The organism is Clostridium sp. NkU-1 (assembly GCA_001312405.1).
In genome coordinates this window covers 453,604-508,707 of the sequence record BBDR01000002.1, presented here as the reverse complement: position 1 = coordinate 508,707, position 55,104 = coordinate 453,604, and the positions used below count along the sequence as shown (strand labels likewise).

Genomic DNA, 55,104 nt, shown 5'->3' with positions numbered 1-55,104 from the left:
TTGATCCGTTTCGTCAAATGATGCCCATCCATTTTAGGCATTTCAATGTCTGTGATCACGCAGCTCACCTCATGACCTGGCATCCGGAGGTAGTCCCACGCATCCTGGCCATTGTCTTTAACAACCACATTTGAATATCCTGCTTTATTCAGGGATTCCAGCAGAACTTTCCGCAAAACCATGGAATCCTCTGCCACCAGAATTTTGTGTTTCGAGTCTGCTGTTCCTGAACTGGCAATGGAGGCAGCATTAGCCAACACGCTGGTATCAGGCTGATATCAACCATTATTTTTTTCAAAATCCAGTATGGAAATCAAAGTTTTTTTCCAGCTTTGCAATTCCCGTCACTGCACCTTCTTCCCCTCCGAATATTGCACCATTGGGCTTTTCAATCGCACTCCACGATATCCGGTGGATTCCCATAACCTGATGGACATGGAAGGCTGCCTTTGACTGATTGAATTCTGTTATGATAAATATCCCCTGGTCCTGATGATCCTCAGCCGGATACTTTAAATAAGAAGCAAGATCGATCACTGTCAAAATCTCATCCCGGGGGCATATGACGCCTTCCACACAATTCTGGGAATGTGGAACCGACTGTACCGGACAGTACTGAAGCAGCTCACGTACCTTGCAATATTAATGCCAAAGCTGTTTTCTTTTATCCGAAACTCCAGAATTTCCACTTCATTCGTTCCGCTCTCCAATAAGATCTCATTTTCCCTAGAAGCCATCCCAGTCACCTCAATACTTTCCGTAAGAGCCAGTCTCAAATCCCCGGGTATTCTTTTCATTCATCTTTCCGCCCGCAAAAATTGAACTTTGTCTTTCTCTGTCAGAATTACCTTCCAGCCGGAAGCGGCCCACTTCCTCTTTCAATACATTGACCTGAGCATACATCTCCTCGCTCACGGCCGAATTTTCCTCTGCAGTAGCCGCATTGGTCTGTACGACTGCTGATATTTGAGTAAGACCATCCTTGATCTGTTCCATTGCATTGGTCTGTTCTATAGAAGCCTCATTGATTTTATTTATAACGCCAACAACCTGCTCTGTTTTTTCTTGTGCAGCTTCCAGAACCCTGGCTGTCTGCTCTGTCAGCTTTGTTCCCTCTGCCACCGTCTCAACCGAATGCTGGATCAAACCTGCCGTCTGTTTTGCAGCTTCTGACGACTGGGCCGCCAGATTCCGCACTTCTTCCGCCACAACTGCAAATCCCTTACCCGCATTGCCGGCACGTGCAGCCTCAATTGCCGCATTCAATGCCAGAATATTGGTCTGAAGTGCAATTTCTTCAATGGTTTTAGTAATATTGCTGATCTGTCCGGATGCCGAATCAATATTTGCCATTGCCTCAGTCAGCTGTTTCATATATCCGCTGCTTTCCCTGACACTTTCGCCTGCCTGATTGATATACTGGGAAGCTGTCGTAATATTGGAAGAATTTTCAGAAGCCTGTTCCGCAACCATAATAGCAGATGCATTCAGTTCCTCAATGGTGGACGCCTGCTCTGTGGCTCCTGACGCCAGATTCTGTGCACCGTCAGCAACATTGGAAGAACCCATTCCGATCTGATCCGTTGCCTCCTGAATTTTCTCAAAAGCAGTAGTAAGCCCCTTATTAATCTTTACCATTGCATCGAGAATCGCCTGATAGCTTCCTATGTAACGGTCTCTGCATCCGCTCTTAACCATAAGATTCCCCTCGGCCATTTCTCCAAGACAGCGCCGTATATCCGGAATCAGTGTTTTTACCATATCCGTCATCTTCCGAAGAGCTTCTGCCAGAGACCCCAGCTCATCTTTGGATTGATAAGCAATCTCCACATCCAGACCGCCTTCCGCTAACACCAGCGCGGCTTTTTCCAGTTCTACAATCGGTGCTGTAAGAAGTTTTGTAAGAAATACAGAGAAATAAATTGTGGAACCGGTACCAATGACAGCAATCAAAATCAAGGCCACCGATACCGTCTTTTTTAAAGCATCTGATTCACTGTAAAATTCTGTCGCTAAACCTCCCTGCTTCTCGATAATCTTCTCCACCAAAATTCCATCTTCTTCTACTTCCGGCTGATACTCCTCGTGATATGCCCGGATCGCCTCTTCATTTTTCAATTCTCTTACAAGAGCAATCACCTTCTGTCTCTTTATGGCAGTTTCAGACACATCCTGCCTCCACTCCCCAATGAGATTCAAAACGGTTGCGTCCACTGTTCCTTTTTCCAGTTCATCCATCAGTCCAGTCATAGAAGAAGTCCATGAATCAGCCTTTCCTAGATAATTTTCAGTATCTGCCTGACTCTCAGATATCAAGGCAAGCAGTATATTTTTCTGGATTTTTTTCTGCACAAACCTCAATATCCAGTGCTTTCTGCACATTGCTGAAAGGCCTTTCGTAAAAAGCTTTCATTTTACTTCCAAGAACAGATGCGGTCACAACAGAAACACTTGCCATAATCAGAAAAATAAGTACAACTATGGCAAACACATTGAACATTTTTTTTCCAATCTTCATATTCTTAAAACTCATACACTCTTTTTCCTCCACTTTTCTAAAATTTAAGTAAAACCATATCTGCCAAAATTGGACACTTCTGTTACTTTTTACCGATTATATCGCGAATCACTTCATTTCGAATACCTCATTATGCAGTATATTCTTCAAAATATTGTTTTTATAAATTTTCCCCCGCCCAGGTTTTTGATTTAAAAAAGTCATGCTTTTTAAAAATCAATAGAATTCAATTCCGCTTTTGAATGGATATCCAGCTTACTGTATATGCTTTTAAGAATGGTTCGTACCGTTGCCTCTGATATAAACAGCTTATTGGCGATGAACTTTGCGCTGTAACGTTCTTTCGCGAGCATCGCAACCTCTCTTTCTCTGGATGTCAAGGGGGATTTGTTTTTCAATAATGTTTTTTTAATTATGTTTACTCCCTTGGTCTGCCGCCTGCAAAGTGTTTTAATCTCAGACAAAGCACGCCTCTTCGCAATTACCTCAACCGGTTCAAATGATTCTATGGCTTTCAAAAGAAAATCTTTCATGCACTCCTGCTGGGCAAAAGGAAGGTAAATCTTATCAGGCAGCGCCAGGTCAAACGCTTCTTTCAAATATTTCCGCGCTTCTAATACATTTCCCTCTCTCCATTTCGCTACAGAAAGAAATATAAGATAATAGACACGGCTGAGAATAAATTTACTATTTTCAGTACTGCCTATAAAATACCTGATTACCCCATAAAATTCCTGATATCGGCCTTCAAGTATCAGAAGATGGGCATAAAGTATCTGAGCATAAGGCAATGCCGGCCAAAACAATGTTTTTTTCATCTTCTCGATATCGAAAAACCACTTAGCTACATGATCATCCATTCCCAATACAAGACTGATTACAGTCAGCGCAAGATCAACCATGCGCACTACATACAGCTCGCATTTTCCTTTTGCGTAATTCTTTATATTTCTGATCGTAGTAAAATAAAAATCTGCATCCCCACGCAGAATAGCAATACGCGCAAGCACTACCTCCACACAAAGGCAAATGGCAATCTGACGGTGGCTGCGGGCCTCATAAAGTGCTTTGTAACACAAGATCTCTGCCTGCTCATCTTCTCCCCTCATAAGCAATACCTCCGCCTGAAGGGCAGAATCAGCGCCGTAACCATGTCCCCTGGTCAGTTTTAAATAATAAGGCAGACATTCTTCCATATCCTTTAACACACAGTCCAATTTACCTGATTCACTCCAGAACATACTAAGAATGGAAGTGCTTCCAAACGTCCATGGCATCTTATTGACTATGATATCGCTGGGCTCTCCTAATATTTCCAGGGTTTCCCTATTTTGCATGCTCATCGCTTTGATATCATTGTATTTTGCAAAAGATTCTAAAAATCTATGTTCACCTTTCAATCTCTTTTGTTCTTCGCAGTTTAAGTTCAAATCATTTCGTTCAATTACGCGCACAATCAATCCAGATAATTTTTCAAACACATCAATTTTGTTTTCAAACAACATTACATAAGCAAAAGTCAGCATAGCAAATGGATATTTACAAAACGTCTCCTCCGGACATTCCTGGGTTACCCTTACAATAAATTCCTGAAAATCCTGCTCTTTATGATTGCAAAACTCTTCAACACGGAGAGGCAGGGAAAGAATTGCGTCAAAATTCCCGGCCCTGAAAAAAAATCCTGCAGCAGTGTAATAATATGACATCCCAGCATAAGACTGCCCTGCCAAATTAAAAACTTTATTTTGATAGTCTTTCTGCCAGTAATTATAAAAACGCTTCCTTAAATAGTCCTTCAAGATATTATGTACTGTATAATTATTATTTTCTGGGATATAACGTATGAAATCACAGGATTTTAGAAATTTTTTCGATATTATCGGGCAAAACTTTTTTTCTCGATCATTACTGCAGCCTGAAGAGGGGTAAAATTATCCAAAACTGAAACCGATAGCAGAAACTGTCTCTCTTCCGGTGTCAATCTGGACCATATTGCTATTTCTACAAGACGTTCAATGTCAGTAGTATAATCCAAAGACCGATTTTCTTCATAATTTAAAGCTTGCAGACAAATTGCGGAAACCCAGCCCTCTGTAAACACATAAACACATTCCAACTCATAATCTGATAAATAAATTCCTTTCATTCGGAACAGATATAAGATGCCTTCCCGTTCAATTTTAAAAAAATTCCGTATGAATCGAGTGAATCTTACTATTGTGAATCATTAACTCCTGACGCAGCTGCTGGGTAATAAATATTATATGTAGATTTGAATTTCCATGAAAAGAAAAAATACTCATTAACTCACGAGGGATCTCACAATTTAAAAGATGATAATTATCAATTATCAAAAAGGTCTCCATCTGACATTTGAGATTTTTTTAGAAACGTCATCAAATAAAATAATGTATCCCTGGTAGGCATATCCAATTTTTCTAAATTAAGAGCTGCTTCCTTATCCACGTATGCCAATAGTTCACAAATTCCTTTCCATGAAACTTCAGCTGATTCGCCCAGACAAGTATACCAATGTTCACAGGCTCCCAAAGGAAGGTTTTCATTTAAATACTCACTGACAGCTGTTGTTTTTCCAAAACCTGATGGAGCCTCTACCACAGTTACAGGATAATTGGATATTTGAGCAAGCTGCTTTTTTAAGTTTATTGGAAAAGTAATACTCCTTTTTCTTATTTTTAATCCTAATCACCCCTTCTCCCACACTCTTTTTGAATTATAGTCCCTTGAATAAATAAATTGATATGAATTTTATTATTAATATCTTTGACCAAACACCAGAAATGAATGAAAGCTCATAGTTGTATCAATATTGGAATCTCTAACATTTTTATGCATTTTCTCTTTTCAAAATCCATTATATTTTTTAATTCAGAGTCTTATATTTTATATTCTGCCGCTCTCATTTTAATATACATGAAAGCAATAACCAATTTTACTTTCCTCTCTTAATTTTATATAATATCATAATTAATCCAACTAAAAATATAGATAATAAAGGCAAAAATAAAATACAATTATACAATATATTTAGACATATAGAGGTATCAATCGTTCCTCCTCCAATTAAAAAATATGTATTATAATAGCATAAATCCTTAATAAGCATCTCCCTCATTTTGGGGTATATTTTATTAATTTGAAACAAAAAAATTAACATTGGAATGTACAGTCAATCTTCTCAGCCCCTTACAATTTCATCGTATTTGCATAGGATTTGGCCATGCCAGGTGCAATGTAAAAAGCCGCTTGCTCTTAATGAAAAGAACAACCGGCTTCAATCTCTGTATATTTAGTTGTAAGGGGCTGCCGTACCGTTGAGAGTATGGTCATACTCCTTATGTTATAATTGTCCCAGACGGTACAGTGCCAGTGCATAAATCTTTGCATTGGCCATTAAGTCTTCCACGCTCATCCACTCATTTGGATTATGGCTGATGCCTTTCTGACCCGGGAAGCTTGGACCAAAGGGGACAATGCCCGGCATGGCCTTGGCATAAGTGCCGCCAGTGGTGGTTACAGGGGTACCATCCAGCCCAGTGACCAGCTCATAGCTCTCCTGCATGGCCTTAACCATGGGCGTGCCCTTTGGGAATACTACCGGATCAAAATTCTGTATGAGATGGACCTTAAGCCCTCTGCCCCGGCTCTTTCGCAGATATGCTTCATGATTTCATGGATAGTGGCACCTCCCGGATAGCTTAACGTCACATCAAAGGCCGCCTGCCTTGCGCCACAGAGAGTGTCAGGATCCACACTCAGCTTATATCCGCGCATCTCCATCATTCCATATTCCTCGTGGCTAAAATCAATCCCTAACCGGTCGCCTGTATTCCTGGCTCCGATAAAATATTTATTTACAAAATCAAAAAAATATCTCCAGCTGCTCTATACTGCCTGTGATCCGCACCACAGCCCTGCCTCGTTCACTGTACACCACCGGATACTTGCAGTCTGGTGTGAAACCATAGAGAGGCGTTCTCTCCTTTGAGAGATAATACTTCAGATCCTCAAATCCTGATTCTTCGTCGCATCCAAAGATGATGCGCACCGGATTCTTAAGGCTAAGCCCGGCCTCCTTAATAGCTGCCAGGCCATAGAGACAGGCCATGACTGGCCCTTTGTTGTCCAGCACACCCCTGCTGTAGATGATTCCGTTCTCCATATAGCCGCTGAAAGGCGGCTGCCTCCAGCCTTCTCCTGCCGGAACCACATCCACATGGCCGATGGCGCAGACATAATCTTCTCCCATGCCATACTGGGCATATCCGATATAATTATCCAGGTTCACGGTGTCAAATCCCAGCTGCCTGCTGATACCCAGAGCACCTTCCAGTGCGTTCTTTACTCCAGTGCCAAAGGGAGCACCTTCACAGGCCTCCCTTTCCACACTGTCAATGCGCACCAGCTCCAGGACACTGTTTATAAACCGGTCCTTTAACCGGTCCACGCAGTCCAGTATCTTCTTATCTGATTCATTTACGTTCTGTCCATATCCCATATCTTATTCCTCTATGGGCGCCATGCGCGTCTTCATGTAATTTTCCATCCATTCTTCAGAGGCTTTCTCATAAGTGCAGCGGCCATCCTCCCTGCGGGTCACCAGATAAACCGTGGGTTCCAGGTCCTCAGTGACCACTGCGAAAGAAAATCCTTCTATATTAGTGCTGCGCCCCATTCTCCCTTTGGGTTCATGGCAATGAGAGATATGTCACCGGCTTCGCCCCGGCGCTCCCGAAGCTCCCCATCAAGCCGGTTCACCGCTGTCTCACAGGCTTCCTGAGGATGCATTCCTTCTCCCATAAGGCGGACAATCTCATAAGAAATACAGCCTTTCATCAGATCCTCTCCCAGGCCGGTGGCGCTGGCGGCCCCTTTCTTGCTGTCTGCATAGAAGCCGGAACCGGATATGGGAGAATCACCTACCCTGCCCTTTTTCTTCATGAACAAGCCGCTGGTTGAAGTAGCTGCCGTCATCTTGCCCGTTCCATCCAGGCAGGCCATTCCCACAGTATCATGACCGGAATAGGGCTTAAGCTCCTTAGAGGCCGCCTGGGCGGCCATCTCCTTTATCCGCTTCCTGTAATGGGCCTTGGCCCGGTCTGTCAGCATGTTCTTGCGTTCAAAGCCTTCCTTGTGGGCGAATTTCTCAGCGCCCTCAGCTACCAGCATGCTATTGACTTTCTCCGCACTCAGACGCCTGGCAATAGACACTGGATTGGCAAAGTCCCTGATGGCAGCCACAGCTCCAATATCCAGAGTGTTGCCGTCCATATAGGCTGCATCCATTTCCACTTCCATTTCCTCATTAGGCAGTCCGCCGTAGCCCACGGATTTATAGTAAGGGAAGTCCTCCACCTGACGGATGGCTGCTCGATGGCATCCCCTGCGTCTTTGCTTTCCTTAAGCATTTCAGCTCCCTTTGTAATCCCTTCTACGGCCATACGCCATGTTGCTATCATTCCCCACATCGCAAAGGCCTCCTTTTATTTAAAACAGAATTCATGGATCAACCCGGAAGTATCCCCATCGTCAGCCAGCGCCCTGGCCAGGGCACACATGTTCTTAAGGGCATCATTAAGGCCCAGACCACCCTTTTTCGGCGTCTTCACAATCGCTACTTTATCCTTATAGGCCGCAATGGTATCTGCATTTTCCACAGACATGGCGGCAAATGCCCTGGCCCCGGTGGCGGCATTGATATCACAAGCCACTTTGGCGCACATCTGCGCGTAATCCGCGTAGTTAAAAGCTGGTCCGCACATTACCACATCCGGCTGCAGCTTGTTCACCATGGCACAAAGCTTGCGGCTGACCTCCTCCGGATCAGCGAGGTATGTGCCGTTTCCGCAGCACAGGCAGGCCATTACGTGTCCATCCACCTGCTTTAGGAAAGGTTCCATCATGATTGCTGGTCCGATGGGTTCCTTTTTCCCTGTAAGGGGAACCATGGTGTTATCCTTGGTTCCAAGTCCTGATTGAATCTGATCGTATATCATAATAAGCTTCATCACTGTTTACCTCATTTTATAAGTCATCAAAGGAAAGATCATTAAGATCAATATCGTCATCATCGGATTTCTCGACCGTCCTGGACTCCTCTTCCATGTACTGTTTATCCATCATCTTAATGAACGGCATATAAATGAATACGCCCAGTACAAGAAGAATCAGCTGAAGCACAGCTCCCTGCCAGCCGGTTGCCAGGAACCCGGAGAGGATCACAGGCATGGTCCATGGAATTGCTACACCGGAGCACAGAGGAACCAGGCCGATGCTCATACAGAAGTAGGAAATCACAATGTTGATGGTGGGCACCAGCATAAAGGGAATAAGCATCATTGGGTTCAGCAAAATGGGCAGGCCAAATACGATGGGCTCATTGATACCGAACAAACCAGGAATAAATGCCAGCTTTCCTAACTCCTTGATACGCTTGGAACGGCAGAAAAAAAGCATTGCGATTAACAGTGACAGGGTGGAGCCGCATCCGCCAAAGGTGGCAAACAGATCCTGGAACTGCTGGGAAATAATATTGGGCAGCGGCTGGCCTGCCTGGAATGCCGCCAGGTTTTCGGCAGACAAGGTCTGAAGAATGGGATTGAATACCGCACCCACCACGGAACCGCCGTTTACTCCAAAGAACCAGAAAATATGGAGAAAGATATAAGCGATTACCATAGCCGGAAGGGTATTGCCCAGCTTAAGAAGCGGAGTCTGCAGGATGGTGAATACAAAGTTGAATGCGTTCTCATATGGTGTCATGGCAAAGATAATGTTCAGGATGAAGAACACCAACACGGAAATTCCGGCAGGAATCAGGCTGAGAAAGACTTTGCAACCGTAGGAGGAACGCCGTCGGGCATCTTGATGATCCATCCCTTTTTATTGACCCACGCATAAATATGCACGGACAGGAAAGCTACAATGATTCCTACAAAGATACCCTTGGAACCTACCCAGCCCAGCGGAATGCCGGACACGGCAGTATCATTTACCAGGATCTTATAAGGCATGATTAAGAACCAGCATACCAGTGATACAGCGGCTCCGAACAGTTTATCTACCTTCATCTGCTCTGAAAAGGAATAACCGATTCCAATCACTGCCAGCACTGCCATGATGGAGAAAGTGGCGTCAGTGGGCTTGGAAAAATAGGAGTCCCAGTTTTCCCCAAAGAACCTTGCCCAGAAATTCGTCCAGCCGGAATCGGGAAATTGGCAATGAGCAGGAAAAAGGAACCCACGATTAACAGCGGCATGGACAGCAGGAAGCCGTCACGAATCGCAATGAGATACTTGTTCTTTCCGATTTTCTCTGCCAAAGGCATGAGTATTGACTCTAATTTACTTAACATATTGTGTTCCCCCGTTTTAATTTATTTTTGCTATTAATGGAAGCTCTGTTTTTGCCTTATTGGGAAGCTTTCAAAAGCCTGATCGCAGATTTAAGGACCTTCTCACCATTCATCATGCCGTAATCAGTCTGGTCAATGACCTGAATCGGGATGCCTTTACTTCCGAACTTTTCCACAATCTCACCGTAACGGTATTTGACCTGGGGCCCTAAAAGTATCACATCCGGATGCTTCTCATCGATGATCTGTCCGATCTTTCCGTCTGGGAAAGCCTCCACCTCAATGGGAAGGTTATGCTCATTGGCTACACTCTGCATCTTGCTTGCCAGCATGCTGGTTGACATCCCTGCGCTGCAAAATAAATACACTCGCTTCATTGTAAAATCCTCCTTGCTATTTACATTTTTTTTATTTCCATTATTTACTGCCCAGCTTCTCCTCCAGCTTAACTATCCTCTCATAGCTGGCGATCATCTCCTCTGCGATGATTTTAAATCCTTCCGCACTCATAAGCTGGTCTTCCGCATGAACCAGAATCAGGGAACCTCCCACCATCTCACCCTGAGCCTCTTTCTGGATCAGTTCAAAGTGGGCCTCATGTCCTGCCAGGAACATTTCCTGACCGGCTTTCATACATTCCCCGGCACCGTCAAAATCCCCATGCTTTGCTTTCTGGATCGCCTCAATGTAGCTGGACCGTGCGCCGCCTACATTGGATATGATTTTAAAACAAATGGTCTCTAAGCCCTCTAACATATTGCTGCCTCCTGTTGTGTTGATGAAAACAAGATGCAGCAAAACCGTTCTGCTTGCTGCATCTTAAATTAAGCTGCCTTAATTAATTATAATTATAAGGCTCTTATTCAATTTTTTTCCTTAAAGGTATTTCCTAGCTCTTAGGAAATTCACTCCATGATCCGGTCGATAAATTCATCATATCCGCAGGGAGCCGCCAATTTTGCCAGCTCTTCAGGCTGATTCACGATGTTGGATATCCAGTCAAAGAAGACTTTAATCATCCTGGCATCCCCTTTATTGATAGCAAACAGCATCACCAGCCGCACCTCAAAGACGCCCCATTTCACAGGATTTTTAAGCTGGGCCACCGCAATGGTGGAATTCCTGGCAAAGGCCCCAAAGGCATGGGGAATCGCAAATGTATTCACAAAGGAGGTTGGGGACATCTGCTCTCTCTTTAATACCACATCTGTAAATTCCGGGTCCACAACATCCGCCTTAATCAGACTTGAGCACAGCAGGGTGATGATTTCCTCCGGACTGGTACAGTTCACCTCAGTATAGTAGTGCTCCCGGCGGATTAAGTTGCCGATATGGGAGGAAAATTCCAGCCGGAAGCCTTTCTTATCCAGCCGGTTGATGGCCTGAAGAATCCTGGACTCTGTCTCAGAATCCACGAATAAGTTAATGGGGACTGTCTCCACATTGAGCCCGTGCTCCAGGGGAAATGTACTGAGCAGCAGGTCCGGATCCAGGGAAGATACTGCCTCCTCTTCAAAATAACCAAATACCTTTACCACTTCCATCCTCTCACGAAACATATCGGAAATCTTCTTCACGCACATATCGGAAAAGGACTGGTTGTGAGGCAGGATCATTACGGCACAGTACTTCCTTTCCGCTTTCATGCGCTCACTGGCAGCTCCCAGATGAAGGGCGATATAGCAGCTCTCTGCATCGGATATGGGAGTCTTAAGCCTTTCTTCCAGAAATTGCAGCACGTAGATGCCCATCTCAAAGACCAGAGGGTATTTGCGCTTGATCTCTTCCACAAATATATCCTCCATCCGGACCTGGTTCCTGACGCGCTCAACCAGTCCGTGGATGTGCATCTTAAGACCGGCAATCAGGTCCCCATCCTGCCGGAAATCCAGCCCGAACAGAGTGAATATCTGCTCCAGGGCCTCGCCTACCAGTTTCCTGGTACTCAGCCACCTGCCGGCAAAATTCACATAATCGTCGGTATAATTGGAGGCCTTTCTTCCCATGACCACCAGGGCGAACATACTGACTTCGCCGTCGTGGATCTTTATGTGCAGGCGCTTGGAAATGCGATCATAGAAGTCCCGTGAAATCTGGTACTCAATGGTCTCCTCCAATTCCGGCATCTCCTCCTCCATACTGATGTAGTTGGAGCAGTTCATTCTCTCAATGCTGGTACCGGCGTGCAGGATAAGCATGGGAAACATGGATTCATGAATGGAATAATCGTATTCCTTCAGCACATCCACAAATATGTCCTTTACCTCGATCAAATTGAAGCTTTTGTATAGATTCGCCAGCAGGTTTAAGTTGAGAAAATTCTCCTGCACTTCGGCCATCAGAAGGTCCTTGTAAAACCGCCGTTTTCCAGCCTCATCCCCCTTTAAGGAAATACATTCCTTATTGCGGACCAGCTTTAAGCCGGGATAAGGCTCCAGCATCTTCCGTATACGCTTTAAGTCATTGTCAATGGAGGCTCCGCTGACATAGATCTGGCTCTGGAGAAGGGTGAGGTTCAGTTCCTTAACCTCGAATAGCAGCTTCTGTATAATGTATGCACAGCGGGCACCTGGAGTCTGGGGAATATCCCCTCCCCTGGATTCTTTCAGTGGCAGAGGAGATATCCTGGCCTTTTCGCAGATGCGGTAGCCCTTCCGAACATTAGATTCTATGGGAGGCGGGATCATTTGTCTGTTGATGGATTCCACATCGGAGCGTATGGTACGGTCCGACACCTGCAGAAGAACGGCCAGGCACCGGCTGGTTATCCAGTCTCTCCGCTCAGATAGTATGGCAAGCAGCTGCTCCTGTCTTTCATTCTGCATATCTAAATACTCCTTTTTTTCTTGTATTCTTCCGAAATGGCTCCTGTTCAGAGAATGCTGAATGCAAACACCGTCCATGGTTTGGCATAATCCAGCAGAACGTGCTCATACTCAGGAAGATGACCGATAACATTTTTGCGGCCGTCATTTGGCATGTATTGGGTGACGATTTGCAGTTCCCCCTTATATTTGGGATAACCATCATTTAAGATGACCACATCGCCGGGTTTTAATTCCCTGGTATTGGCAGCAGGAATGGATTGGTCCGCAAATGTGACTCTGGGGCCGGAGGAACGGATCATGTAGTCGCTTATATCACCTCTTACCACATGGCGGGACTTATAATCCAGGATCTGGCGCTCGGTCTGAGTCAGTTCCTTCTCCAGCCGGATATTAAAGGTCAGAATGCTGGAATTAAGACCGGCACAAGCCTTAAGTTCCTCATCAGTGGCATAGGCATTAGCAATAAGCACATCATCTACCATGCCGGTGGCAAACAGATGACGTACCTGAAAATCAATGGGAAGACCGCGGTGCATCTCCAGGGTGCACAATCCCTCATTCACGGGCCACGGGCCATATACGAAAGGCGCGTTGCTGGACACAAAGGCTGCCACCTTAAGCCCCAGTGATTTTATCTTTTCATTACAGGCATTAAAATGTTTAAGGCTCAATCCCGTATACTTCTGCGGATAAAAATTGTGGCAGGTAATCAGCTTATCACGATCCGGATGATGATCTATGACATTCTCCACATACGCCAGCTTGGTGCTGGAATTGAGCTCTATTTTAAGCCTCTGGGGATTGTAAGTCATAAGGCTTTCTTTCATGCCATCAAAGCCTTCGTCCAGACGGATGCCATCCACATGCATTTCCTGAAATATGGATAAGTCTTTGTAGGAGATTCCCAGCCGGGAGAATACGGCAGGCTTACATCAGGTATGATCTCCATACCGCAGGCATGGGCTTCATCCGCCAGTCTCCGAAAACGGCCGATTACCTCTTCCCTGCTCTCCTCCACGCTTAAGAGGCAGGTAAAGATTCTCTTATACCCCAATCTCCCTGCCTTTCTGATATATTCCATGTCCTTTTCTTCAGTAGAATGTTCCGGATAAACGGAAATGCCCAATCTCGCCATATGAATTACCCCTCTCTTATATTTAACCGGCCGGCACTGACCAGCCGGATAGTCCTTTGACATTAACTATAGTCCGTCAAGAAAGAGTTTGGAGGTAAATCTGTTTCCTAATTGCTAGGAAATAATCCTGTTTCTGCTATAAATTAGCCGGAAGAAATTCCTTAAGGAAACTGAATGCCTTGTTCTCATCCGGTCCCTCTATTATAAACTCCACACATTCTCCCTGGCGCGCTCCCAGGCCTATGAGTGAGAGCACATTCTTGCAGTCCGCTGTACCTTTCCTGCTCTTAAGGGTTATGCGGCTCTCATATTCCGATGCCGCCCTGCTCAGCCTCATAGCATTGATAGCGTGAAGCCCCTGTTTGTCCGATACTATGTATTCATAACTTATCATCTCATCATCACCTTTTTACGATTCATGGGAAAACGACAAGCCAATGTCAAAACCGCCTGACACCGGCAGCTGGGCGCACAAAAAGACACATCCCCTTGGGAAAATGTGCCTTTCATATTCTGTATCTGATTTTAATCAATTGTCCCGCCCCCTATAAATTATAATTGAAGCCACAAGCTGTCATGCCTGCGGCTTATTATTAGAATGGAGATAGTTGGATTCGAACCCATGACCTTGCTTAACTCCTTTTGTTTCACTATTTGCAAGTTTAACAGCTTTACCGTTGGTTGTCAAGACCAGACAAAAGTACTCTCAAAGCCCTAAATCTATGACTTTGAGAGTTTGAATTTTGAAACCTCTTCCCGGAGAGTCTGTGCCTGTGCCGCTAACTCCTCACTGGAAGCAGAGCTTTCTTCCGCTGTGGCTGCATTGGTCTGAACCACCGCCGATACCTGGGACAGTCCGATATTAATCTGCTCAATTGCATCGGTCTGCTCTACGGAAGCCAACTCGATCTCTTTTATTGCCTGTTCAACCATTGCTGCTTCTTCAACAACTTCTTCTAAACGCTGTAAAGTTTCGTTAGCAAACCGTTCCCCTTCGGAAACCGTATCGGTTGATTTTTGAATTAAGTTTGCTGTTTGCTTTGCAGCTTCTGCCGATTTGGCTGCCAGATTTCTCACCTCATCAGCCACCACCGCAAATCCCTTTCCGGCATCTCCGGCTCTGGCAGCTTCCACAGCGGCATTGAGTGCAAGGATATTCGTCTGGAAAGCAATGTCTTCCACAAATTTTGTTACCTTGGAAATTTCATCTGCAGACTGGCTGATTTCCTTCATGGCCCCATTGAGACTTTTCATATGCCCATTGCTTTCATTGACACCTGATACTACCTTTTCCACATAATCTGTCGCCTGGCGTACTGCCGCAGTATTCTTTTCAGCCTTTTGTGTCACGCTCTGGGCAGAAGCGGTTAATTCCTCTACAGTGGCAGCCTGCTCCGTGGCACCGGCTGCAAGAGCCTGCGCAGCATCAGAAACCTGTCCCGCACCGGAACCTACCTCCTCAGAGACTCTGTGAATTACCAGCATAGTATTATTAAGTGCGGACGCAGTATTGATTAATGCCGATTTTATTGCAGCAAAATCTCCCACGTAATCCAGATCCACAGATATCCGCATATCTCCCTGTGACAGTGAAATGAGCTTGGCACTGATATCTTCAATTATAGAGATAATCTGTGCATTGGTACTCCTGATGCTGTCCGCCATGCTGCCCAGCTCATCCCGGCTTTTGTAGGAGATCGGTGTATGTAAATTTCCCTTTGCCATTTCTTTGTATACTGCATCAATTTCTTTTACTGGAATTAATATTGCTCTGGTAAGTACAAAAACAACGCCGATAACCACCAGCACAGCAAAAACTGTGACTGACAGCAAAGTAGCTCTCGCCTGTACAATCGTCCCTCTGGCCGTTTCTTTTTGTTCCATGGCTTTTTGTTCTCCAACGGCATCCATATCTTCCATCAGCGTTGTAATCTGTTCAAAGATGGGCAGGAATTCATTTTTAAACATTTTATAAGCAACGGTTGTATCTTTATTGGAGGAATCATGAAGCAGTTCAAGAATTTTATTTTGGACATTTTGGGCTTCTGCCTCATACTGCCTGATTTTCGTAATATTCCCGTCATTAGCCTGACTGCGCTGGTTGCCGGCAAATTTCCCGAAATATTCCTTGTAATTTGCAGTGCTTTCCTCCATCAGATCAAGAGAGGCTGATAATCTGTTCCTTGTTGTTTTTCAAGAATCGCCCTCACCAGATAATTCCTTACATAGGCCATTTCCCGCTGTGTCCTTACATTATAAGAGGTAAGCGGATACGTATATTTAGAATATAACTCTACCTGATTCCCGACACGGGAGATTCCCCATTCTGATACTCCAAAGAAAATCAGCAGCAGCATGAGCATTACTCCAAAACCTGCCACCAGTTTCCATTGAACCGGAAGTTCTTTCAGTATAACTTTTTTTCTTGCCATCTAACTAAATCTCCTTAATGTTTATTTTAAAGTCACGCTTCTGGCACAGCTAAAGCGGACGATAATTTCTGTCCCATACAAAATCACGATTCCAGTTTCATGATTGATACTTCATAAGCCATTCTTGTTTCACGTTCCGTATTATCCAGTATCTTAACATATTCCCTGCTTTGCAAACGACCGACCAGTTTGAGTTTTTTCCCCACATCGAAACCGGAAACCCAACGTGCCGCTCCGTCCCAGGCTATGCAGGGAATATAATCTGCTTTACTGCCACGGTTGACTGCCAAAAGTATATTGGTAATTGCACTCCCCATGGGAGTCCTTCGGAAAACAGGCTTTTTGCACAAATACCCCTCTAAATAAAGCCAGTTTTCACTTCTGGCCTCCGTCATCTTTTCACATTCCGGAACGATGCCGATCTTTTCAGCAAATATAGATAACAGCTGCTGGCAATCTCCGTCCCCATACCGTTCATAAATACGCAGCTGCCCGGTAATATCTGCCATTGCATCAATATAATTCATCTGAAAGTCCAAAAGATTTCCTGAAACCATTACCGGAATGATGTCCTCCTTACCGCTAAGCCTTTTTACAGCTACATACATCATATATCCGCCCTCCAGAAACATCTCCTCATTAAAAATGAAGCCTGATGTGATTCTCCCACATATATGTACCTGATTTAAATCATATTTTTGTTTCATAAATCTCCCTGCTTTTCCTTTTCCTGTACCTGTATGGGCGCAGTCCTGCATAAGATATTTCAATCTGTCTGCCCCATTCTTTGGCTGACAAACCGGATTTGGAAATTACTTTCTCTTGGAGCTGCTTGGACAGGCCCGGCTGATGTTCCGTTATCCATCACCCCATTATATTTTGTATTCTTGGATAAGGTAATATTTCCAAAAAGGCAAGAATGGAATGAACATTATAATATAATTTTCGATATATTTTGACAAATATTATATCACACAATAATTTTTGTCCACCCCCTCATTTTGTGGTATATTATATAAATACATGTAATTCGTTTTATAAATATTGAAAATGGTTCATTGCTTTTTAAAATCGCTGCATGATTTTCAAATCGATTACTCACAAAAAAACCAAAGATATATAAGGAAGTTTTAGAAATAATGAGAAATTATCAAAAATCATTGCTTGATCTCACTCAGATCACCATACTGCTTATTGATCATGAACCACAAATATTTTTCGGCGTAGAAAGCACCTGCAGGAAGCAGCAAAGAAGCTCATCAGACTGCAATCCTGAGAATGATTCAGGCTGGTGCAAAGCCAGGACCCCAGAGTGGCAGCGGCAATCTCTTTATTATCAACATGTGCCACCATAACCTTGTTACTTGCAAATAACTTTTCTGTCATCTCACTTGCAGAATCTTGTCTTAATCTTTCACTATACCAATCTTTGAGGTATTCCCATTTTCTATCATATTCCATATGATTAACATAAAAACAGGTATTATGGGTACAAAAGAAAGATGTCAACATTTTGCCGTTAAAAAGGGGGGTGTTGTCCCCCCTTTCTGATTATCCGAATCAAGCATGATGGGAAAGGAGAAGAAAATGAATGGAGTTATTAATAAAGATATAGATATTATCGATTCTGAATTGGATATAAGTGGAATATCAACCGGAACTATACACCTGTATCATAATGCAAAACTGAACCTGTATGGAATTCATAAAGGAGATATTATCATTGATCCTGAATGCTCGCTGAACATTTATGGCATCTTTAATGGAAATATTATCAATCATGGAGAAATACAAATAACAGGAATTGTTGATGCCCCTGTCCTGGAAGGACATAACATTAAAGTCAGCAAGGGCTCCATTATCAATGATATCCATTATCTATCTGAGAAAATTTTATAACAAATGAAATATATATCTCAAAAGACAAAAACGAGCCCTAATCAGGACTCGTTTTTGAATTATCCAACATCTAAAACCAATAGGATCACAGTTACATTATCTCAAACCTTCCAATCAGTCCCTTTAAAACCTGTGCCTGGCCAGAAAGTTCCTGGCTTGTTGCCGCAGACTCTTCAGCTGTTGCAGAATTGGTCTGCACTACGGCAGAAATCTGCTCTACTCCGGTAGTTACCTGAGCAACTGCTTCTGACTGCTCCTCGGAGCTTACAGCAATCTCCCGAATCTTATCGGATACGCCTTCTGACTTTGTGACAACTGAATTTAACGATTCTGCTGTTTCAGCTGCAACCCTGGTTCCATTCTTAATCGCCTCCAGGGCATTTCCAATCAATGCAGTTGTATTTTTTGCTGCTTCCGCAGATTTTCCAGCCAAATTCCGAACCTCATCTGCCACGACTGCAAAGCCTTTTCCTGCATCCCCTGCACGGGCTGCCTCAACAGCAGCGTTCAAAGCCAGGATATTAGTCTGAAATGCAATATCATCAATCGTTTTAATGATTCTGCCAATTTCATTGGAAGTATTAGTAATTTCATTCATTGCATCCATCATCACCTTCATATGACGGTTACTTTCTACAATATCCGTTACGGCATCCCCTGACAACCGGTCTGCTTCAGATGCATAAGCCGCATTCTGTTTTACTTTTTCCGAAATTTCCGTAATAGAAGCAAACAGTTCCTGGACAGCACTGGCCTGTTCCGTAGCCCCCTGTGACAAGAACTGGGCACTGCTTGATACCTGATCCGAAGCTGATGCCACCTGTTCGGACACCTGATTAATATCAGACAGAGTTCCGCTTAAATTCCTGTTAATGGACTGCATTGCATGAAGGATCTTTTCAAATGTACCTACATATTTCTCCTGTGCCTGGGATACAATGCGAAAATTACCATCCCCCATTTCTCCCAGCATATAGTCAATATCATTGATGATAGACTTCAGATTATCTGCCATATATGTAAACGTATGGGCAAGCATTCCAATCTCATCTTCGGACCTGGATTCTACCTGTATATCCAAATCTCCCTTTGCAATGGAGTCCGCAGCTGTAAGAATCTTCTGGATCGGATTAATCATATGGCGGACTAATACTACCGTAATGGCAATGACTGCCGCAAGTGCGGCAACGGTCACCAGAACCAGAACCAGCGTCAGTGAATTCACTTCTTTCTTTAAATCGCTTTCTTCCAGGGACGTCTGGGACCACCAAATCCTGTCTCCTGCCTTTACCGGATAGAAAAACCTTATATTCTGTTTTCCGTCAGCACCTGTTAAAGAAGCAGTAAACTCCTTTCCGCCAGCAAATCCTTCCCGAATCTTCTGGCGGTCTTTTTCCTTTGGAAGGCGGTTTACTACGTCCGTGCCAACGTTCTCTGCTTTGCGGCTGTCATAAACAATCGTTTCATTATTACTGGAAATATTGGCAAACATGGTTTTATACTGGGGATCATCCGTTTTAATTTTAGAAAATTTCCCCACATCAATGTCAGAAACGACCACGCCCATCACTTGTCCCTCATACATAATCGGGCACGCTGCTGTCACCATTGTGACACCCTGATCGAAATAAGGATCGGTAAATACCAGACGCTTTGCGGAAGCTGCCAGCTTATAAAAGTCTTCATTTCCATAACTGTTGTATTCACCGTAAGACTGTACGGTATTGTTAACGGCATCCTGGTCATTTACATACAGCGTATAGTCACGGACACTTTTATCAAACGCACCTGATTCAAAAAGAACTCCTAGGCCTACCAGTCATCGGAATTCCCAACAGCACTCCATGCCGTATGAGATAGATAGCTTTCTATCTCTGCGCAGGTTTCCGATAAATAGCCATCATACAGTATACTTTTTCTATTATCACCTGCCTCCAGCTGGCTGACCTTGATTTCCCCATACATGGACTGTAAATATGCCTGCAAATCCAATGCCGCCGAGGAAGCAGTATCCAGAATCGCCTGAACCTCCAGACTGTTAGACCGTGCAATACTGTTAAAATTACTGGATACAGCAATACCCACCGCCGTGCTTGCCGAATTGATGGAAATCAAACTCTGCAGAACAAGGACCAATGTTACAATGACACCGATCACACTGGCCGTTTTACTGGCTAATTTCATTTTACTAACCGAGAATTTTTTCATTTTATCATTATGCTCCATTCCTCCAACACAGATTATAGGATATAATCTGCATCTTCCAGTTTCTTTTGTAATTATAATTTTACTACTTGATCTTTTCAAAATCTTACCACATTATAGGGTATTTTGTTGCTATATTTCTCTTGAATGGAAAAGAGCGTAATAACATGAAAACGTATGAAATGAAGCTTTTTCTACATACTTTCATTGGACCAGAAAATAAAATCATTTCCAAAAGCACTCAAAATACTGTTGCAAAGTCAAAACCTCAGAGTAATAGCGGTCAATGTCTTTATTCTTAACACAGTCCTCCATAACATTGATACTTGCTGATAACTTCTCTATCATCTCATTTACAGAATCTGCAAAAAAACTTCATTCCATTGAGAATGATAACGAGATTTTTTTTACATTGGTATATTCATATATGACCTTTTCGTACTGGCTCTTATATTTATCATACTCATTCATTAATGAGTTCAAACTGTCCTGAAGCCGGCTCCGCTCTTCCATATCCTTCACATTAACAATGATATTTCCAATATATGTTACGCCTTTCACTGCGACAGAATACGCCGCTTTCATTGCCTCTACCTGTGCATCAGGCTTTTGCTCTGAGAATTTTGTAAGACTTGTAAATTCTTCGGCACTGGGCAAGGATTTCATAAAATTATCAAAGGAATTTTGCGGATCCAGGAACTTGTCAATCTTATCATCATACTTTTGAATCCTGGCTTTCAGGGCATTAATAGGAACTATATAAACATCCTTGATCACACACGCCATATCCTCGATCTGCCTGCCGCGTATCTGTAAGGCCTTTTCGATCTTACCATAGAAAAAAAGCTCCTGAAGTCAAGTCCTCGCGAAAGTTCTTTTCAAGATCATTGCGGTAATTTTGAATTTTTTTCAGCATATCAGCAAGTGCATTGTTGAAATTTTTACCTTCGGAAACAAATCTGGAAGTGAACGTTTTTAATGCATCTTTATATTCAGCCAGTTGTGCAGGGTCGGCAGTATTTTGAATAAGATTTTTCACTTCTAAAAATTCATCGGGATCAGAGTATTCTTTTATCGCCCTGAACCGGGGCGGGAAATTCGAGTATAAAGTTCCGGTAAGTGCTATGTAAATGCCGGCTGAGTAAGTTCTGTAATTGGAAGCGGAAGCAAACAAATCCTCCATGGATTCAGAGCAGGAAGAAAGGTCTGCTGCCCACATTTTTGTATATTCATCTTCAAGTTTCGCACGGTCAAACGCCATTTTAATTCCTCCTCAACGGATATATTTTTCGGACATTTGTAAAAAGGTTTGTGACACTTTCTCAGATAACAGCCATGACTCTTTTGACTGTTTCAGCGCCCCGGATAATATTCGGACAGATTCGGCATTTTCAGCGTTTAAGAATGTATCTTTTGCAGAAATGATTTTTGTCTGAACATCGTTATAGTATGTACCGATATGCCCTAAATAGATGACCATATGATTTAATGCAGGTTTCGGAAGGCATTTGGAAGTTATCTTTGCCGAATGCAGCATTGCTAAAATACCATTGTATTGATTAGACAAAGCCCCCATAAACTGAACAAACCCGTCATTCTTAAAAATGTCAGCTAACTGTTCAATATGGGGTGGAATATAATCAATTTTAGACGGCAGATCGTTATGAAAGAAATCGTTGAAAACTTTATATTCCATTTCAATACTTTTTGCTGTTTCACCAAGATCAGCTGCTATTTCGGACCATTTGTTAAAAAAAGTCGGTTAAGAGCTTTATATCTCTCCCACATTTTTCAAACAATTCTGTCACTTTACCATATTTATGCCCGGAGTTAACAATATCGTCTAATTGCAGAGAAATGCTGTCAGCCTCTGCAATATACCATTCTGTCAACTCGTCGATCCTGGTACACAATCCTTTCATCCTCCTGCATAAAACAAAATATTGGCTGGAACCGTTAAAAATTTCGTGTACGCATTGTTCTAAATTCCGGTGAAGTTCCATTGCCTTATTCCGCTTTCCAGAATCAAATGGACCTCCTACCATTCCGATAAAACGGCGGGAACCCAAAAAGAAAGGATCAGTCAAATGTCTTAGTTCCTGTGCATAGCAAGTGAACTTTGCCATTTCTGCAAAATCATCTTCTGTAATTGTAAATAACGAATTTGTATTAAGTACTGTTGAACCTGCTGTATCGTTGGGCTGCAGGGATAAATTCCTGGCAAATGTTATGACACTGGCAGGCACAGCAAAATCCAGGACTGTTTCAAGCATTGTATCCATTATTTCGCTCCGTTCGTTTTAGGGCGGTTGTTAAAAATGATGCGGGCATCATCAAATAAGCCAACCAGCTCTCTTGTAATGTCACCGCACTCTTTCCAATTGTCTTTTGCAAGTTTAACTTCAGTAAGAAGAGTTTTTACATAGCTTACATATTGGGGATCAGATATATTGTTAATGTGCTGCAAAGCACTGCTGATATCTTTAACAATACTATCCCATACCGTATTAATATGCTGTACTCCAATAACAGCCGCCGCTATGGCAGTCTTGAAATCAATCAGACAGCTCTCCAGTTTATTAATGCCGCCAATTACTCTGTTTATTGCGTTTAACTGTTTTTGCAAAGGGGCAAGTTCATCTTTTTTTAAGATTTTTCTTTTTTTCTCACTTCCTCAGCTTTTGCGCCGAAAACTCCGCCTGTCACCGCCCAGGAAATAATACCCACAGGAGGGAAAATCATACCGGCCGCTCCTGTAAAAGCAAGACCGACGTATTGGTCATACTGATCCTGCAAATCGGAAATTTCTTTATTAAGGTTTGTGACTTTTGTATTCAACTCAGCCTGTTCTGTAGTTAAGTGCATATCTGATATCTTAGCAACCCGTGCCGATACGCTGACACTGATTTCCTTTTCAAGAGTCTCCTTAAATGCAGCAAGACGACAGTACAAACTAATTGAAGATTGCTTATGCTTTTCTGTATTTGTTTTCCAGTTTTCCAGCATTTCAGTACCGCAATCCACAATATCTTTGCCATCCTTGTCGACAAAACCATTGACTTTTAAATATTTACTCAAATCTTCCAAAACATCCGTTACTTCCTCTGCCTGGGATACAAACTCACGTGCATAAATATTGAGTTCATTGCCAAGATTCTTTATTGATTGTTCCAAATCTGCCCACAAAGCGGCATGTGCACGAATAGGTGTACCGAAAGCAACCTGATTTTCAGGATCCAAAAACTTGTGACTATCCTCTTTGAAGAAATCATCTCCGCTTTTATATCCAAGGTACTCTTCGGCAGCTGTTTTGTCTTTTGGCATATTCAAAGCGGTATCCACATACAGAAAAATATTTTGCAAATCATCGGAAGAAACCAAAAGGCCTTTGTTTCCCTCAACGGAACTGTTTGAAAGTTCTGCTTTTGCACCGGCTTTCATGATAATATCTGTTACAACATCAGTTTTTGGGTTTCCTCCCATAAGATTTACCAGCGCTGCCCCGACCTGGCCAAATGGGGGCGGCGGGCAAGCCTTAACTGCTTTTGCTATGGAACTTAATAAAGTATCAGGTGTTGTTTTCACTTCCATAATTTTATTCTCCTTTTATTTTTTCGACTTCCGGACTTCAACCCAGTATTTCTCTTCGTTCTGGTCTTTTCCTTGTGATATTTGCTCCATTATATCTGCTTCCTTTAATTTGTTCATACCTCATTCTGTTGTATTTTTCAGAAAAATATTGGCATCGTATTATTATAAAAAAATTAGCGATCATCCATACAAACATGAATGATCGCTTCCCGTCCCAGTTACAAACCATTAAATATCTATTGATTTTAATTCAGCCTTTGAATGAATGTCCAGCTTGGAATAAACATTTTTAAGAATGGTCCTGACAGTAGATTCTGATATATGTAACTCCTCACCAATCTCCCTTGCACTCCATCGTTTTTTTCGCAAACCTGGCAACCTCCCTCTCCCTCGGCGTCAAAGGGGATTTATCTTTGATTACTGCATTTTTTTATCTTATTCACTCCCTGTTCCTGCCGGCTGCAAAGTGTTTCCAGTGCATGAACGTTAGCTGCAAATTCTTTCTTTAATGAAGAATGCCTTAGGAACAGTTCCGCTAAAACCTCCTTCATATGAGGAAATTGGGTAAAAGGAATATATATCTGATCCGGTAATGCCAGAGAAAGTGACCGTTCCAGGTGACTGTGAGCCTTTACAGGATTTCCATTCCTGCGCTCTACGACAGCAAGAAAAATCAGGTAATAAACCTGCGGCATAATGTAATGATCCTGTTCAGCAGCAGCCATGACCGGCTCCCATATACCATAAAAGATCTTATCCTGCTTATTCATTACCAGCAGATAGGAATAACAAATTTGAGCATAAGGAATCGTAGGAGCATATAAGGTTCTTTTTAAACTCTCAATATCAAAAAAACACTTGGCAATATCATCTGTTACTCCAAGGGTAAGGTTAATAACCGCCAGGCCTAAATCCACCATCCGCAAAATGCTCAGGTCAGATTCCGTCTTGGCATATCCTTTTATATTATTTATGGTTGTAAAATATCCGTTCACATCTCCCCTTAGGATAGCAATTCTGGCGAGAACCACTTCAACACAGAGGCAAATTGCTGTCTGTTTCCAATTACGGGCTTCATAAAGCGCTTTATAACATAAAACCTCAGCCTGGTCATCCTTTCCCTGCATAAACAGCATTTCTGCCCATAAAGCATGGCCGGCTCCGGCTCCATGTCCATTGGTCAATTTAATATAATAATTCAACCCCTTCTTCATATCAGAAAGGGATGTTTTTAATTTTCCGGATTCCCGCCAAAACATATATAATATTGATATTCCTCCAAAAGTCCACGGCATTTTGTTAATAATAATACTGCTGGGACCACCCAGTATCTCCAAAGCAACTTTTCGCTTTTCTGTTCTTTTTTCTGGATTTTGCTCTGCAAAAGACAGCAAAAGTAAAAATTCTCCCCTTAACTCCTCCAATTTATTTTGTTCAATTCCAAAGGGATTATGTTCAATTGTGTAAGAAATTGCATGACATAATTTGGAGTAAATTTCAATTTTATTTTCTAAAAGCATTGGATAAGCCAGGACCAAAAGAATAAAGGGGTGCTTACAAAGTATTTCCTCCGAACATTCATAAACAAACGCATAAATAAATTCATTAATGTTCATTTCCTTATGATTGATCAGATATTCCCCATTCACCGGCAGAGATAAAATCGCATCAAAGTCCTTGACCTTATAGAAGAACTGGGCCGCAGTATAATACCGTGAAACCGCAGCACAAGCATTCCCTGCCAGGCGAAAAACAGTATCCCGGTATTTTGGGGGTTTGCTGTGATAAAAAAAGTTTTTGCAGATATTCCTGGAAAATACTGTGTATCATATAAACACTTTCAACGGGATCATATCTTATAAAGTCATTTGATTTAAGAAGCCGCTCAATTTCATCAGGTAATGTATTTCTTCCCATCATAATCGCCGCCTGACAGGTATCAAAACGGTCCAGAATAGAAACAGATAATAGAAATGTCTTTTCCTCTGAATTCAATCGATTCCATATTGCATGCTCTACCAATCGCTCGATATCAACCGTATAATCAAAGGTCCCATTCCTCTTATAATTCAGAATTTGAAGACAAATTGCCGATATCCAGCCTCCTGTAAACGAAAACACCTTTTCCAACACTTCCTCTGTCAGGTATATTCCATCCATTCGAAACAGTATGTCAATACTTTCTTTCTCAAAATAAAAAGCAGAAACATCAATTTTATATATTTCTGCCCGATGTATGGTCAGCCGCTGTTTTACCTCAATCGGCTGTGTAATGAATATAAAATGCAGATTAGGATTTCCATGAATTGAAAAAACGCTTATTAACTCATGGAAAATATCACAAGAGATTAATTGGCAATTATCGATGACCAGATAAGTTTCTTCATGACAGTGAATGTTCTTAAGAATTGACCCCATATAAAGTAATGTATCAATGGCAGGCATCTCCAGTTTTTCCATACAACAAGCCGTTTCATGATCCACCTTATCCAGCAATCCACAAATACCCTTCCATGACATACTCCCAGATTCTCCCAGACAAGTATAACTATATACACGGATATCCTGAGCATTTCTTTCCTTTAAGTACTCCCTGACTGCAGTAGTTTTACCAAATCCGGGAGGCGCCTCTACCAAAGTGAGAGGGTATGATGACATCATTTTTAACTGTTTTTTTAATTTTTCTGAAAAATAATATGTTTTTTTTCAAGAATGTTTTTTTTATTCATAATTTTACCCAATGCTGCATTATCATCAACAGAAATTTAAATCCAATAAATTCTAAATATTTTATACGATTCTTAATTATTTTAACACGAACAAATGGCCTATTGCCCATATTTTCCTGGCATTTCTTCCATATTTATTCACAAAATATACAGGATATGGAATTCATTTAATTAATTATATTATATATTCTTTTATGCATGTACCGCATTATGAGGTATTTTTTATCAAAAAAGATGCCGTACCCTTGATACGACATCCATTGTCTGTTTTATGATTCTGTTTTCCGACAGTTCCCACCGATTTCCCGGCAGCATTAATTGGTCATTATTGTGCTTCCTTTAACCGCTCACTTACCAGACAGCTTTTCTATCTCCTCTTCAACCTCTCCGGCACCTTCAAGATAAAGCGTCTCTTCATCAGGAGCAAGTTCTTTTAGAAGCCTAAGGAACTCTCCAGCATGAACCCGTTCCTCATCTGCAATATCCTCCAATACCGAGATTGCCAGCTTATTATCTGTTGATTCAGCCAATTGCATATAAAGCTGTATCGCCTCATATTCTGCAGCAATCATAAAACGTATAGACCGGATCAGCTCCGCATCTGTCAGTTTCCGTTCCCTTGCACACCCTGAAAATGGTTGTCCAAACTCTGGCATATTATTTTTTCTCTCTTTCCGTCTAGAAGCTTTTCTTCTGCTTTCATGAAAAACAGAGATGATCCCTTTTCCCAGACTTCTTTTTTTTAATAATACTATACTTTTTTTTAATATACATACCGTATTTTGAGGTATTTTAATAAATTGAATCTGCTATACCCAAGGCAGGGTCCTGATCCTGGGTATTCATCTTTATTCCTCATAGCAAATAAATGGAATTACTTCATCTATCTGTTCAAAAAAATCCATTTTCAGTTCAAGAAGTTTCCGCCTTCCACCTTCACGTTCATTCTACTATTGACATTCTCAGCCATCTGTAATTTACTGGTGTCTGGGAATAGGCCACGATCCGAGGGGGGACAGGAGTATGCCAGAATCTATTTTTATCCACTTTCACTTTCCAATTCGTTTCTGGCTTTCTATAACAGTGAATCATTTCTTTGAATTGAAGTTCCTTGTTTACAAACAGCTGAAAATCTTCTTTCTATTTATTGAATTTGCAAATTCAACAAATAAGAAAAGGAGATATTATTATGGCAGATTATGATAACTCAAGATATACCTATGCCCAGGTGCTTGCAGGCACTGGCTATTACATGAAGGATGACAAGCTCCGTTACAGTGCAGGTGTAAAAACCATGCAGACGAAATTAAATTCCGCAGGACATAATTGCGGCACTCCTGATGGCAAATTCGGCAATAATAGTGATACCGCAGTAAGAAGCTTTCAGAGAGCCAAAGGCCTTACTGTAGATGGTAAAGCCGGAAAAAAACACCCTTATTGCACTTGATAAAGCAGCAGGCGGCGGTTCCGGCGGTGGTTCCGGCGCCAGTACAGCAGCGAAAAACCTGAAGAAGAAATTCGGATCTATCATTCTTCATTTGCATCGAAATATTCCATTGATGAGGACGTTTTAGGCGGATTTATCCTGACAGAATCGTCTGGATCAGGCTTTACCGACGGAAAGCTATTGATCCGGTTTGAAAACCATATTTTCTTAAAAAAATGTTTCCAATGCTTCCTCAACCTTTAAGGTGGAAAATAAGGTACATTATTACTACAAAAACGGCAAATGGAATCAGACTCATACCGGAAAACAGGCCAGTGAATATGAAGCCTTTAACCTGGCAAAAAAACATCAGTGAGTATTATGCATATTATTCTATCAGCATGGGACTCCCCCAGATTATGGGCTTTAACTATAAAGTTACCGGTTATGACTCTCCAGCAGCCATGTTTAAGGATTTCAGCATCAGTGAGGACAAGCAGATGACAGGGTTCTGCACCTTTGTTGCAAAATACGACAACGGCTCATTATTAAAAGCCTGCCAGTCACGTGATTTTACTAATATGGGGAAAATTTACAATGGAGACGGTAACACCTATGGGCCTAAGTTAAAGAAAAATGCGGCCGATTATGCAAAAGCATAATTATCATAAAGCATAACAAAAGCGGCCCCAGGTGATTTTAACATGCACCTGGGGCCGTTTTTATGAATAAATCAAAAGTGATGAATGATTACTTATTTTCCAGATATTTACATATGTTATCAATGTTTATATCTTTTTCATCCATATTTTCGGTTATGTCATCTATTAAATCCTCTGCCAGATGAAATTCCTTTTTATCCGCCAGGAAAATTCTGGCTCTGGGACGAGGAACCATGCTTGAGGACCAGCACCTGTAATGTAGTTAATGATGACGATTACATCCTTTAAATTGTCATGATTCACATCGCGAAATCCTACAGACTCCACACTGTCAAAAAGACCTGCATAAGTATCAGTTCTGTTATTTTCACCATAATAAGGGAATGAATATACGACCTTATTGTCCTTCATCAGATAAAATGAAACATCTTCAAAATCAGCACCAGCTTCCGGTGCATATGAAATAAACCTTACATTTCCCCATTCATTCAATTCAACCTCAAAGGATTGATCTGGTATGATTCGTTTTTTCGTCCAGAGATATCTCTGATTGAGAACTTTTCTTTTTCCTCATTCGTTTCATTGGATGATTCAACTTTTATCTGACCCTCTTCTGTAGTTACAGTGTCCGGATTCAACTGGTCACCTTTTGTTTTCTGGCAGCCTGCTAATAAGCATCCGCACAGCAGTGCCGCTGCTAATAGAATCACCTTTTTTTTCATGTTACAACCCCCTAATTATTTTTTATATGTCTGCATTCATTTGGTAATACAAATTCACTAAAGTAACTTGCCTCTTCCATAATATCTTTGCAGTTTTCTTGCAATGGTTGTTTTTCCACTCCCAGAATTACCCCTTAGTATGATAATCTTTGGATTTATATTCATATGACTTCCACCTCTGGATTCCGATTTTTTGATTATACCAAAAACTGGAAGAAAAATATATCATAAGTTCTGTCAGAAGTTCTGCCATGTGCCGATCTTGCACTTTGCCCCCAATCATACTGCCAGGTACTTATTCAATCCCCTTAGTAATCCTTATCCTTCATCACTTCTTCCATGATAAAATTCAGTTCCATATCTTTTCCATGAAATTCAAGTGCATCCTGCATACAGTTTCTCACAAGCCAGGCAATCAGTACATAGGATCCTGTTATAATGGAATTTCCCGTTGTCCATTCACCCATACTTTATTTTATAATATTTTTTTTATTCATAAACACAAGGTTTGAATCAGTTTCATATCCATTTTTATTGTAGAATCCTTCAGTCCTTGGATCTCTCAAAGTGAGTAAGTTAATTCTTTCTACCCCTCTTCTTTTCACATCCTGTTGAACCAAAGACAGCATCTGGGTTCCCAGTCCCATTCTACTAAAATCTACAGAAATCACAAAATCCTGTATATGGAATTCTTTAACCCCTAAATAGGAGGTTATGTATCCCATTAAAAATCCAACTATATTTCCATCTTGACGGGCTTCATATCCCAGAGCCATGGGATTTTGAAGATAATCGTTTATCCTCATACCAGCCATGCCCAATGTCCACTTTTCATTCCAGGGTTTCATACGAAAAGACTTTACATATAGTTCTAAGATTTCTTCTGAAACATTTCCTTGAATAATTTTTAATTCCATAATAAATCTCCTCTCATTGTAAAATCAATATAAATTATACCCGAAAGGTATCAGGAAAACTTTCTAACTTCTTAACCTGGCAATTAACAGCTTTTTGACCGTTTGACTGTCTTGCTTTTAAAATTATAAATATTTTTTTCCTATACTAAATCCTCTGCCTCTTACCTCATTAACATGGCTAATAATAACAAAGGCCTCCTCGTCTATTTCATGAATCAGCTTTTCAAACTTAGATAAATCATTATTAGAAATAACAGTTAGTAAAACATCCATCTCTCGTTCCAGATATCCTGATTTACCATGCAAAAGTGTAACTCCTCTGTCAAATCTCGAAATTATTGCATCTTTTATCTCCGAAGATTTGACACTTATTACTTTTATCTGTATTTTATTTGTACCAAGTATAAGAAGTTTATCTAAAACGATGGAATAAATCATAACTAAAATGATGCCATAAAGGATTTTATTTTTATCACTAAATGTTACCTGTAGTGCAAGTATGATACAGTCGCCTACGTATAAACTGACAGATACCGGAATATGCATATACTTGTGCAAAATTAAAGGTGGTATACTCATACCTCCAGTACTTGCACCAACTCTGATAACAAGAGCAATAGCACTTCCTATACAAACACCTCCAAATATTGTACATAAAAAAAATATCATCTGTAATTACAAAATTTGCGAACAATGTCTGCAATACTTCCAAACATAACGGAAAGAATAATGTACTAATTAGCGTAGTTAATGCGAACTTTTTTTCCCAAAACGAACAATCCGACAAGAAACATAATTACATTAAAAGCTAATACAATACTTGATATAGGTAATTTTGTATAATGATTAAGGGCAATTGCAATCCCTGTAGTTCCCCCGGTAATCAAACCTGAAGGCATAATAAAAAAACACAATTCCTACTGCATAAATAAAATTCCCTAACATGATCGTTAAAATTTCCAGCACTAATCTTCCTTTTTTCATATACTAACCTCCAAAAAAACACGTTTGCTAAGATTTTCCCTAGCAAACGTGGATCAACTTATGCCTAATATCTAAAAATATATTTTTATAATGATAACATATGCCCTTTAAAAACTCAATACCAATCGTATATAAACTGGAGTAATTTTATCTTCACTCATACTTCTCACTCTCTTCTATGCAAATTGGATCATTTACCAACCAAACTTTTCCGCCATATCATTAAATATTTTTTTCACCTCTCATCATCCCATAGTCTTTCATATTAATAACCTCAACAGGAACATCCGGATATTTTTTTACTATCGTATCCTTCATATATCCTACCTGAGGTCCAAGCAAAATTACGTCACTGCCCGGAGCTGCCGACTGCAAGCTATGAACAGAATAGGCATCGCACTCTGTCCCTGCATAGCCTTTCTTTTCTGATGCAGCGATAATTTTCTTGCATAACATACTGCTTGACATACCGCCAGCACAGGCAAGTGTTATTTTAAGCTTTTTCATATTTCTTCTCCCTTAAATTTACTCTGCCAAAGCCTTAATCTCCTGATACTTCTTATGATCCGTATATAATTCTCCGGTATATGGATTTCTCTTTGTCTTATACATTCTGTGAATCATATAGACAAATACTCCGATATTTACAAGAAGAGCAAGTAAACTCATAACAAATAATAAAGTAGTATCCGGTGATACACCTGCTACCGGCTGGATTCCTGTTCCGGTCAATACCGTATACCCGTCAGGGGAAAGGATTCCTTCCCGTATTGCTGCTTCTGCAATTGCCTTACTGGATCCGGAATGCACCAGAAAACGGCTGGCATCCTGAAATGCCGGAAATGTCTGGGCAAACATACACCATAGGGCCAGTGTCTGGGCACGATGCTGCAGCCATGCTCCCTTACCAATTGTAAATGCACAGATCGTGGGGGCCAGTAAAAGTGCAAATCCACAATACCATGCGTGAGTGGGAAGGCAGTTATAGGTATAAGCAAAATTCCAAAAATCATAGGCGATAATCCAGAACCACATCATATCAGGCCAAAGCATATCCTGGCTTTTATCCTTACTGGTCTTCTTTCGAATACAGATTCCAAACCAGCCTGTAATGGTCACAATATTTAAAAGACCTGCAATCCCGTTCATGACATTCCATGGACCGCCGATATAGTACTGAACCTGATTGTTCATATACTCCATAACCGGTGTCACGTACTGGCTTACTTCAAAATCCCGGAAACAGGCTTCCAGGATATTTACAGCCAGAATTAACGGCGGGAAACATAACGCAATTTTATTATTCTGCAGCTTTTTGATATGACGGATACACCAAAAACCAATACAGCCCGCCGTAGAAGAGTAAACCTTTGCCAGATGAAACCAGTCCATATAAGAAGTATCCTTTAACTTTGTCAGCCATAAAACTGTTAAAACTACCGGAAGCACAACAAAGCAGCCAAACCCCACCCATTTAAAACGGCGGCTTAATTCATTTGCAGCAAACAACGATAAGAACACCCCAAGCCATACCAGTAACACCAATATTGTAGGAACACTTTCTGAAAAAACAAACATACCCATTCCTCCTATTTAACACGGTTCCATTGCCTTTATATTTAATTCTTCCCCCGCTGCCAGGTAAGTGGATTCTCTCCCGCAATGGGGGCAAATCTTTTTATATTCCAGTGTGGAATAAGTGTGGAATATGTCATTCTGCAGTCATCACAGATTGTCACTGCATCAACGGCCACATTTCCTCCTATCACCACCTTACGTCCAGGAAATGTTATAGCTTCATCGTTGGAATGCTTTAGTTGCACACGATTTCCTTAATTATCATGTCATCTCCCTCCAGGATTTCCATATCCTTGCTGCCGCAGTCAGGGCAATTTAAATCACTGTAAACAGCATTAAATACCCTGCCGCAGCCTTTACATTTAACAATACCGGGAATGACGATAAGCTCCAGCTCTGTTTTTTCCATAAAAGTCTTATAGGAGGCAGCGGGCCAGCTTTGCTCTAAATATCTGGGCACGATACCGGAAAGCTCGCCAACTTCAATGACAAGCTTGTAGACCTCTGTTACGTTCTGCTCCTTTACGATACGCTCAATGGTGTGGACCATAGAGTTTAATACACCAAGCTCATGCATTATTCCCTCTCCTTTTTTCGTCAGCTTCTTCTGCCAACGCTTTCTTTGAGGACAGTTGCGGCAATCTTTCCGGTACGTACAATTGCGTTGGTTGCAATCTTCACAGGAAGTTTTTCATAGGTATTGGGAACCGTGTCATAGGTGCGCTCAAGATGAATTGCATCAAATTTACATTTGGTCGTACACATGCCGCATCCAATGCACATATAACTGTCGATTTCTACTGCACCGCAGCCAAGGCAGCGTTCCGTCTCTTTCTTTAACTGTTCCTCGGTAAAGGTCATTCGTTCATCATAGAAGCTGCCTTTTTTTCTCAGGAGAATGTCCTGGTCTCTGGCGGGGAGTCCTATCAAAATCCTGTAAATCGATAGCAACGTTATTTTTATCAAAAGCATGGTATTCCCGGCGGTCACGGCCAAATACAAGAGACTGTCCCGGCTGTACATAACGGTGAATAGAAATTGCACCTTCTTTTCCGGCTGCTATGGCATGGATTGCAAATTGGGGTCCTGTAAAACAGTCACCGCCGACAAAAATGTCCGGTTCCGAAGTCTGTAAGGTCAGGCTGTCAGCTTTGGCAGTACCTCCGCGTCCAAGCTCAACCTTGCTTTCTGAGAGAAGTCCGCCCCACTCAATGGACTGACCAATGGAAAGCAGTACGGTATCAGCTTCCACAGTGATCGTATCATTTTCTTCGTACTTTGGAGCGAAACGATGGTCTTCATCGAATACACTGATGCAGCGCTTAAATTCTACACCGGTCACCTTTCCATCTTCTGTCAGGATGCGCTTAGGGCCCCAGCCATTATGAAAGGAAACTTTATCTTCCTCAGCCTCTGCAATCTCCTCCGGTAATGCCGGCATTTCACTGATACTTTCCAGGCAGTAAAGATTAACAGCAGCAGCCCCCTGCCTTACCCCTGTACGGGCCACATCAATTGCTACATTTCCGCCGCCGATCACAACTACATTACCGGAAAGCTCTGCCTTTTTTTCCAAGATTTACATTACGAAGGAAATCAACGCCGGAAATAACACCCTTAGCTTCTTCCCCTTCAATGCCAAGCTTCTGCCACCCTGTGCGCCTATTGCCAGATAGAAGGCTTCGTAACCTTCTTTCCGAAGTTCATTAAGAGTAATATCTTTTCCGACTTCAATTCCGGTTTTAAAGGTAACACCCATTTCACGCAGAACGTCTATTTCAGCATTAAGAACCTCCTTTTCCAGGCGGAAGGAGGGAATACCAAGGGTAAGCATACCACCAAGTTTTTCTTCCTTTTCAAATACTGTTACCTGATAACCATCAATTGCCAGGTAATATGCACAGGAAAGACCGGACGGACCGGAGCCGACCACTGCGATTTTATTTCCAAGGTGGTAACGCATGGGCGGGATATAGCGGATCGAACCATCCAGCTCTTTATCCGCAATAAATTTTTTTGATTTCGTCAATGGAAACCGGCTCATCAATATCTCCGCGGGTACATTCGCTTTCGCAGCCATGAGGACAGATCCGTCCGCAGACAGCAGGGAAAGGATTTTCTTTCTTTATCAGCTCTAATGCTTCATGGTAACGGCCGGAAGCAGCAAGCTTTATGTAACCCTGTACGGAAATATGAGCCGGACAGGCAGTTTTACAAGGAGATGTACCTTCTTCTGTAACATCTTTACGGTTCTCGCGGTAATCCACATTCCAGTTGCTTTCTTTCCAGACATGGTCACGTGCGGTAGGTTCTGCCTTTATGGCAACAGGTGTTTTGGAACAGAGCTTTTGGCCAAGTTTCAAAGCATTAACAGGACAATTTTCCACACACTGTCCGCAGGCTACGCAGTTTTCCTTATTTACCTTGGCAGTGAAATTGGAACGTATGGAATCCGGAGTATTAAAAAGTGTGGCAAGACGCAGGGAGAAGCAGGAGCAGCCACAACAGTTGCAGATTGCCGCTGATTCACCAAGTCCGTCGGTATGGGCGATTTCATGCATCAGGCCGTTATTTTCTGCAAATTTAATAATTTCTTTTGCTTCTTCCGTGAAATCTGGCGGCCTCTGCCTGTTCTTATATAATATTCGGCACCTTCGCCCATCTGGATACAGATGTCTTTTTCCAGATGGCCGCAGCCTTCATCCAGTACACGGCGTGACTGGCGGCAGGAGCAGTCAGATACCGTGAACGTATCATATTTATCCAGGTAATAGGAGAGACGTTCCCAGGGTTTTGTACCGGGGATATCCTTGATGGACTCTTCTACAGGAATGACACGCATCATTGCCATGCCTTGAGGGAATTTTGCTGCCATAGGCGCAAGACGCAGTCTGGTGTATTCTTCAAAAGCTTTACCGATTTCAGGATGTTCGTTAAGCTGTTCACGGTTATTTACCATCATTTCCAACATACCGGGGGCAAATATATTTACAAAAAACCGTTCTTTATGATCCTCCTTATCCTTCCATACTTTGGCGACTCCTGTGTAGGTCAGCTGCTCTAAGAGGTCCCTTGTCTCTTTTTTTTACTCTTTCCGGAACGCTTAGCGATATACTCGAAGGTACGGGGTTTACGCAGCCCTATGATCATAGCAATATCAGCCATGTCATCTGTTACAACACAGTTTAGAGCGTAGTATTCGGGAGAATTTTCATCGATTTTGTTCATGGCTCCGGCAATACCGCCTACCATTTTTGCCAATCTTACAATTTTAGGTCTTAATTCACTCATAATTTCCTTTCCTGCACTTGTTTGCGCATTTGAAGTTTATGAATACCTTTTTATGCTGGTTATACTCTTGTTATTCACACCAGGATTTTACTTCATTGCTTAACCAGTCGGTCCATTCCTTAATTCCTTCATCTTTCAGAGCACTGATGGGAATGATAATAGCGTTGGGATTACGAAGTCTAATATTTGCTTTGCATTTTTCCATATCAAAATTAAAATACGGTATTACATCCATCTTGTTTATCAGTACCACATCGCAAATAGAGAACATCAGCGGATATTTAAGAGGTTTGTCGTCTCCTTCCGGTACGGAGAGGATCATAGCATTTTTTTACTGCGCCGGTATCAAATTCTGCAGGACAGACCAGGTTGCCTACATTCTCTAATATTACAAGGTCAAGACCGTCTGTATCAAGACCCTCTAATCCCTGGCGGGTCATTTCCGCATCCAGATGGCACATGCCGCCGGTATGCAGCTGGATGGCTTTTGCACCAGTTTGCTGAATGGTACGGGCATCCACGTCAGAATCAATATCCGCTTCCATAACACCAATATTAAAGTCGTTCTTTAGGGCATGAATCGTACGGGTCAGGGTAGTGGTTTTACCGGCACCGGGACTGGACATCAGATTAAGAAGAAAGACCTTCTTACCCTTTAATTCTTCACGAAGCTTTCCAGCTTGTATGTTGTTGTCAGCAAAGACACTTGTTTTTATCTCAAGAACTTTAAAATCTTCCATGTGTCGCGCTCCTTTCTTCTCATTCTCTTTTCTGTCATCTGTTGGCTTAAAACTCACTTTTTGGCATTTTCCTTTTCTTCAAAGGTCTTTTAACCATCAAAATGCAGGAATATTTTCCATCAGTGCTCTGGTTCAGCCAGGTGAACAGTTTAGTTTATTTTTTAACAATATTATTATAAGATATTCTATGGATACTGGCAATATTGCAAAAAAATAATTGTCATTATCACATATTTATTTGTTGAATTTTTGTGAGAATGTATGATAAAATGGTATTGATTTCTGGTATGGCCAGAGCCAGAATAAGGGGGGAGAAAATGGAATTTCAGAAACTTAGCGCTTTGAGCTTAAAAGAAATGTTTATTTGTCAGATTCGAGACATGATTTTATCAGGGCATATCCCGGTTGGAAGCAAATTACCTCCTGAAAGGGAGATTGCGAGACAGATGCAGGTCAGCCGTGCAGTGGTTAACAGTGGGTTTGCAGAACTTGAAAAACAGGGTTTTTTTTGGAAGTACATCCAAGGCAGGGGGTTTTTGTAGCAGATTACGGCAGGAACGGAAATATCAATACCTTAAATGCCATTATGGAATATCACGGAGATACACTTGGACAAGCAGAAATTTACTCAATCCTTGAAGTTCGCCGGGCATTGGAACATCTGGCAACGGATTCGATTATAAAAAATTCATCGAATGAGGATATTCTTGGATTGGAAGGATTATTAGAGGAAGTTGCAAATGCAAATTCTATTGAAGAGACGGTCTCAGCCACCTTCTCTTTTCATCACAAACTTTCCGTTATCAGCGGAAACAGTATTATACCTTTAATTTACATATCTTTTAAACCTGTTGTAACACAGCTTTGGAAGCGTTTTTGTCTGCGTTACGGAAAAGAGGCACTATACGATAGCGTACTTGGTTTATATAAATGCATCAAAGCGCGTGATGCAGAGGCGGCAAGAAAGTGTACTGATAAACAGCTGGATGAGGCCTTGGAAGGTGGACGGCAGATATATTAGGTGATGATAAAGCATGACAACTCTCATTTTTCGATGTCTGATTTAATAGAGATAAAAGCTGCCAACAATAAAACCACCAGCAATACTCCATATACGGCTCCAATTCCCATCCGCTGTTGTACAGATAAGCCCTGTATTTCTTTATAAATATCGGACGACCGCCGCATCTTTTTGTGCGGTGCGGCGATAATTTACGTCTGAATAACCAAGCACCAGTGTTGTAACGACCCGGTCTTTATGTGTCAGCTGCAGCGCCTTTTGCAGCTTTCTAGAAAGGTTTACGGCCATGCTAAAAAGCCCGCTGTAAAGGACTCCCAGACCATGGGCCTGAGCCATTAATTCCATGTTGGAGGCGGCAAGGGAAGCATTGATCTCGCTTTTCGACAGAATCATAATGACGACCGGTGCTTTTTTTAAAGAAAAAGTGATCATCAATCACTGCATTTTTTATGCTGGGATTCACCAGCTTTACTAGCGGCAGAAGTCTTCTAAATAAACGTACCGCTATTTTTTCATAACTTTCCATGTTATCCCTTAGCACGATATAGGATACATCCTGCGCATTCTTTCCGGTTGGCGTCCAGCGTCCGGTTTCTAGGATCTGCGTGATTACCTCGGGCGCCACCGGCTGATTCTTAAACTGCCGAATCGTTCTTCTTGTTTGAATTGCGCTTAGAAGCTGTTTCGGATTTAAAATCGTTGGATTTTCGATCTCAATTGGAGGTTCGTCAAAACCTGTGATAGAAACAGCGGCTTTTGGGCAGACTGCAACGCAATGTCCGCACTTCATGCAGCTTTGCGACTTGATTACCGCTTTCTTGTCTGTAATCGAAATATTGTTTTCAGGACAATCCCGCTGGCACATACTGCACCCGATACACTTCTTAAAATCTACTGAAATTATATGTTCTCTCATAACATAGACCTACCTTTCCTTTGTTTCAACCAATTAGTCTAGCAGATATTCGCAATCCGCTCCGCTGCTTGATGAGGTTAAACTGATTCCGCTTCATTTTTGAGCTTAAATCGTCCAGTCAGTTCTCGCAGAATTTTTGCACCTGTCTAAATTTTTATTTTAGTCTATAATATAGTCATAAGGAATACAAGTGACAGAATCGTGAGGAAGTCGAGATTTAGACAGATTTGAAAAAAATGTCAAAGGAGATTATCAAATGAAATATGATTTATCTAAAAAATTAACTATTGGCGCCGCCCGGACTCTCATTTCTTTGCAGAAAGCAATGTTGACCTTGCTTGCTGTAAAGTCTTTCGAGGAAATTGCAGTTCAGGAGCTTTGTGAAAAAGCAATGCTGCCGCGAGCCACCTTTTATAATTATTTCGATGATAAATATGATCTGCTGGGATACTGTTTTTTTGACCGTTCATAAGCAAATTGACAGCGGTTATCAAGAAGCAGGTAATTGTCAGAAACGATTGAACACACTGATGGAAAACTTTATTGATTTCTTTGACCAAAATATTGGGACCGTCCAGCGTATTTTGAAAAATAACCATCCAAATCAATACTTTATCAACCAAATTCATTTTTATCTCATTACAAATATGATGGCAGCTTCTAAAAGCAGTCCGAATACGCACCAATTCAAAATACCCCAGGAGATGGCTGCAAAGCTATACAGTGAGTCAGTATTGATTATATTGGAATGGAAATATCTCCATAAAAAGGAGTGCTCAAAGGCACAGGCGAAAGAATATTTGCGAATGATGGTAAGCGGAATCGACGTGAACAGGGCAGGTTAGTTTCCCATAAGCAGACCACAGGAGGGTTGTTTCCTGAAACACCTATGTCCTTTTAAAGCAGGCGGTTAAGCGGGCCGGTCAATCTGTTATATTACCCTTTAGCGATCCATGACAAAGGCTTTACTGTGTCCAGTGACTGCATTTCCTGCCAAAAATGCATCGAATGTCCTTTAAATAACATTGATATGGTTAATGGAAAACCCGTACGAAAAGGAACTACACACACTGTATGGCCTGTATCGGAGGCGGTCCCACTAAGGCGATTGAGTATAAATCAAAATGGGGTACAAGTTTGAAAAGGAAAACCACGGTTTTACATTATGAAAGAATAATACATTGGATGTGGCAGACAACAAGGCCCGGTGTAAGACGGGCCTAATACTTATTTATTTTATTCAGGCGGCAAACCTTGTATTTTCCACTGTTAATCCATAGGTATAAAGTTTACCGGACTGCTTAATCAGTTTTGATTTTTCTTTCGCTGTCATTACTTGTCAGCCTCTCTTTTGTATAATTATTTACAGCAAGCGTTCTTCTACACACCAATCTACTCTTGAAACATATCACACTTTAAATCAGAAATATCAACAAAAGCTATCCTCGTATTGGCAATCTCCAATGTTCTGTTTGCATCGTCTATTCGTGTTACCATTCCGGTTACCTGCACATATTCTCTATCCTGGAAATATTCCACAGTAATTATGTTTTCTTTCTGAATCCGTCTTAACTTCCAATCTAACTCCTCTTTTTTTCTCTTCCGGCAGATCACGTTTAGGAACGATAATCCTTTCTTTTTCTGCCACTGCTTCCCGAAATCCTTTTAATGCATCAAAGGGCATAAATTGTTTCGCGCGGCTTCTCCTGTCCATTTTACTCCTTCTATTCTCCACTTTTATGACCCCCAATCTGCCTGTTACGTTCTATAGTGGTACCAGCTTTCTGCAGATCCATCCCACGTACAAGAGCATTTTTACCAAACCTTTCTTTTATTTCCAATGCTGCTTTCTGTAACTTCCTGTCCTTTTCCAGTTCTGCTGGGTCAGTAAATAAGTCATACTGTTCGTAAGCTTCATTAACAATATTATTGCATGAGAGACTCAGCCGCCGTATTGGTTTGCTCTTATCCACAATACGCTCATACAGTCCCATCACATAGGGTATAATCGTTCGGTAGGAATTAGTGGTAACAGACATGGCTGTCGTTCCTATCGCCGGTTTTAGTTCCAGTTCATTAGAATATCCAATCATCAATGACATAGAACCAGTAACCACATTTTTATCTACCATATCCAGACATAAGGCATCAGCCATCTCCTTTACAATCAGCCTGCACTCTTCAAAGCTGTAATCTCTTGCAAGCACCTGGCCGCTGGACATGGAATTGCTTTTTGAACTATATGCTTTAATATCCGCCATAGTGGTTGTTTCCCTTCCCCAGGCGTGGTCTATTAAAAGCTCCGCATCAATGCCAAACAATCGGTATAACGAATCCTCATCTGTGCGGGTAATATCGCCCATATTGGCGATACCTATACGATTCAGTCTGTTTGAAATTCCCTTACCTATTCTCCAGAAGTCAGTCAGGGGTTGATGCTTCCACATTGTTTTTTTGATAGAGTTCCTCATTCAGATATCCGATATTGTCTTTCGCATGCTTTGACATAATATCCAGTGCTACTTTTGCCAGATACAAATTTGTTCCAATTCCTGCTGTAGCGGTAATTCCTTTGGTACTTTTAATATCCTCCATAATCCGTAATGCCAATTCCCTTGCGTTCATATGATACATGGAAAGATAATGAGTCACATCAAGAAATGACTCATCAATGGAATAAACATGGATATCCTCTTTTGAAATATATTTTAAATAAATACCATAAATATCTGCTGAATATTTAATGTAGAGCTTCATTCTCGGTGGTGCCATGATGTACTGCACACCTTGGGGTATCTGAAACACCCTGCATCGGTTCTTTATTCCCAATGCTTTCATGGATGGTGTAATCGCAAGACATATTGTTTTCTCACTTCTCTCAGGGTCAGCCACCACAAGATTAGTAGCTAGAGGATCAAGCTTACGTTCCACGCATTCTACAGAAGCATAAAATGATTTAAGATCAATACATAAATAGATCTGCTCTTCCATCCAGGAAACACCTCCCATTTTTTATGACTATGGCCTGAATCCAATTATATCAGCAGAACATATGTTTGTATATGTGCTTTTTCTGGAAATTTACGCTATGATGGAATATCAATATCTATGCTGATTTTCTTCAAATCTTTTTGGGTGTCCATGCTTTAGGAAAGTAAGCGGCTAATTGGTCCTTCCCAAAGTTAGTTGATTTGACAGGCCATTCCTTGTGAACGCATTTCTATTACTTCCTGCTCGTAAGGTGCCGGCTTACCTGGGTTTGAATATTCTGGCGTTCCCGTGCATTTTCCTTTTTGATTGGAAGGTCATTCTCTGATGTTGAAAGATATTTTTGAATAGTAGTGGTCGCAGAATGCAGTAATAGAGCTATATCATTTATAGAATAACCTTCAGCCCGTTTTTTTCTGTGCAAACAATATTCGTTCTCGCCGGTTACCAATCACTAATTTGTATTGCATTTGGATAAGAGCTTTGAGCCGCAGATGAATAGGTTTGTGCTCCATCTTGGGAGATTATCTCTAAACAAGGGTAAGATTTAAGCCATTCTTCCACTTTTAACATAACACAGCACCTATATTGATATAAATAATAATCTTCTAAGACAATCATAAGATTTACCTATATCACTACAATAAGCGATCGAAGATTTCTGCATACTTATATTTTTTTAACCAGATCAATAAATTCTTCCATTTGCTTTGATACAAATTTGTTTTTATGATATACAATACTAAAAAAAGCGATTCCATGTAGTATCTCTATTTTTAATTACAATGATCTTGCCATTTTCAATCTGCTCTTTTGCAAGTCGAATGGATAGTACAGCCAGGCAATGATTATCAATCACAGATCGGATCATTGCTGTCGGACAATTTGCAACCGTGCTAATATTTATGGATACACCCTGTTCTTTTAAATAGTTTTCAAATAGTTCTCGTGTTCCACTGCCTTCTTCTCGCATTACAAATTTTTCTCCGGCTAAATCCTTTGATGTAAAGCTCTTTTTCTTTGCAAATGGGTGATTAGCACTACATACTAAAACCAAGTAATCGTCTACAGCAGGTATCGTCACTAAATCCGGGCTCTTCACTCTACCCTCTACAAGACCAATATCTAATTCAGAATTCAATATCTTCTCTTCGATATGATGTGTGTTGTTTATGTAGGAATAGATTTCAACTTCGTTATTTAACTCTTGATATGAATTCAATATATCACTGATAAGACAGCTGCCTATTGTAATCGTTGAACCAATTTTAAGCTTTTGATACCCTGTTGTTTCAAGCATTTTACTTTCTAAATAATCAAATTGTTCTACCACTTGCTTAGAATATGAAAGCAGCTGTCTTCCCCTTTCTGTTATATATAGTTTTTTCGATAACCGTTCAAACAATAGGGCTCCATAATGATCTTCCAACTCCTTAATTGCTTGACTTACGGTTGGCTGAGATACATAAAACTTAGCTGCAGCAATACTCATCTTCCCACTTTGTGCTACTTCGTTAAATATTTTTAAATGACGTATCGTCATGGAATCACCTCTATTTTATTTTTTATCATAGGTTTTACCTATGACTTCAATAAGATATTATCACTTTTATTATATCAAAACAAGTGCTATATTAAACATATGTTAAAAAAATAAACAAAGGGGTGCAGCTGTGAAGATTTTAATTATTGGCGGCGTTGCCGCAGGTACTAAAGTTGCAGCAAAGTTAAAACGTGAAAACCGCAACTATGACATAACGATTCTAACTAAAAGTAAGGATATTTCCTACGCCGGTTGTGGATTGCCTTACTATGTGGGTAACGTAATCCAGCAACGCGAGCAATTAATAGTCAACACACCAGCTAGTTTTTCAGCGTTAACTGGTGTCACAGTATTGACTGAGACTGAAGTTATCAAAATGAACCGAGACCAAAAAACTGTAGAAGCAATGAACCTGGCAGCGAACGAACTTTCTACATATTCCTATGACAAGTTAGTGATTGCTTCCGGGGCAAGCCCAATGAAACCAACGATTGAAGGTGTTAATTTAGATGGCGTATATTACATGAGAACTCCTGAAGATGCCATTGGACTTCGTGAAGCAATAGAAGCAGGAAAGATCAAACGTGCAGTCGTTGCAGGTGGTGGTTTTATTGGCCTTGAAGTTGCTGAGAACTTAAGCCTCCAAGGGGTACGCGTAACTGTATTGGATATGGCAGATCACATTTTACCTGGTTTTGACCCTGACTTTGCAGAGTATGTTGAAAATCACTTGGCTGACCATAGTATTATGGCAATGACCAATACCAGATTAGAAGCAATTCTTGGTGAAGAGAAGGTTGAGAAAGTTCAAACCGGAAAACGTGCTATCAAATGTGATGCCGTAATTCTTGCAATGGGTATTCGTGCTAACACATCCTTTGCTGTAGACACTGGTCTGGATTTAATGGAAAATCAGACAATCAAGGTAAATGAATTTCTTCTGACAAATGATCCTGATATCTACGCGATTGGTGACTGTGCTTGCGTATCCAATGCATTAACCAGAGAAAGCACCTGGTCCCCTATGTTCATCCGCTAATATTGAAGGACGTATTGCTGCTAGAAATATAGCCGGAAGCCGCATATCCTATCGCGGCGTACTCGGAACCGGTGTATGTAAATTACCTGAACTTAATGTAGGAAGAACTGGTTTAACAGAAGCAGGAGCTATTGCAGCTGGTAATGATGCTGTTAGTGTTGTTACTATAGTGGATGATAAAGCACACTACTATCCACAGGCATCTTATTTTATAGTAAAAATGATTGCTGATAGAACTACAAAGAGATTATTAGGTCTTCAAGTATTAGGTAAAGGCAGCGTTGATAAAATGATTGATATCGCAGTTACAGCTCTTACGATGAAGGCAACTTTAGAAGATATTGAGAACATGGATTTAGCGTATGCACCTCCATTCTCTACAGCAATTCATCCTTTTTCCCATACGGTGAATGTTCTTTTAAATAAAATAAGTGGTGTATTTAATAGTATCACTCCAACAGATTACAAGGCTGACAAGCTGAAGGTTACAAATTAATTGATGCCTCTATTGCCCCTTCCATTGCAGGTGCTCCTTATATGGATTTAACAAAGGTTACCGGCAAAATTGCGGAATATTCATTGGATGATAAATTATTACTGGCCTGTTCCAAAGGCAAAAGAGCCTATTTATTACAAAATCGCCTGAAACACTTCGGATATACAAATACTTTGGTTCTTGAAGGTGGTTCTATCTTTAATTCAATCGAGTTATAGATAGAAGTCAACTAATTTTATGGAGGGAAAAACATGACACAATTAAAAGTAACTGCAGAAGATGAAAAAAGAGTAAAGGCCCTTGGGTTTCTTAGAAACAAGGGAACTGATAACTTTTCAGCAAGAATTATTACTGTAAATGGTAAGATTACTGCAGCTCAGAACAAATGCTTATCTGAAGCATCAGAAATTTATGGTAACGGTATCGTTACTATGACAACAAGATTAACACTTGAATGCCAAGGCGTCCATTACGATAACATCGAGAAATTTCGTGAATATATTGCAAAGGAAGGACTTGTTACCGGCGGTACCGGTTCAAAAGTACGTCCGGTTGTATCCTGCAAAGGAACCACTTGCCAATATGGCCTTATTGACACATTTGAACTTTCAGAAGAAATTCACGAACGTTTCTATAATGGCTACGCAAACGTAAAATTACCTCATAAATTTAAAATTGCTGTGGGTGGCTGCCCTAATAACTGTGTAAAGCCAGACTTAAACGACTTAGGCATTATCGGTCAATTAATTCCTAACTATGATGAAGATAATTGTAATGCTTGTAAAAAAATGTTCTGTTGTAGAATCCTGTCCTATGGCTGCTGCAACGTTAGTAGATGGTGTTCCTACGATTGATAAAGATGTCTGTAATAACTGTGGCCGTTGCGTCGGTAAATGTCATTTTGATTGCATCGAAGACGGCATAAACGGATACAAGATTTACATAGGTGGCAGATGGGGTAAAAAAAGTAGCACGCGGAATTTCTCTTGATCGTGTATTCACCAGCAAAGAGGAAGCTTTAGCAATCATTGAAAAAAAACAATTCTTCTCTATAGAGAACAAGGGCAAACCGGAGAACGTTTATCCGATACGATTTCTCGTATTGGTTTTGAAAATGTTCAAACTAAGTTATACGCAAATGATTTACTAGACCGCAAGCAGGAAATCTTAGATGCTAAGCTTCACTTAGCAGGCGGCGCAACTTGTTAATCTGCACTGTTTTAAATCTATTTTCAGAGCAATCTAAGGCGCTATCTCTTTTATTAAGATAGCGCCTCTATATTTGATATGCAACTCATTCCGCTCATCCTCAGACCAATTTGTCTGATAGGATAGTCCTGTACAGCCAGCGCATACAGTTGTCAAGAAAAACACTGACATCCTTTAAGACCTGGGTGTTTCCTCCAAGTAAACAAACAACTGCTAACCAGATCGTTTTACAAGGTCGTTTCTCTCCACTTCACGATATTCTTAAATATAACCTCGCCTTCTACCCGCCTGCCTTCCAACAAATCTATAAGCTCTTCCATTGCTCTTACCCCCACCTCATAAGCGGGAGTGATAATAGCCGAGACTGTGGGGGTCGTCATCCTAGTCCAGCCCTGGTCATCAAAACCGATAAGTCCTAATGTTCCAGGAAACAGTGACATATAATCCGGATAATTGCGGACAGCCTGATATACTACCTGAAACAGCCCTGGGGCAGCTACATAAATCAGGGTTTTTTTACTTAGATCCACAACCTGTTTCAGTATTTCGAAAACCTCGGCAGACTTAATTTCCTCCTGAAGATAACGGGTTCCCCCTTCTCTCCAGGCATCCTGAAGGGCATCCTTATAGCCTTGGGCATTCTCAAAACCTGTACTATAACCAATACCAAGATTTTCTGCACCTCCACGTACCCCAGGTCTTTATGGTCTTGGTAGTGAATGGCATCCAGTTTAAATTGTTTGTCATGATGATTAGCCAATGAAAAGTTCCTCCTTAAACATACTTATATTTTAATATATAATAATCTATTTGGAACTTCTGATTTTGGTTTGTACTATTTATATTCTAACAGCATATGTCGGTGTACACCCCCAAAAACAAGTTTTTATATGTAGGATATATAATTCATCTGTAGATAGTTTACTACATAAAATAATGTCTTCTATCCAAGTATATCAAGCAGTTCCTATAGCTGCTTCGAATACACAATTTTTATTTGAAACCCTTTTGAAATTTCAACTCGTTGTAATTCACGCCGGTATCGAGCAGAGCCATAAATGGAAACGGCTGTATAATCAGAGAAGCCGTCTGGACAGGGACTACAAGTTTGAGAACCACACAATCCGTGGACTGAAGAAAATGAAGATATTCCTGACTGTGACATTCCTTGTTTATATGGGGATGACAAAGGCGAAAATAGAAAAAGGGGAAAAAAAGCACCTCTGCAGATTGTATCATAAACCGAAAAAAACGGAAAATGGCATAGAAGGGGGTAGTCTGCGTAAAAAAACGAGTTATCCACAATATCTAAAATCCTCACACCGAAGCTAATTTCAGAATATACCTCTATTGACAACCGACCGACGGTCACTTATAATTAAACCGAGAAGCGAATGCTAGTCGCTACTGGAGGTGCTATTTATGCCAAAGGGATTTATACTAACATCAGAACAACAGACGGAACGCCGCCTTGACATCATGAAAGTAGCGCTGAAGCTCTTTCAGGTTAAGGGAATCGAAAAAACATCAATGAGAGAAATTGCCGATCTGGCAGGGTTAGGGAAATCAAGTCTTTATGATTTTTTTTCAATCAAAAGATGAAATTGTCGTATATGCGATTGAAGTTCAAGTTAATAATGCAATCACAACGGTACAAAAGATTATCAATGCGAATCTTCCCCCGGAGCAATCCCTAAAGGAAATTATGAAGATTAATCTTGCTTATTCAAAAGAAAATAACATTTTATTTATGTGGCTGGCGACAAAAGCTTATTTTCTGGATGAGGATTATCAGGAGCGGATTAAAAAAGTACGACATACTTATCAGAATATTGTACAGTCGGTGATTGAACAAGGAATTAAGGATAGATTATTTCGGGTGACGGATGCGGAACTGGCATCACGGCTGCTGATTAATTCAATGCTTTCTATTACATATACATCCCGTTCATCTCATAGCATGGAAGAAATGCTCAATGAAACAGTCAATATCTTTTTACACGGAATCACTCTTTAAAAGGAGGTATCTGATATGACTTATATTTTATCAATGAAGCATCACCAGGCAACACTTGAAACCGTAGGTGGCAAGGGTATGTCCCTGTCGAAAATGCTGGCAGCCGGATTACCGATTCCGGATGGTTTTCATGTTACTACTGAGGCGTACCGGCTTTTTGTTAATACCAATGAAATCCAGCCACAGATTATCGACGCATTAGATGGACTTGACCCGGGTAATACGGTAAAGCTGGAAGCAGCCTCACTGCAGATCAGCAATATATTTACAAAAGGTGAAATGACTGACGAACTAAAAAAAGGAAATTACCGCCGCCTATCAAAAGTTGGGCAATGTACCGGTTGCCGTTCGATCATCAGCTACTGCCGAAGATTTACCCGGTGCTTCCTTTGCCGGACAGCAGGAAACTTATTTAAATATTCAAGGCGAAAGTGAAGTTCTTACTGCCGTTAAGCGTTGCTGGGCCTCTTTATGGACGGCCCGTGCGATCTCCTATCGTTTGATCAACCATATTGATCAGGCAACAGTAGCACTTGCCGTCACCGTTCAAAAACTGATTTTTTTCAGATGCTGCAGGAGTTTTATTTACTGTTAATCCAGTAAACGGAGATCGGGATGAGATGCTCATTAATGCAGCCTGGGGACTGGGTGAAGCGGTAGTATCCAGCCTGGTCACTCCGGATACCATTGTTATTTCTAAAACTTCAGAGAAAATCACCTCATATGAGACTGCCGACAAACAACTTATGACAATCCGTACCGCAAAAGGGACAAAGGAGGTACCAGTTGCTGATCCGATGCGTCAGAAACCGGCTCTCACGAATACGCAAGTCGAGGTATTGACAAAACTTGGAAAAACAATCGAACAATACTATCAGATGCCAATGGATGTGGAATGGGCTTTGGAAAAGAATCAGATGTATATCGTTCAGGCCCGTCCGATCACAGTTCTGCCTCCCGAATGGAAACCTCTCGAAAAAGGAGTGATCTATACCAAGGGCAGTTTAGCAGAACATCTCCCCAGTCCCGTTACTCCTTTATTTGCAACTCTGGGAATGGATCTGATTAATCAGGCGACACTTATTCTATGGAACCATATGTTCGAAAATGGCGCTCAAAAGTTGTGGCCCGAACACGGCGCATACGTCACGATTAATGGATATACCTATATGTCCTGCAAATTTAAGCCACTTCTTCTGATTACAAAATCTTTTTCCCCAAAATCCATACACCGCACCTATCAAAAGAGTGTGGAAAGATCTAATAGAGCACAAAAGGAATTTGCTGCGGTTGTTACGGAATGGGAAAGCAAATCAATGGAATCAATGAGCGCAGAACAACTGCTCAATGGGGTCCGAATAGTATTCGGAGCGGCCTGTACCTACTTTACAAAAATTCAGCTCTGTTTACCTGCAGCACTTACAAGTGAAACAATGTTAACAAAATTATTTAAAGGTACAGCCTCCAAAGCTGGCGTACCGGATATCTCAGTACTTTTACTGGGAATGGACACAATTGCTTTGCAGTCAGAGAAATCGTTATATAAAATTGGCAGGTGGGCCTCCCAATACCCGGATTTGAGCAACTATCTTAGAATTACTTTGGCTGCTGATATTAGCAGGCAGTTCTCATCCACTCTCCCGCCTTCAATGATCTCAGATGAATTGTGGACAGAATGGAAAAAACAGATCCAGCTGCATTTTGTAAATTATGGCCGTACCGCCTATGAATTTGATTTTGCCAATCCTACCCCTCAGGAAGTGCTCACCCCGACCTTCGAATCAATTAAATCCTTCGCAACCGGCCATGGAGAAAGTCCGTTAACGCGTCAGGCCAAGGCTAAAAACCGGCGAATTGAGGCTGCAAAAACAATTTCAAAGCAGATTAACGGCCCCAGAAGAAAACTGTTCTTAAAACTGCTGAGTTGGGCACAGGCAACCGCCCCTATGAGAGAGGACGTCATTTTCTCAATGGGAATGGGGCACCCGGTGATTCGCAGAATGCTGAAAGAGGTTGCACAGCGGCTTATTAAAAAAAGGAGCGCTATCACAGCCTGATGAAATATACTGGCTCAACGAGACGGAATTGTCAGATCTGATTAAACGGCTGGACCGGAGGGAAACACTTCAAGATCTGACCGGAGCAATTCCCGGACGCCGGGAAGAATGGAAAAAGAACCAGAGCTATACTTCTCCGCCAGAGATCCCGGAAAGGAAAAAGAAAAATGCTCACAGTAATCCGGAAAAACCAGAAATGATTGATGGCAATACGGTTCTTTACGGAATCGGCACCAGTTTCGGGACAGTGACGGCTCCAGCCTGCGTTCTGTACGGTCCGGCCGATTTTGAGAAATTCAGTACTGGAGATATTTTAATTGCCGTAACTACCACTCCTGCGTGGACGCCGTTATTTGCTTCGGCTAGTGCTGTTGTAACCGATATTGGAGGTCCACTAAGCCATTCCAGTATTGTCGCCCGGGAATATGGCATACCGGCGGTTATGGCTACTCATTGTGCAACCAGAAAGATTCAGACCGGACAAATCATTACCGTAGATGGTAAAACAGGAACGGTGATGATTCATGAAAAATAAATCCATCCTCATTCTTTATTTGGTAAACTTTGTTGTATCGCTTGGCTATAGCTTGGTTCTGCCAGTCATGCCTTACTATATGGAAAGTTTTGGTGCCGGTGGTAAGGAGCTGGGATGGCTGACAGCCATTTATGCATTGATGCAGACAATCTGCGCCCCATTCTGGGGCGCTTTATCAGATCGAATCGGCAGAAAGCCGGTTTTAAGCATCGGTATGCTGGGATACGCAGTCAGTTTATTTCTATTTGGTTTAGCATCTTCAATCGAAACACTTTTTATCGCCCGGGGGCTGTCTGGAATTCTTTCGTCCGCAGCAGCAGCAGCGGCAATGGCATATGTAGGAGATTCTGTTTCAAATGAAGAGCGGAGCAAGAATATAGGGCAGTTGGGTGCGGCAATGAGTATCGGAGCCGTGATTGGGCCGGCTCTTGGTTATATTTGCAAGTATGGACTTTTCCTGAAGCAAAGAGACTATACCCCCTATATATTCCCATACACGCTTATTCAGTGTCCAAAAGTTTTTTTTCTCATATACTGAATTTTTAAATGTGCTGATTATATGGGCCAAACAAAAACAAATTTATAAACACAACATTTGTATCCTTTTATAATGGAAAAATCAATGTCTCTCGCATTAAACAATTTTATTTAACGCTTTCCTTGATTTACCAAGTGTCCCGTCCCTATAAGTTATAATTTAAGCCACAAGCATTCATGCCTGTGGCTTATTATTTAAGTGGAGATAGTGGGATTCGAACCCATGACCTCTTGAATGCCATTCAAGCGCTCTCCCAGCTGAGCTATACCCCCATGTCCGATATTATAGCAAAGAATTAAAAAAATTGCAACAACATATTGCATTTATTTTTTAAAATGTTATAATAATTCAAGAACATTTGAATATAGTTGTCTTCAGGGCAGGGTGAAATTCCCGACCGGCGGTAAAGTCCGCGAGCGCAAATTGTGCAGAATTGGTGTAATTCCAATACCGACAGTATAGTCTGGATGAAAGAAGATGTGTTAAATAGTGATAATACACCTGTCTATTTTTAACACCTGAAAGGCATACTTTCAGGTGTTACTTATTTTTCAGGAGGCTTTACCATGAATATGACAAAGCAAACAAGTAAACTCACCCTCATGGCCATGCTTTGTGCACTGGCCTTTGTAGCCGTTGTGGCGATCCGGATTCCTCTGATCCCCATGCTGCCTTTCCTGGAGTATGAGCCAAAGGATGTTATTATCCTTACCGGCGGTTTCTTATTCGGGCCAATGTCAGCAGCACTGATCTCCGTCATCGTGTCTTTTGTGGAGATGTTCACCATCAGCAGCACCGGAATCATCGGACTGATCATGAACGTTCTTTCTACGGTTGCATTTGTCTGTCCGGCAGCTTACCTCTATAAGAAACGCCATTCCCTTTCAGGTGCATTCCTTGGCATGGTGGCAGGTACCTTACTCATGACTCTGGTCATGGTTTTGTGGAACTACCTTATCACCCCAATTTATATGGGATATCCAAGGGATGCCGTGGTAAAGCTTCTACTCCCTGCATTCGTCCCCTTTAACATTTTAAAGGGAGGAATCAACACGGCCCTGACTCTTCTTATCTATAAGCCGTTAGTCAACACGTTGAGAAAATCCAATCTCATGATCCCGGTTTCAACGGATGCACCAAAAAAGCGGACGTTCAATCTTGGCATGACCCTTGCTGCAGGGATCATCTTAATAACCTGTATTCTGGCTGTCCTGGTTATGAAGGGAATTATCTAAATCAAGCGGATATTCGCAATTCGCGACCCTACTTGCTCACAGCATGCCCCGCTCCACCGGGCATAACCAAATAGCAGCTGCCGCTGCTTGTCAGGCGAAGCTCTTGCTTCTTGTCGCGAAGCGGCAAGATGATGACACTCCACCTGACACAAGCAAGTCCCACCACCACTTAATGATTTTCACATTTGAAGCGGGGGACTTACTTGATTCGGTTAAAAACACGAAAAAGAAGGAAGGATTCCCGTAAGGCACTCCCTCAATAAAAAAGTATTTGTACAGCATACGGCATAGTCAGTTTTGGCTATGCGTTTTGCTGTTTGTTTCTTTTATGCCCGGCATTTCAATTACACCAACACAGTTGTAATGGATTTCCACCTGCTATACCCGCCCCTCCCGTATATCCACAAGGTTGGAAAACGAGCTGAAAGTGAAAAATTTCCACGCTAGTGGAAAGATATGGTATAATGGGGCAGAAAGAAAACCGAACCGTGGAAAGGCGCATTACAGCTATGAATGCGGCCTTGACGATACGGGAGAAGCGAAAGGATTTGCGGGTAATAACTTTAAGATGGCAGAAAGCAAACATTAGGTGATAAAAGTTAAAGATGTTAAAATTTAATGTATACTTCAAAATGTGAGGTGAAGAAATCATGACAGACAAAAAAATCATAGTACAATTTACGGGGCTGACATTTTCCATAGCCTATCTTGTGTCAGGAGCTTTGATTGCCCTTGGGCAATTCGGATATTCAGTTCACAATTGGGCTTACTCGTTACAGCAATTCGCAATGAATATTCCTTTTGCAATCTATATTTTGTCGCCCGCTATTGCTTCCTATATCGTTCTGAAGAAAAATAACAAAATAGCAGATTTTAAGGAATGGTTGAAAACTGTTTTTTTACGCCAAAAATAACATCTCTCTCTATTTGTTCGTTGCTGCAGGGCTTGCACTGTATTTTTTGATACATATTGCAGTTTCAGGCCGCACGGAAATGGTGCTTCCATTTTATACGTTCTTCCTTTCCCTGCCTGGTAATCTTATTATCGGTGGCTTGGAGGAATCTGGCTGGATGTACATATTGCAGCCTGAGCTTGACAAAAAATATGGCTTTGTTTTGTCTTCTGTATTTGTTGGAAGCATTTGGATTTTATGGCATATTCCTCTCTTCTTCATTCCGGGGACGAATCACGGAGAGGGACTCATTAACTTTTGGATGTTTGCAGTTCAACTCATGGCGTTTCGGTTTTTCAATGGGGCAATCTACAAAATATCAGGAAAAGGCGGTGTGTTTATGTGCGTATTATTCCACACCATGTTCAATGCGGCATCCCCCATCTTTGGCACCATGACTATGACTTGGGAGGGAACAATTGTCGCAAACGCTGTGATGGTTCTTGTTTCAATTGTAACCGTTGTGATATATGGCAAAAAGAGCAGGCAAATCGTATAAGTATTTAGGTTATCTCTTTGGAAAACCTGTTGCACGTGTCATGGCTTCGCCCTGCTCCTCTCAGCTTAAAAGGCGGACTATCAGCTTTACGCCGATAGTCCGCCTTTTGTTGTCACATTCCGCTTGCCGACTTCCCAATCTGAATGCTTCTTGATACATCCTTATTGGGCGTCAGCTAAGTCTCAAAGCGCTTTTTAACCAAATGGATTTTCTGTTTTATAAAGCATCCCCTTTGGCTGGTTAAATCCAATCTCTTCTACCCCAAGGTACTTAAACACTTCAAATATGGCCTTTCCGTAATGTCCGAAAGCAACTGCTCCATGATGAGGGAAGTTCTTTTCGATCAGCACATGGCGGTAAAACCTGCCCATTTCCGGAATGGCGAAAACTCCGATGGAACCAAAGGAACGGGTGGCTACGGGAAGCACCTCTCCCTGGGCAACGTATGCACGGAGCAAATTGTCTGCAGTGCTCTGAAGGCGGAAGAATGTAATATCACCAGGAGCAATATCGCCCTCAAGTGTTCCCTGAGTAACCTCCTCTGGGAGCGCTCTTGCCATGATCATCTGGTATTTCATAGAGCAGGAAGAAAGCTTTCTGGAGCATGTATTTCCACAATGGAAGCCCATAAAGGTATCCTGGTGGGTATAATCATACTTCCCCTTAATATCTCCATCATACATATCAGCAGGAACCGTGTTATTAATGTCAAGCAGGGTTACGGCGTCCATGCTTATGCAGGTTCCGATGAATTCGCTGAGAGCTCCGTAAATATCCACTTCACAGGAAACCGGGATGCCCATTCCTGTCAGACGGCTGTTTACATAACAGGGAACACAGCCAAACTGGGTCTGGAATGCAGGCCAGCATTTTCCTGCAATGGCTACATATTTCCGGTATCCCTTGTGGGCCTCCACCCAATCCAAAAGGGTGAGTTCATACTGGGCAAGCTTTGGAAGAATTTCCGGCTTCTGGTTTCCTTCTCCCAGCTCCTTTTCCATATCCTTTACCACATCAGTAATCCTT

72 protein-coding genes, 1 tRNA gene, 7 pseudogenes and 1 riboswitch (2 of these 81 cut by a window edge) are annotated in these 55,104 nt (G+C 41.6%); of the genes and pseudogenes, 22 read left to right on the top strand and 58 right to left on the bottom strand.

All coding sequences use genetic code 11. From position 1 onward, the window contains the following. From JCM10519_RS26690 to JCM10519_RS05170, 23 genes and pseudogenes are all read right to left on the bottom strand, one after another. A protein-coding gene (locus JCM10519_RS26690) for a response regulator (RefSeq protein WP_347843227.1) crosses the window boundary here: on the bottom strand, positions 1-182 show its 5' portion. It extends 145 nt beyond the left edge of the window; the window shows 182 of its 327 coding nt (coding positions 1-182); its start codon is at positions 180-182; its stop codon lies beyond the left edge, outside the window. A gap of 112 nt (positions 183-294) precedes the next feature. Continuing rightward, positions 295-576: a chemotaxis protein CheW gene (locus JCM10519_RS26685; protein WP_347843193.1), complete on the bottom strand. Its 282-nt coding sequence runs from the start codon at positions 574-576 to the stop codon at positions 295-297. A 171-nt stretch (positions 577-747) separates the two neighbouring features. Further along, positions 748-2,250 carry a HAMP domain-containing methyl-accepting chemotaxis protein gene (locus JCM10519_RS05260; RefSeq protein ID WP_347843192.1) on the bottom strand — a complete coding sequence of 501 codons (1,503 nt, stop codon included), beginning with the start codon at positions 2,248-2,250 and terminating at the stop codon, positions 748-750. 55 nt (positions 2,251-2,305) lie between these two features. Beyond that, positions 2,306-2,518: a hypothetical protein gene (locus JCM10519_RS05255; protein WP_347843191.1), complete on the bottom strand. Its 213-nt coding sequence runs from the start codon at positions 2,516-2,518 to the stop codon at positions 2,306-2,308. A gap of 209 nt (positions 2,519-2,727) precedes the next feature. Next, the gene (locus tag JCM10519_RS05250) at positions 2,728-4,224 is read right to left on the bottom strand and encodes a LuxR C-terminal-related transcriptional regulator (protein WP_347843190.1); all 1,497 of its coding nucleotides are present in this window, start codon (positions 4,222-4,224) and stop codon (positions 2,728-2,730) included. A 637-nt stretch (positions 4,225-4,861) separates the two neighbouring features. Beyond that, positions 4,862-5,137: a hypothetical protein gene (locus tag JCM10519_RS05240; RefSeq protein ID WP_054738173.1), complete on the bottom strand. Its 276-nt coding sequence runs from the start codon at positions 5,135-5,137 to the stop codon at positions 4,862-4,864. Positions 5,138-5,879: 742 nt separating this feature from the next. Further along, on the bottom strand, positions 5,880-6,113 hold the full coding sequence (locus tag JCM10519_RS05235; RefSeq protein WP_054738172.1) for a M20/M25/M40 family metallo-hydrolase: 234 nt from the start codon (positions 6,111-6,113) through the stop codon (positions 5,880-5,882). 20 nt (positions 6,114-6,133) lie between these two features. Then, positions 6,134-6,322 (bottom strand): hypothetical protein, encoded by a 189-nt coding sequence (locus tag JCM10519_RS05230; protein WP_054738171.1) that lies wholly within the window; start codon positions 6,320-6,322, stop codon positions 6,134-6,136. A 79-nt stretch (positions 6,323-6,401) separates the two neighbouring features. Next, positions 6,402-7,037 (bottom strand): Sapep family Mn(2+)-dependent dipeptidase, encoded by a 636-nt coding sequence (locus tag JCM10519_RS05225; RefSeq protein ID WP_054738170.1) that lies wholly within the window; start codon positions 7,035-7,037, stop codon positions 6,402-6,404. A 3-nt stretch (positions 7,038-7,040) separates the two neighbouring features. Next, positions 7,041-7,175 (bottom strand): hypothetical protein, encoded by a 135-nt coding sequence (locus JCM10519_RS26680; protein WP_347843189.1) that lies wholly within the window; start codon positions 7,173-7,175, stop codon positions 7,041-7,043. 17 nt (positions 7,176-7,192) lie between these two features. After that, positions 7,193-7,894, bottom strand: coding sequence for a N(4)-(beta-N-acetylglucosaminyl)-L-asparaginase (locus tag JCM10519_RS05220; protein ID WP_347843188.1), 702 nt, complete (start codon positions 7,892-7,894; stop codon positions 7,193-7,195). Positions 7,895-8,022: 128 nt separating this feature from the next. Then, positions 8,023-8,547 carry a GrdB-related putative oxidoreductase gene (locus tag JCM10519_RS05215; RefSeq protein WP_054738169.1) on the bottom strand — a complete coding sequence of 175 codons (525 nt, stop codon included), beginning with the start codon at positions 8,545-8,547 and terminating at the stop codon, positions 8,023-8,025. A 16-nt stretch (positions 8,548-8,563) separates the two neighbouring features. Next, positions 8,564-9,657, bottom strand: a pseudogene (locus JCM10519_RS05210) (PTS transporter subunit EIIC). Beyond that, positions 9,639-9,893 carry a hypothetical protein gene (locus JCM10519_RS26675; protein ID WP_347843187.1) on the bottom strand — a complete coding sequence of 85 codons (255 nt, stop codon included), beginning with the start codon at positions 9,891-9,893 and terminating at the stop codon, positions 9,639-9,641. Before JCM10519_RS26675 ends, JCM10519_RS05210 begins: the two are co-directional and overlap by 19 nt. Before the next feature lie 56 nt (positions 9,894-9,949). Beyond that, positions 9,950-10,270, bottom strand: a complete 321-nt coding sequence (locus JCM10519_RS05205; protein ID WP_054738168.1) for a PTS cellobiose transporter subunit IIB — start codon at positions 10,268-10,270, stop codon at positions 9,950-9,952. A gap of 40 nt (positions 10,271-10,310) precedes the next feature. After that, positions 10,311-10,649 carry a PTS lactose/cellobiose transporter subunit IIA gene (locus JCM10519_RS05200; RefSeq protein ID WP_054738167.1) on the bottom strand — a complete coding sequence of 113 codons (339 nt, stop codon included), beginning with the start codon at positions 10,647-10,649 and terminating at the stop codon, positions 10,311-10,313. 149 nt (positions 10,650-10,798) lie between these two features. Next, positions 10,799-12,718 (bottom strand): PRD domain-containing protein, encoded by a 1,920-nt coding sequence (locus tag JCM10519_RS05195; RefSeq protein WP_054738196.1) that lies wholly within the window; start codon positions 12,716-12,718, stop codon positions 10,799-10,801. A gap of 47 nt (positions 12,719-12,765) precedes the next feature. After that, positions 12,766-13,203 (bottom strand): phospho-sugar glycosidase domain-containing protein, encoded by a 438-nt coding sequence (locus tag JCM10519_RS26670; protein ID WP_347843226.1) that lies wholly within the window; start codon positions 13,201-13,203, stop codon positions 12,766-12,768. Then, positions 13,204-13,802, bottom strand: a pseudogene (locus tag JCM10519_RS26665) (MupG family TIM beta-alpha barrel fold protein); the annotation flags it as partial. Between the two features lie 190 nt (positions 13,803-13,992). Continuing rightward, positions 13,993-14,250 carry an HPr family phosphocarrier protein gene (locus JCM10519_RS05185; protein ID WP_054738166.1) on the bottom strand — a complete coding sequence of 86 codons (258 nt, stop codon included), beginning with the start codon at positions 14,248-14,250 and terminating at the stop codon, positions 13,993-13,995. A 326-nt stretch (positions 14,251-14,576) separates the two neighbouring features. Then, on the bottom strand, positions 14,577-16,010 hold the full coding sequence (locus JCM10519_RS05180) for a methyl-accepting chemotaxis protein (protein ID WP_054738165.1): 1,434 nt from the start codon (positions 16,008-16,010) through the stop codon (positions 14,577-14,579). Continuing rightward, positions 16,010-16,288: a hypothetical protein gene (locus JCM10519_RS05175; RefSeq protein WP_054738164.1), complete on the bottom strand. Its 279-nt coding sequence runs from the start codon at positions 16,286-16,288 to the stop codon at positions 16,010-16,012. Before JCM10519_RS05175 ends, JCM10519_RS05180 begins: the two co-directional genes overlap by 1 nt. An 83-nt stretch (positions 16,289-16,371) precedes the next feature. Then, positions 16,372-16,995 (bottom strand): single-stranded DNA-binding protein, encoded by a 624-nt coding sequence (locus tag JCM10519_RS05170; protein WP_054738195.1) that lies wholly within the window; start codon positions 16,993-16,995, stop codon positions 16,372-16,374. Positions 16,996-17,427: 432 nt separating this feature from the next. Between JCM10519_RS05170 and JCM10519_RS26660 the strand changes: the two genes are divergently transcribed. Together JCM10519_RS26660 and JCM10519_RS05160 are read left to right on the top strand one after the other, a co-directional pair. Then, positions 17,428-17,643: a hypothetical protein gene (locus tag JCM10519_RS26660; RefSeq protein WP_347843186.1), complete on the top strand. Its 216-nt coding sequence runs from the start codon at positions 17,428-17,430 to the stop codon at positions 17,641-17,643. Between the two features lie 232 nt (positions 17,644-17,875). Continuing rightward, the gene (locus JCM10519_RS05160; protein ID WP_347843185.1) at positions 17,876-18,187 is read left to right on the top strand and encodes a hypothetical protein; all 312 of its coding nucleotides are present in this window, start codon (positions 17,876-17,878) and stop codon (positions 18,185-18,187) included. A gap of 91 nt (positions 18,188-18,278) precedes the next feature. On the opposite strand, the gene JCM10519_RS05155 is transcribed toward JCM10519_RS05160, so the two are convergent. From JCM10519_RS05155 to JCM10519_RS05100, 12 genes are all read right to left on the bottom strand, one after another. Further along, positions 18,279-19,796: a HAMP domain-containing methyl-accepting chemotaxis protein gene (locus JCM10519_RS05155; protein ID WP_347843184.1), complete on the bottom strand. Its 1,518-nt coding sequence runs from the start codon at positions 19,794-19,796 to the stop codon at positions 18,279-18,281. Between the two features lie 203 nt (positions 19,797-19,999). After that, on the bottom strand, positions 20,000-20,413 hold the full coding sequence (locus JCM10519_RS05150; protein WP_054738160.1) for a hypothetical protein: 414 nt from the start codon (positions 20,411-20,413) through the stop codon (positions 20,000-20,002). 354 nt (positions 20,414-20,767) lie between these two features. After that, positions 20,768-21,169, bottom strand: coding sequence for a hypothetical protein (locus JCM10519_RS05145; protein WP_347843183.1), 402 nt, complete (start codon positions 21,167-21,169; stop codon positions 20,768-20,770). Positions 21,170-21,221: 52 nt separating this feature from the next. Further along, positions 21,222-21,566, bottom strand: coding sequence for a hypothetical protein (locus JCM10519_RS05140; protein ID WP_347843182.1), 345 nt, complete (start codon positions 21,564-21,566; stop codon positions 21,222-21,224). A 99-nt stretch (positions 21,567-21,665) separates the two neighbouring features. Continuing rightward, complete coding sequence (locus tag JCM10519_RS05135) at positions 21,666-22,088, bottom strand: hypothetical protein (RefSeq protein ID WP_054738157.1); 423 nt, start codon at positions 22,086-22,088, stop codon at positions 21,666-21,668. A 52-nt stretch (positions 22,089-22,140) separates the two neighbouring features. After that, the gene (locus tag JCM10519_RS05130; protein WP_054738156.1) at positions 22,141-22,674 is read right to left on the bottom strand and encodes a hypothetical protein; all 534 of its coding nucleotides are present in this window, start codon (positions 22,672-22,674) and stop codon (positions 22,141-22,143) included. Continuing rightward, complete coding sequence (locus JCM10519_RS05125) at positions 22,674-23,018, bottom strand: hypothetical protein (RefSeq protein ID WP_054738155.1); 345 nt, start codon at positions 23,016-23,018, stop codon at positions 22,674-22,676. Before JCM10519_RS05125 ends, JCM10519_RS05130 begins: the two co-directional genes overlap by 1 nt. 20 nt (positions 23,019-23,038) lie before the next feature. Beyond that, complete coding sequence (locus tag JCM10519_RS05120; protein WP_054738154.1) at positions 23,039-23,983, bottom strand: alpha-xenorhabdolysin family binary toxin subunit A; 945 nt, start codon at positions 23,981-23,983, stop codon at positions 23,039-23,041. 228 nt (positions 23,984-24,211) lie between these two features. Then, entirely contained in the window at positions 24,212-24,352 is a 141-nt protein-coding gene (locus tag JCM10519_RS26655) for a LuxR C-terminal-related transcriptional regulator (protein ID WP_347843181.1), read from the bottom strand. A gap of 38 nt (positions 24,353-24,390) precedes the next feature. Next, positions 24,391-25,185, bottom strand: a complete 795-nt coding sequence (locus JCM10519_RS26650; protein WP_347843180.1) for a hypothetical protein — start codon at positions 25,183-25,185, stop codon at positions 24,391-24,393. Between the two features lie 481 nt (positions 25,186-25,666). Further along, a complete protein-coding gene (locus JCM10519_RS05110) occupies positions 25,667-26,644 on the bottom strand; it encodes an AAA family ATPase (RefSeq protein WP_347843179.1) in 978 nt (325 codons plus the stop codon). A gap of 415 nt (positions 26,645-27,059) precedes the next feature. Continuing rightward, positions 27,060-27,368, bottom strand: a complete 309-nt coding sequence (locus JCM10519_RS05100; RefSeq protein WP_054738150.1) for a ferritin family protein — start codon at positions 27,366-27,368, stop codon at positions 27,060-27,062. Between the two features lie 533 nt (positions 27,369-27,901). On the opposite strand from JCM10519_RS05100, the gene JCM10519_RS05090 reads away from it, so the two are divergent. Beyond that, positions 27,902-28,159 carry a peptidoglycan-binding protein gene (locus JCM10519_RS05090; protein WP_054738148.1) on the top strand — a complete coding sequence of 86 codons (258 nt, stop codon included), beginning with the start codon at positions 27,902-27,904 and terminating at the stop codon, positions 28,157-28,159. 320 nt (positions 28,160-28,479) lie between these two features. Next, positions 28,480-28,800 carry an N-acetylmuramidase domain-containing protein gene (locus JCM10519_RS05085; protein WP_054738147.1) on the top strand — a complete coding sequence of 107 codons (321 nt, stop codon included), beginning with the start codon at positions 28,480-28,482 and terminating at the stop codon, positions 28,798-28,800. Between the two features lie 165 nt (positions 28,801-28,965). On the opposite strand, the gene JCM10519_RS05080 is transcribed toward JCM10519_RS05085, so the two are convergent. The 13 genes and pseudogenes from JCM10519_RS05080 to hypB all read right to left on the bottom strand — a co-directional run bounded on the left by JCM10519_RS05080 (position 28,966) and on the right by hypB (position 37,032). After that, positions 28,966-29,292, bottom strand: coding sequence for a hypothetical protein (locus JCM10519_RS05080; protein WP_054738146.1), 327 nt, complete (start codon positions 29,290-29,292; stop codon positions 28,966-28,968). Beyond that, on the bottom strand, positions 29,289-29,522 hold the full coding sequence (locus tag JCM10519_RS05075) for a hypothetical protein (RefSeq protein ID WP_054738145.1): 234 nt from the start codon (positions 29,520-29,522) through the stop codon (positions 29,289-29,291). The genes JCM10519_RS05080 and JCM10519_RS05075 overlap by 4 nt, the downstream gene beginning before the upstream one ends. A 308-nt stretch (positions 29,523-29,830) precedes the next feature. After that, complete coding sequence (locus tag JCM10519_RS26645) at positions 29,831-29,989, bottom strand: hypothetical protein (protein ID WP_347843178.1); 159 nt, start codon at positions 29,987-29,989, stop codon at positions 29,831-29,833. Between the two features lie 3 nt (positions 29,990-29,992). Further along, entirely contained in the window at positions 29,993-30,439 is a 447-nt protein-coding gene (locus JCM10519_RS05070; RefSeq protein ID WP_054738144.1) for a GNAT family N-acetyltransferase, read from the bottom strand. Between the two features lie 123 nt (positions 30,440-30,562). Then, positions 30,563-31,108, bottom strand: coding sequence for a YitT family protein (locus JCM10519_RS26640; RefSeq protein ID WP_347843177.1), 546 nt, complete (start codon positions 31,106-31,108; stop codon positions 30,563-30,565). A 65-nt stretch (positions 31,109-31,173) separates the two neighbouring features. Next, positions 31,174-31,338 (bottom strand): YitT family protein, encoded by a 165-nt coding sequence (locus JCM10519_RS26635; RefSeq protein ID WP_347843176.1) that lies wholly within the window; start codon positions 31,336-31,338, stop codon positions 31,174-31,176. Continuing rightward, a complete protein-coding gene (locus JCM10519_RS26630) occupies positions 31,286-31,423 on the bottom strand; it encodes a hypothetical protein (protein WP_347843231.1) in 138 nt (45 codons plus the stop codon). The genes JCM10519_RS26635 and JCM10519_RS26630 overlap by 53 nt, the downstream gene beginning before the upstream one ends. 222 nt (positions 31,424-31,645) lie before the next feature. Beyond that, a complete protein-coding gene (locus JCM10519_RS05060) occupies positions 31,646-31,930 on the bottom strand; it encodes a hypothetical protein (RefSeq protein WP_054738143.1) in 285 nt (94 codons plus the stop codon). A gap of 18 nt (positions 31,931-31,948) precedes the next feature. Then, positions 31,949-33,007, bottom strand: coding sequence for a DUF5692 family protein (locus JCM10519_RS05055; protein ID WP_054738142.1), 1,059 nt, complete (start codon positions 33,005-33,007; stop codon positions 31,949-31,951). Between the two features lie 35 nt (positions 33,008-33,042). Further along, positions 33,043-33,177, bottom strand: coding sequence for a hypothetical protein (locus JCM10519_RS05050; protein WP_347843175.1), 135 nt, complete (start codon positions 33,175-33,177; stop codon positions 33,043-33,045). 59 nt (positions 33,178-33,236) lie between these two features. Continuing rightward, positions 33,237-33,578: a hydrogenase/urease maturation nickel metallochaperone HypA gene (locus JCM10519_RS05045; protein ID WP_054738140.1), complete on the bottom strand. Its 342-nt coding sequence runs from the start codon at positions 33,576-33,578 to the stop codon at positions 33,237-33,239. A 20-nt stretch (positions 33,579-33,598) separates the two neighbouring features. Next, positions 33,599-36,253, bottom strand: a pseudogene (locus tag JCM10519_RS05040) (FAD-dependent oxidoreductase). A gap of 109 nt (positions 36,254-36,362) precedes the next feature. Further along, positions 36,363-37,032 (bottom strand): annotated as a pseudogene (gene hypB / locus JCM10519_RS05035) (hydrogenase nickel incorporation protein HypB). Between the two features lie 317 nt (positions 37,033-37,349). Here hypB and JCM10519_RS26625 point away from each other — a divergent pair. Both JCM10519_RS26625 and JCM10519_RS05030 read left to right on the top strand, forming a co-directional pair. Continuing rightward, positions 37,350-37,574 (top strand): winged helix-turn-helix domain-containing protein, encoded by a 225-nt coding sequence (locus JCM10519_RS26625; RefSeq protein WP_347843174.1) that lies wholly within the window; start codon positions 37,350-37,352, stop codon positions 37,572-37,574. Next, positions 37,541-38,053 carry an FCD domain-containing protein gene (locus JCM10519_RS05030; protein WP_347843173.1) on the top strand — a complete coding sequence of 171 codons (513 nt, stop codon included), beginning with the start codon at positions 37,541-37,543 and terminating at the stop codon, positions 38,051-38,053. Before JCM10519_RS26625 ends, JCM10519_RS05030 begins: the two co-directional genes overlap by 34 nt. A gap of 141 nt (positions 38,054-38,194) precedes the next feature. Here JCM10519_RS05030 and JCM10519_RS26620 read toward each other — a convergent pair whose 3' ends face one another. Together JCM10519_RS26620 and JCM10519_RS26615 are read right to left on the bottom strand one after the other, a co-directional pair. After that, positions 38,195-38,485 (bottom strand): nitroreductase family protein, encoded by a 291-nt coding sequence (locus JCM10519_RS26620; RefSeq protein WP_347843172.1) that lies wholly within the window; start codon positions 38,483-38,485, stop codon positions 38,195-38,197. Positions 38,486-38,615: 130 nt separating this feature from the next. Continuing rightward, positions 38,616-38,969, bottom strand: a pseudogene (locus JCM10519_RS26615) (4Fe-4S dicluster domain-containing protein); the annotation flags it as partial. 256 nt (positions 38,970-39,225) lie between these two features. Here JCM10519_RS26615 and JCM10519_RS05020 point away from each other — a divergent pair. Together JCM10519_RS05020 and JCM10519_RS05015 are read left to right on the top strand one after the other, a co-directional pair. After that, positions 39,226-39,441 carry a TetR family transcriptional regulator gene (locus tag JCM10519_RS05020; RefSeq protein ID WP_054738139.1) on the top strand — a complete coding sequence of 72 codons (216 nt, stop codon included), beginning with the start codon at positions 39,226-39,228 and terminating at the stop codon, positions 39,439-39,441. Next, the gene (locus JCM10519_RS05015) at positions 39,428-39,814 is read left to right on the top strand and encodes a hypothetical protein (RefSeq protein WP_347843171.1); all 387 of its coding nucleotides are present in this window, start codon (positions 39,428-39,430) and stop codon (positions 39,812-39,814) included. The genes JCM10519_RS05020 and JCM10519_RS05015 overlap by 14 nt, the downstream gene beginning before the upstream one ends. 547 nt (positions 39,815-40,361) lie before the next feature. Here the strand turns inward: JCM10519_RS05015 and JCM10519_RS26610 are convergent. The 4 genes and pseudogenes from JCM10519_RS26610 to JCM10519_RS05000 all read right to left on the bottom strand — a co-directional run bounded on the left by JCM10519_RS26610 (position 40,362) and on the right by JCM10519_RS05000 (position 43,500). Further along, the gene (locus tag JCM10519_RS26610; protein ID WP_347843225.1) at positions 40,362-40,508 is read right to left on the bottom strand and encodes a hypothetical protein; all 147 of its coding nucleotides are present in this window, start codon (positions 40,506-40,508) and stop codon (positions 40,362-40,364) included. Further along, on the bottom strand, positions 40,489-40,704 hold the full coding sequence (locus JCM10519_RS26605; protein ID WP_347843230.1) for a hypothetical protein: 216 nt from the start codon (positions 40,702-40,704) through the stop codon (positions 40,489-40,491). The genes JCM10519_RS26610 and JCM10519_RS26605 overlap by 20 nt, the downstream gene beginning before the upstream one ends. After that, a pseudogene (locus tag JCM10519_RS05005) lies at positions 40,694-41,960 on the bottom strand (DNA repair protein). The gene JCM10519_RS26605 and the pseudogene JCM10519_RS05005 overlap by 11 nt, the downstream one beginning before the upstream one ends. A 739-nt stretch (positions 41,961-42,699) precedes the next feature. Then, positions 42,700-43,500: a LysR family transcriptional regulator gene (locus tag JCM10519_RS05000; RefSeq protein ID WP_347843170.1), complete on the bottom strand. Its 801-nt coding sequence runs from the start codon at positions 43,498-43,500 to the stop codon at positions 42,700-42,702. A gap of 130 nt (positions 43,501-43,630) precedes the next feature. Between JCM10519_RS05000 and JCM10519_RS26600 the strand changes: the two genes are divergently transcribed. The 4 genes from JCM10519_RS26600 to JCM10519_RS26585 are packed head-to-tail and all read left to right on the top strand — an operon-like array spanning position 43,631 to position 45,889. Next, on the top strand, positions 43,631-44,539 hold the full coding sequence (locus JCM10519_RS26600) for an FAD-dependent oxidoreductase (protein ID WP_347843169.1): 909 nt from the start codon (positions 43,631-43,633) through the stop codon (positions 44,537-44,539). Position 44,540: 1 nt separating this feature from the next. Continuing rightward, positions 44,541-45,035, top strand: coding sequence for a hypothetical protein (locus tag JCM10519_RS26595; RefSeq protein WP_347843224.1), 495 nt, complete (start codon positions 44,541-44,543; stop codon positions 45,033-45,035). 41 nt (positions 45,036-45,076) lie between these two features. Further along, positions 45,077-45,253 (top strand): rhodanese-like domain-containing protein, encoded by a 177-nt coding sequence (locus JCM10519_RS26590; RefSeq protein ID WP_347843168.1) that lies wholly within the window; start codon positions 45,077-45,079, stop codon positions 45,251-45,253. Between the two features lie 33 nt (positions 45,254-45,286). Next, the gene (locus JCM10519_RS26585; protein WP_347843167.1) at positions 45,287-45,889 is read left to right on the top strand and encodes a hypothetical protein; all 603 of its coding nucleotides are present in this window, start codon (positions 45,287-45,289) and stop codon (positions 45,887-45,889) included. A gap of 582 nt (positions 45,890-46,471) precedes the next feature. Here JCM10519_RS26585 and JCM10519_RS04985 read toward each other — a convergent pair. Together JCM10519_RS04985 and JCM10519_RS26580 are read right to left on the bottom strand one after the other, a co-directional pair. Further along, entirely contained in the window at positions 46,472-46,774 is a 303-nt protein-coding gene (locus JCM10519_RS04985; RefSeq protein WP_347843166.1) for a substrate-binding domain-containing protein, read from the bottom strand. Between the two features lie 8 nt (positions 46,775-46,782). Next, positions 46,783-47,004 carry a hypothetical protein gene (locus JCM10519_RS26580; protein WP_347843165.1) on the bottom strand — a complete coding sequence of 74 codons (222 nt, stop codon included), beginning with the start codon at positions 47,002-47,004 and terminating at the stop codon, positions 46,783-46,785. A 662-nt stretch (positions 47,005-47,666) separates the two neighbouring features. Here JCM10519_RS26580 and JCM10519_RS26575 point away from each other — a divergent pair. Genes JCM10519_RS26575 through JCM10519_RS04965 form a run of 7 tightly spaced genes read left to right on the top strand, consistent with a single transcriptional unit; the run spans position 47,667 to position 51,391 of the window. Then, positions 47,667-47,846 carry a helix-turn-helix domain-containing protein gene (locus JCM10519_RS26575; protein ID WP_347843164.1) on the top strand — a complete coding sequence of 60 codons (180 nt, stop codon included), beginning with the start codon at positions 47,667-47,669 and terminating at the stop codon, positions 47,844-47,846. Further along, positions 47,821-48,261, top strand: coding sequence for a hypothetical protein (locus tag JCM10519_RS04975; RefSeq protein WP_347843163.1), 441 nt, complete (start codon positions 47,821-47,823; stop codon positions 48,259-48,261). Before JCM10519_RS26575 ends, JCM10519_RS04975 begins: the two co-directional genes overlap by 26 nt. A 15-nt stretch (positions 48,262-48,276) precedes the next feature. Next, entirely contained in the window at positions 48,277-48,696 is a 420-nt protein-coding gene (locus tag JCM10519_RS26570) for a PEP/pyruvate-binding domain-containing protein (RefSeq protein ID WP_347843162.1), read from the top strand. Further along, entirely contained in the window at positions 48,587-48,856 is a 270-nt protein-coding gene (locus tag JCM10519_RS26565; RefSeq protein ID WP_347843161.1) for a PEP/pyruvate-binding domain-containing protein, read from the top strand. The genes JCM10519_RS26570 and JCM10519_RS26565 overlap by 110 nt, the downstream gene beginning before the upstream one ends. A 25-nt stretch (positions 48,857-48,881) precedes the next feature. After that, on the top strand, positions 48,882-50,318 hold the full coding sequence (locus JCM10519_RS26560) for a PEP/pyruvate-binding domain-containing protein (protein ID WP_347843160.1): 1,437 nt from the start codon (positions 48,882-48,884) through the stop codon (positions 50,316-50,318). A 28-nt stretch (positions 50,319-50,346) separates the two neighbouring features. After that, positions 50,347-50,853 carry a PEP-utilizing enzyme gene (locus tag JCM10519_RS26555; protein ID WP_347843159.1) on the top strand — a complete coding sequence of 169 codons (507 nt, stop codon included), beginning with the start codon at positions 50,347-50,349 and terminating at the stop codon, positions 50,851-50,853. After that, on the top strand, positions 50,843-51,391 hold the full coding sequence (locus tag JCM10519_RS04965) for an MFS transporter (protein ID WP_347843158.1): 549 nt from the start codon (positions 50,843-50,845) through the stop codon (positions 51,389-51,391). Before JCM10519_RS26555 ends, JCM10519_RS04965 begins: the two co-directional genes overlap by 11 nt. Positions 51,392-51,590: 199 nt before the next feature. On the opposite strand, the gene JCM10519_RS04960 is transcribed toward JCM10519_RS04965, so the two are convergent. Then, positions 51,591-51,663: transfer RNA gene (locus JCM10519_RS04960), tRNA-Ala, on the bottom strand. 94 nt (positions 51,664-51,757) lie between these two features. Further along, positions 51,758-51,874: riboswitch (FMN riboswitch) on the top strand. An 83-nt stretch (positions 51,875-51,957) separates the two neighbouring features. On the opposite strand from JCM10519_RS04960, the gene JCM10519_RS04955 reads away from it, so the two are divergent. From JCM10519_RS04955 to JCM10519_RS04945, 3 genes and pseudogenes are all read left to right on the top strand, one after another. Beyond that, the gene (locus tag JCM10519_RS04955; protein ID WP_347843157.1) at positions 51,958-52,626 is read left to right on the top strand and encodes an ECF transporter S component; all 669 of its coding nucleotides are present in this window, start codon (positions 51,958-51,960) and stop codon (positions 52,624-52,626) included. A 427-nt stretch (positions 52,627-53,053) separates the two neighbouring features. Further along, positions 53,054-53,215, top strand: a complete 162-nt coding sequence (locus JCM10519_RS26550) for a hypothetical protein (RefSeq protein WP_347843156.1) — start codon at positions 53,054-53,056, stop codon at positions 53,213-53,215. 61 nt (positions 53,216-53,276) lie between these two features. Then, positions 53,277-54,078 (top strand): annotated as a pseudogene (locus JCM10519_RS04945) (CPBP family intramembrane glutamic endopeptidase). Between the two features lie 194 nt (positions 54,079-54,272). Here JCM10519_RS04945 and JCM10519_RS04940 read toward each other — a convergent pair. Then, a protein-coding gene (locus JCM10519_RS04940) for a fucose isomerase (protein ID WP_054738135.1) crosses the window boundary here: on the bottom strand, positions 54,273-55,104 show its 3' portion. Its footprint extends 647 nt past the window's final position; only the last 832 of its 1,479 coding nucleotides appear in the window; its start codon lies beyond the right edge, outside the window; its stop codon occupies positions 54,273-54,275.

Bases quoted from the DNA above. Each gene is read 5' to 3' on its own strand.
- JCM10519_RS05060 (WP_054738143.1), bottom strand. From the start codon at position 31,930: ATGAAAAAGCTTAAAATAACACTTGCCTGTGCTGGCGGTATGTCAAGC.
- JCM10519_RS05155 (WP_347843184.1), bottom strand. From the start codon at position 19,796: ATGGTGACAGCAGCGTGCCCGATTATGTATGAGGGACAAGTGATGGGC.
- JCM10519_RS05055 (WP_054738142.1), bottom strand. From the start codon at position 33,007: ATGGGTATGTTTGTTTTTTCAGAAAGTGTTCCTACAATATTGGTGTTA.
- JCM10519_RS26645 (WP_347843178.1), bottom strand. From the start codon at position 29,989: ATGGGTGAATGGACAACGGGAAATTCCATTATAACAGGATCCTATGTA.
- JCM10519_RS05215 (WP_054738169.1), bottom strand. From the start codon at position 8,547: ATGAAGCTTATTATGATATACGATCAGATTCAATCAGGACTTGGAACC.
- JCM10519_RS05135 (WP_054738157.1), bottom strand. From the start codon at position 22,088: ATGGAATATAAAGTTTTCAACGATTTCTTTCATAACGATCTGCCGTCT.
- JCM10519_RS26585 (WP_347843167.1), top strand. From the start codon at position 45,287: ATGACACAATTAAAAGTAACTGCAGAAGATGAAAAAAGAGTAAAGGCC.
- JCM10519_RS05250 (WP_347843190.1), bottom strand. From the start codon at position 4,224: ATGTCATATTATTACACTGCTGCAGGATTTTTTTTCAGGGCCGGGAAT.
- JCM10519_RS05185 (WP_054738166.1), bottom strand. From the start codon at position 14,250: ATGATAAGTTATGAATACATAGTATCGGACAAACAGGGGCTTCACGCT.
- JCM10519_RS05130 (WP_054738156.1), bottom strand. From the start codon at position 22,674: ATGGATACAATGCTTGAAACAGTCCTGGATTTTGCTGTGCCTGCCAGT.
- JCM10519_RS05235 (WP_054738172.1), bottom strand. From the start codon at position 6,113: ATGGTTAAGGCCATGCAGGAGAGCTATGAGCTGGTCACTGGGCTGGAT.
- JCM10519_RS05225 (WP_054738170.1), bottom strand. From the start codon at position 7,037: ATGGGATATGGACAGAACGTAAATGAATCAGATAAGAAGATACTGGAC.
- JCM10519_RS05230 (WP_054738171.1), bottom strand. From the start codon at position 6,322: ATGATGGAGATGCGCGGATATAAGCTGAGTGTGGATCCTGACACTCTC.
- JCM10519_RS05260 (WP_347843192.1), bottom strand. From the start codon at position 2,250: ATGACTGGACTGATGGATGAACTGGAAAAAGGAACAGTGGACGCAACC.
- JCM10519_RS05200 (WP_054738167.1), bottom strand. From the start codon at position 10,649: ATGTTAGAGGGCTTAGAGACCATTTGTTTTAAAATCATATCCAATGTA.
- JCM10519_RS05170 (WP_054738195.1), bottom strand. From the start codon at position 16,995: ATGAAACAAAAATATGATTTAAATCAGGTACATATATGTGGGAGAATC.
- JCM10519_RS26560 (WP_347843160.1), top strand. From the start codon at position 48,882: ATGCTCATTAATGCAGCCTGGGGACTGGGTGAAGCGGTAGTATCCAGC.
- JCM10519_RS26625 (WP_347843174.1), top strand. From the start codon at position 37,350: ATGGAATTTCAGAAACTTAGCGCTTTGAGCTTAAAAGAAATGTTTATT.
- JCM10519_RS26590 (WP_347843168.1), top strand. From the start codon at position 45,077: ATGGATTTAACAAAGGTTACCGGCAAAATTGCGGAATATTCATTGGAT.
- JCM10519_RS04955 (WP_347843157.1), top strand. From the start codon at position 51,958: ATGAATATGACAAAGCAAACAAGTAAACTCACCCTCATGGCCATGCTT.
- JCM10519_RS26635 (WP_347843176.1), bottom strand. From the start codon at position 31,338: ATGCCTTCAGGTTTGATTACCGGGGGAACTACAGGGATTGCAATTGCC.
- JCM10519_RS05180 (WP_054738165.1), bottom strand. From the start codon at position 16,010: ATGGAGGAAAGCACTGCAAATTACAAGGAATATTTCGGGAAATTTGCC.
- JCM10519_RS05090 (WP_054738148.1), top strand. From the start codon at position 27,902: ATGGCAGATTATGATAACTCAAGATATACCTATGCCCAGGTGCTTGCA.
- JCM10519_RS05045 (WP_054738140.1), bottom strand. From the start codon at position 33,578: ATGCATGAGCTTGGTGTATTAAACTCTATGGTCCACACCATTGAGCGT.
- JCM10519_RS05110 (WP_347843179.1), bottom strand. From the start codon at position 26,644: ATGATGTCATCATACCCTCTCACTTTGGTAGAGGCGCCTCCCGGATTT.
- JCM10519_RS26640 (WP_347843177.1), bottom strand. From the start codon at position 31,108: ATGATATTTTTTTTATGTACAATATTTGGAGGTGTTTGTATAGGAAGT.
- JCM10519_RS05205 (WP_054738168.1), bottom strand. From the start codon at position 10,270: ATGAAGCGAGTGTATTTATTTTGCAGCGCAGGGATGTCAACCAGCATG.
- JCM10519_RS26570 (WP_347843162.1), top strand. From the start codon at position 48,277: ATGACTTATATTTTATCAATGAAGCATCACCAGGCAACACTTGAAACC.
- JCM10519_RS26675 (WP_347843187.1), bottom strand. From the start codon at position 9,893: ATGTTAAGTAAATTAGAGTCAATACTCATGCCTTTGGCAGAGAAAATC.
- JCM10519_RS04975 (WP_347843163.1), top strand. From the start codon at position 47,821: ATGATTTTTTTTCAATCAAAAGATGAAATTGTCGTATATGCGATTGAA.
- JCM10519_RS26630 (WP_347843231.1), bottom strand. From the start codon at position 31,423: ATGAAAAAAGGAAGATTAGTGCTGGAAATTTTAACGATCATGTTAGGG.
- JCM10519_RS05175 (WP_054738164.1), bottom strand. From the start codon at position 16,288: ATGGCAAGAAAAAAAGTTATACTGAAAGAACTTCCGGTTCAATGGAAA.
- JCM10519_RS26620 (WP_347843172.1), bottom strand. From the start codon at position 38,485: ATGATCACTTTTTCTTTAAAAAAAGCACCGGTCGTCATTATGATTCTG.
- JCM10519_RS05075 (WP_054738145.1), bottom strand. From the start codon at position 29,522: ATGAAAAAAAAGGTGATTCTATTAGCAGCGGCACTGCTGTGCGGATGC.
- JCM10519_RS04965 (WP_347843158.1), top strand. From the start codon at position 50,843: ATGAAAAATAAATCCATCCTCATTCTTTATTTGGTAAACTTTGTTGTA.
- JCM10519_RS05195 (WP_054738196.1), bottom strand. From the start codon at position 12,718: ATGCAGAATGAAAGACAGGAGCAGCTGCTTGCCATACTATCTGAGCGG.
- JCM10519_RS05150 (WP_054738160.1), bottom strand. From the start codon at position 20,413: ATGGAGCATAATGATAAAATGAAAAAATTCTCGGTTAGTAAAATGAAA.
- JCM10519_RS05000 (WP_347843170.1), bottom strand. From the start codon at position 43,500: ATGACGATACGTCATTTAAAAATATTTAACGAAGTAGCACAAAGTGGG.
- JCM10519_RS05255 (WP_347843191.1), bottom strand. From the start codon at position 2,518: ATGAAGATTGGAAAAAAAATGTTCAATGTGTTTGCCATAGTTGTACTT.
- JCM10519_RS05100 (WP_054738150.1), bottom strand. From the start codon at position 27,368: ATGCCAGAGTTTGGACAACCATTTTCAGGGTGTGCAAGGGAACGGAAA.
- JCM10519_RS05160 (WP_347843185.1), top strand. From the start codon at position 17,876: ATGAATGGAGTTATTAATAAAGATATAGATATTATCGATTCTGAATTG.
- JCM10519_RS05070 (WP_054738144.1), bottom strand. From the start codon at position 30,439: ATGGAATTAAAAATTATTCAAGGAAATGTTTCAGAAGAAATCTTAGAA.
- JCM10519_RS26670 (WP_347843226.1), bottom strand. From the start codon at position 13,203: ATGGTAGATGATGTGCTTATTGCTAATGCCTATGCCACTGATGAGGAA.
- JCM10519_RS05120 (WP_054738154.1), bottom strand. From the start codon at position 23,983: ATGGAAGTGAAAACAACACCTGATACTTTATTAAGTTCCATAGCAAAA.
- JCM10519_RS05085 (WP_054738147.1), top strand. From the start codon at position 28,480: ATGAAGCCTTTAACCTGGCAAAAAAACATCAGTGAGTATTATGCATAT.
- JCM10519_RS26575 (WP_347843164.1), top strand. From the start codon at position 47,667: ATGCCAAAGGGATTTATACTAACATCAGAACAACAGACGGAACGCCGC.
- JCM10519_RS05020 (WP_054738139.1), top strand. From the start codon at position 39,226: ATGAAATATGATTTATCTAAAAAATTAACTATTGGCGCCGCCCGGACT.
- JCM10519_RS26660 (WP_347843186.1), top strand. From the start codon at position 17,428: ATGAGAAATTATCAAAAATCATTGCTTGATCTCACTCAGATCACCATA.